This window comes from Agarivorans sp. QJM3NY_25, from assembly GCF_050870875.2.
GTDB lineage: Bacteria > Pseudomonadota > Gammaproteobacteria > Enterobacterales > Celerinatantimonadaceae > Agarivorans.
Genome location: NZ_CP194041.2, coordinates 4,149,095 through 4,206,765, shown reverse-complemented (window position 1 = coordinate 4,206,765; position 57,671 = coordinate 4,149,095). Strand labels below are relative to the sequence as shown.

General features: G+C 46.3%; 53 protein-coding genes, 1 tRNA gene and 2 rRNA genes (2 of these 56 running past the window's edge). 41 read left to right on the top strand and 15 right to left on the bottom strand.

All coding sequences use genetic code 11. The features are described 5' to 3' along the window. From ACRRSW_RS19170 to ACRRSW_RS19145, 6 genes are all read left to right on the top strand, one after another. Positions 1-13 (top strand) — tRNA-Glu (locus ACRRSW_RS19170) (it extends 63 nt beyond the left edge of the window). Positions 14-255: 242 nt separating this feature from the next. Next, positions 256-3,143 (top strand): 23S ribosomal RNA (locus ACRRSW_RS19165). A gap of 111 nt (positions 3,144-3,254) precedes the next feature. Continuing rightward, positions 3,255-3,370, top strand: a 5S ribosomal RNA gene (gene rrf / locus ACRRSW_RS19160). A 139-nt stretch (positions 3,371-3,509) separates the two neighbouring features. After that, positions 3,510-4,166, top strand: a complete 657-nt coding sequence (locus ACRRSW_RS19155; RefSeq protein ID WP_432460170.1) for a hypothetical protein — start codon at positions 3,510-3,512, stop codon at positions 4,164-4,166. 120 nt (positions 4,167-4,286) lie between these two features. Next, positions 4,287-5,672 (top strand): PhoH family protein, encoded by a 1,386-nt coding sequence (locus ACRRSW_RS19150; protein ID WP_432460168.1) that lies wholly within the window; start codon positions 4,287-4,289, stop codon positions 5,670-5,672. An 11-nt stretch (positions 5,673-5,683) separates the two neighbouring features. Beyond that, entirely contained in the window at positions 5,684-5,956 is a 273-nt protein-coding gene (locus ACRRSW_RS19145; protein ID WP_432455964.1) for a PilZ domain-containing protein, read from the top strand. Here the strand turns inward: ACRRSW_RS19145 and ACRRSW_RS19140 are convergent. Both ACRRSW_RS19140 and leuA read right to left on the bottom strand, forming a co-directional pair. Beyond that, positions 5,940-6,905, bottom strand: a complete 966-nt coding sequence (locus tag ACRRSW_RS19140; RefSeq protein WP_432460166.1) for a hypothetical protein — start codon at positions 6,903-6,905, stop codon at positions 5,940-5,942. The two genes, ACRRSW_RS19145 and ACRRSW_RS19140, sit on opposite strands and share 17 nt — an antisense overlap. A gap of 22 nt (positions 6,906-6,927) precedes the next feature. Next, entirely contained in the window at positions 6,928-8,502 is a 1,575-nt protein-coding gene (gene leuA / locus ACRRSW_RS19135; protein WP_432460165.1) for a 2-isopropylmalate synthase, read from the bottom strand. A 184-nt stretch (positions 8,503-8,686) separates the two neighbouring features. On the opposite strand from leuA, the gene ACRRSW_RS19130 reads away from it, so the two are divergent. The 32 genes from ACRRSW_RS19130 to tldD all read left to right on the top strand — a co-directional run bounded on the left by ACRRSW_RS19130 (position 8,687) and on the right by tldD (position 44,485). Beyond that, the gene (locus ACRRSW_RS19130) at positions 8,687-9,334 is read left to right on the top strand and encodes a short chain dehydrogenase (RefSeq protein WP_432455967.1); all 648 of its coding nucleotides are present in this window, start codon (positions 8,687-8,689) and stop codon (positions 9,332-9,334) included. A 264-nt stretch (positions 9,335-9,598) separates the two neighbouring features. Then, positions 9,599-10,087 carry a phosphatase PAP2 family protein gene (locus ACRRSW_RS19125; RefSeq protein WP_432455968.1) on the top strand — a complete coding sequence of 163 codons (489 nt, stop codon included), beginning with the start codon at positions 9,599-9,601 and terminating at the stop codon, positions 10,085-10,087. A gap of 18 nt (positions 10,088-10,105) precedes the next feature. Continuing rightward, on the top strand, positions 10,106-11,212 hold the full coding sequence (locus ACRRSW_RS19120; protein ID WP_432460164.1) for an MJ1255/VC2487 family glycosyltransferase: 1,107 nt from the start codon (positions 10,106-10,108) through the stop codon (positions 11,210-11,212). Positions 11,213-11,230: 18 nt separating this feature from the next. Beyond that, entirely contained in the window at positions 11,231-11,386 is a 156-nt protein-coding gene (locus ACRRSW_RS19115) for a hypothetical protein (protein WP_432455970.1), read from the top strand. A gap of 281 nt (positions 11,387-11,667) precedes the next feature. After that, positions 11,668-13,386 carry an acetolactate synthase 3 large subunit gene (locus tag ACRRSW_RS19110; protein ID WP_432455971.1) on the top strand — a complete coding sequence of 573 codons (1,719 nt, stop codon included), beginning with the start codon at positions 11,668-11,670 and terminating at the stop codon, positions 13,384-13,386. Then, positions 13,386-13,880 carry an acetolactate synthase small subunit gene (gene ilvN, locus ACRRSW_RS19105; protein ID WP_432455972.1) on the top strand — a complete coding sequence of 165 codons (495 nt, stop codon included), beginning with the start codon at positions 13,386-13,388 and terminating at the stop codon, positions 13,878-13,880. Before ACRRSW_RS19110 ends, ilvN begins: the two co-directional genes overlap by 1 nt. 343 nt (positions 13,881-14,223) lie before the next feature. Continuing rightward, the gene (locus ACRRSW_RS19100) at positions 14,224-16,116 is read left to right on the top strand and encodes an EAL domain-containing protein (RefSeq protein WP_432460163.1); all 1,893 of its coding nucleotides are present in this window, start codon (positions 14,224-14,226) and stop codon (positions 16,114-16,116) included. A gap of 350 nt (positions 16,117-16,466) precedes the next feature. Then, entirely contained in the window at positions 16,467-17,348 is an 882-nt protein-coding gene (locus ACRRSW_RS19095; protein WP_432468928.1) for a hypothetical protein, read from the top strand. After that, the gene (locus ACRRSW_RS19090) at positions 17,345-17,956 is read left to right on the top strand and encodes a PilN domain-containing protein (RefSeq protein WP_432460161.1); all 612 of its coding nucleotides are present in this window, start codon (positions 17,345-17,347) and stop codon (positions 17,954-17,956) included. The genes ACRRSW_RS19095 and ACRRSW_RS19090 overlap by 4 nt, the downstream gene beginning before the upstream one ends. Continuing rightward, the gene (locus ACRRSW_RS19085) at positions 17,949-18,602 is read left to right on the top strand and encodes a hypothetical protein (RefSeq protein ID WP_432460160.1); all 654 of its coding nucleotides are present in this window, start codon (positions 17,949-17,951) and stop codon (positions 18,600-18,602) included. Before ACRRSW_RS19090 ends, ACRRSW_RS19085 begins: the two co-directional genes overlap by 8 nt. Next, positions 18,595-18,933: a hypothetical protein gene (locus tag ACRRSW_RS19080; RefSeq protein WP_432455977.1), complete on the top strand. Its 339-nt coding sequence runs from the start codon at positions 18,595-18,597 to the stop codon at positions 18,931-18,933. Before ACRRSW_RS19085 ends, ACRRSW_RS19080 begins: the two co-directional genes overlap by 8 nt. A gap of 3 nt (positions 18,934-18,936) precedes the next feature. Beyond that, positions 18,937-20,631: a pilus (MSHA type) biogenesis protein MshL gene (gene mshL, locus ACRRSW_RS19075; RefSeq protein WP_432455978.1), complete on the top strand. Its 1,695-nt coding sequence runs from the start codon at positions 18,937-18,939 to the stop codon at positions 20,629-20,631. A 9-nt stretch (positions 20,632-20,640) separates the two neighbouring features. Further along, positions 20,641-21,546: an ExeA family protein gene (locus tag ACRRSW_RS19070; RefSeq protein ID WP_432460159.1), complete on the top strand. Its 906-nt coding sequence runs from the start codon at positions 20,641-20,643 to the stop codon at positions 21,544-21,546. Then, a complete protein-coding gene (locus tag ACRRSW_RS19065) occupies positions 21,543-22,742 on the top strand; it encodes a tetratricopeptide repeat protein (RefSeq protein WP_432460157.1) in 1,200 nt (399 codons plus the stop codon). The genes ACRRSW_RS19070 and ACRRSW_RS19065 overlap by 4 nt, the downstream gene beginning before the upstream one ends. A 2-nt stretch (positions 22,743-22,744) precedes the next feature. Next, entirely contained in the window at positions 22,745-24,493 is a 1,749-nt protein-coding gene (locus tag ACRRSW_RS19060; protein WP_432460156.1) for a GspE/PulE family protein, read from the top strand. Next, positions 24,493-25,722, top strand: a complete 1,230-nt coding sequence (locus ACRRSW_RS19055; RefSeq protein WP_432460155.1) for a type II secretion system F family protein — start codon at positions 24,493-24,495, stop codon at positions 25,720-25,722. Before ACRRSW_RS19060 ends, ACRRSW_RS19055 begins: the two co-directional genes overlap by 1 nt. Positions 25,723-25,741: 19 nt before the next feature. Next, positions 25,742-26,206 (top strand): hypothetical protein, encoded by a 465-nt coding sequence (locus ACRRSW_RS19050; RefSeq protein ID WP_432455983.1) that lies wholly within the window; start codon positions 25,742-25,744, stop codon positions 26,204-26,206. Next, a complete protein-coding gene (locus tag ACRRSW_RS19045) occupies positions 26,203-26,880 on the top strand; it encodes a pilus assembly FimT family protein (RefSeq protein WP_432460154.1) in 678 nt (225 codons plus the stop codon). The genes ACRRSW_RS19050 and ACRRSW_RS19045 overlap by 4 nt, the downstream gene beginning before the upstream one ends. Positions 26,881-26,915: 35 nt before the next feature. Continuing rightward, positions 26,916-27,395 (top strand): prepilin-type N-terminal cleavage/methylation domain-containing protein, encoded by a 480-nt coding sequence (locus tag ACRRSW_RS19040; RefSeq protein WP_432460153.1) that lies wholly within the window; start codon positions 26,916-26,918, stop codon positions 27,393-27,395. Positions 27,396-27,442: 47 nt separating this feature from the next. Next, complete coding sequence (locus tag ACRRSW_RS19035; protein ID WP_439037765.1) at positions 27,443-27,937, top strand: pilus assembly FimT family protein; 495 nt, start codon at positions 27,443-27,445, stop codon at positions 27,935-27,937. After that, a complete protein-coding gene (locus ACRRSW_RS19030) occupies positions 27,927-28,475 on the top strand; it encodes a type IV pilus modification PilV family protein (RefSeq protein ID WP_432460151.1) in 549 nt (182 codons plus the stop codon). Before ACRRSW_RS19035 ends, ACRRSW_RS19030 begins: the two co-directional genes overlap by 11 nt. Beyond that, positions 28,475-29,287 (top strand): PulJ/GspJ family protein, encoded by an 813-nt coding sequence (locus ACRRSW_RS19025; RefSeq protein ID WP_432460150.1) that lies wholly within the window; start codon positions 28,475-28,477, stop codon positions 29,285-29,287. The genes ACRRSW_RS19030 and ACRRSW_RS19025 overlap by 1 nt, the downstream gene beginning before the upstream one ends. After that, positions 29,259-29,726 carry a hypothetical protein gene (locus ACRRSW_RS19020; RefSeq protein ID WP_432460148.1) on the top strand — a complete coding sequence of 156 codons (468 nt, stop codon included), beginning with the start codon at positions 29,259-29,261 and terminating at the stop codon, positions 29,724-29,726. Before ACRRSW_RS19025 ends, ACRRSW_RS19020 begins: the two co-directional genes overlap by 29 nt. Then, complete coding sequence (locus ACRRSW_RS19015) at positions 29,723-33,256, top strand: DUF6701 domain-containing protein (RefSeq protein ID WP_432460147.1); 3,534 nt, start codon at positions 29,723-29,725, stop codon at positions 33,254-33,256. The genes ACRRSW_RS19020 and ACRRSW_RS19015 overlap by 4 nt, the downstream gene beginning before the upstream one ends. A 581-nt stretch (positions 33,257-33,837) precedes the next feature. Beyond that, a complete protein-coding gene (locus ACRRSW_RS19010; protein WP_432455991.1) occupies positions 33,838-34,881 on the top strand; it encodes a rod shape-determining protein in 1,044 nt (347 codons plus the stop codon). 80 nt (positions 34,882-34,961) lie between these two features. Beyond that, entirely contained in the window at positions 34,962-35,777 is an 816-nt protein-coding gene (mreC, locus tag ACRRSW_RS19005; protein WP_432455992.1) for a rod shape-determining protein MreC, read from the top strand. A gap of 28 nt (positions 35,778-35,805) precedes the next feature. Continuing rightward, positions 35,806-36,291 carry a rod shape-determining protein MreD gene (gene mreD / locus ACRRSW_RS19000; RefSeq protein ID WP_432455993.1) on the top strand — a complete coding sequence of 162 codons (486 nt, stop codon included), beginning with the start codon at positions 35,806-35,808 and terminating at the stop codon, positions 36,289-36,291. Further along, complete coding sequence (locus ACRRSW_RS18995; protein WP_432460146.1) at positions 36,276-36,866, top strand: Maf family protein; 591 nt, start codon at positions 36,276-36,278, stop codon at positions 36,864-36,866. Before mreD ends, ACRRSW_RS18995 begins: the two co-directional genes overlap by 16 nt. Before the next feature lie 6 nt (positions 36,867-36,872). Further along, the gene (rng, locus tag ACRRSW_RS18990; RefSeq protein WP_432455995.1) at positions 36,873-38,342 is read left to right on the top strand and encodes a ribonuclease G; all 1,470 of its coding nucleotides are present in this window, start codon (positions 36,873-36,875) and stop codon (positions 38,340-38,342) included. A gap of 4 nt (positions 38,343-38,346) precedes the next feature. Beyond that, the gene (locus ACRRSW_RS18985) at positions 38,347-42,210 is read left to right on the top strand and encodes a YhdP family protein (RefSeq protein WP_432455996.1); all 3,864 of its coding nucleotides are present in this window, start codon (positions 38,347-38,349) and stop codon (positions 42,208-42,210) included. Beyond that, a complete protein-coding gene (locus ACRRSW_RS18980; RefSeq protein WP_432460145.1) occupies positions 42,210-43,034 on the top strand; it encodes a carbon-nitrogen hydrolase family protein in 825 nt (274 codons plus the stop codon). Before ACRRSW_RS18985 ends, ACRRSW_RS18980 begins: the two co-directional genes overlap by 1 nt. A 5-nt stretch (positions 43,035-43,039) precedes the next feature. Beyond that, positions 43,040-44,485, top strand: a complete 1,446-nt coding sequence (gene tldD / locus ACRRSW_RS18975; RefSeq protein WP_432455998.1) for a metalloprotease TldD — start codon at positions 43,040-43,042, stop codon at positions 44,483-44,485. 24 nt (positions 44,486-44,509) lie between these two features. Here tldD and yjgA read toward each other — a convergent pair whose 3' ends face one another. Next, positions 44,510-45,016 carry a ribosome biogenesis factor YjgA gene (gene yjgA, locus ACRRSW_RS18970; RefSeq protein WP_432455999.1) on the bottom strand — a complete coding sequence of 169 codons (507 nt, stop codon included), beginning with the start codon at positions 45,014-45,016 and terminating at the stop codon, positions 44,510-44,512. A gap of 374 nt (positions 45,017-45,390) precedes the next feature. Between yjgA and pmbA the strand changes: the two genes are divergently transcribed. Further along, the gene (gene pmbA, locus ACRRSW_RS18965) at positions 45,391-46,728 is read left to right on the top strand and encodes a metalloprotease PmbA (protein ID WP_432456000.1); all 1,338 of its coding nucleotides are present in this window, start codon (positions 45,391-45,393) and stop codon (positions 46,726-46,728) included. Between the two features lie 177 nt (positions 46,729-46,905). Here the strand turns inward: pmbA and mgtE are convergent, their stop codons facing one another. The 12 genes from mgtE to ACRRSW_RS18905 all read right to left on the bottom strand — a co-directional run bounded on the left by mgtE (position 46,906) and on the right by ACRRSW_RS18905 (position 56,278). Next, a complete protein-coding gene (gene mgtE, locus ACRRSW_RS18960) occupies positions 46,906-48,267 on the bottom strand; it encodes a magnesium transporter (protein WP_432456001.1) in 1,362 nt (453 codons plus the stop codon). A gap of 237 nt (positions 48,268-48,504) precedes the next feature. Next, positions 48,505-48,774: an HPr family phosphocarrier protein gene (locus ACRRSW_RS18955; protein WP_432456002.1), complete on the bottom strand. Its 270-nt coding sequence runs from the start codon at positions 48,772-48,774 to the stop codon at positions 48,505-48,507. Continuing rightward, on the bottom strand, positions 48,761-49,618 hold the full coding sequence (gene rapZ, locus ACRRSW_RS18950; RefSeq protein ID WP_432456003.1) for an RNase adapter RapZ: 858 nt from the start codon (positions 49,616-49,618) through the stop codon (positions 48,761-48,763). Before rapZ ends, ACRRSW_RS18955 begins: the two co-directional genes overlap by 14 nt. 26 nt (positions 49,619-49,644) lie before the next feature. Beyond that, a complete protein-coding gene (ptsN, locus tag ACRRSW_RS18945) occupies positions 49,645-50,088 on the bottom strand; it encodes a PTS IIA-like nitrogen regulatory protein PtsN (RefSeq protein ID WP_432456004.1) in 444 nt (147 codons plus the stop codon). An 8-nt stretch (positions 50,089-50,096) separates the two neighbouring features. Continuing rightward, positions 50,097-50,384, bottom strand: a complete 288-nt coding sequence (hpf, locus tag ACRRSW_RS18940) for a ribosome hibernation promoting factor (protein ID WP_432456005.1) — start codon at positions 50,382-50,384, stop codon at positions 50,097-50,099. Between the two features lie 26 nt (positions 50,385-50,410). After that, positions 50,411-51,916, bottom strand: coding sequence for an RNA polymerase factor sigma-54 (locus ACRRSW_RS18935; protein ID WP_432456006.1), 1,506 nt, complete (start codon positions 51,914-51,916; stop codon positions 50,411-50,413). A 51-nt stretch (positions 51,917-51,967) separates the two neighbouring features. After that, complete coding sequence (lptB, locus tag ACRRSW_RS18930) at positions 51,968-52,693, bottom strand: LPS export ABC transporter ATP-binding protein (protein WP_432456007.1); 726 nt, start codon at positions 52,691-52,693, stop codon at positions 51,968-51,970. Further along, positions 52,690-53,235 carry a lipopolysaccharide transport periplasmic protein LptA gene (lptA, locus tag ACRRSW_RS18925; protein ID WP_432460144.1) on the bottom strand — a complete coding sequence of 182 codons (546 nt, stop codon included), beginning with the start codon at positions 53,233-53,235 and terminating at the stop codon, positions 52,690-52,692. The genes lptB and lptA overlap by 4 nt, the downstream gene beginning before the upstream one ends. Beyond that, positions 53,198-53,755 (bottom strand): LPS export ABC transporter periplasmic protein LptC, encoded by a 558-nt coding sequence (gene lptC, locus ACRRSW_RS18920; RefSeq protein WP_432456009.1) that lies wholly within the window; start codon positions 53,753-53,755, stop codon positions 53,198-53,200. Before lptC ends, lptA begins: the two co-directional genes overlap by 38 nt. Continuing rightward, positions 53,752-54,303 carry a 3-deoxy-manno-octulosonate-8-phosphatase KdsC gene (kdsC, locus tag ACRRSW_RS18915; protein ID WP_432456010.1) on the bottom strand — a complete coding sequence of 184 codons (552 nt, stop codon included), beginning with the start codon at positions 54,301-54,303 and terminating at the stop codon, positions 53,752-53,754. Before kdsC ends, lptC begins: the two co-directional genes overlap by 4 nt. Continuing rightward, complete coding sequence (locus ACRRSW_RS18910) at positions 54,303-55,268, bottom strand: KpsF/GutQ family sugar-phosphate isomerase (RefSeq protein WP_432456011.1); 966 nt, start codon at positions 55,266-55,268, stop codon at positions 54,303-54,305. Before ACRRSW_RS18910 ends, kdsC begins: the two co-directional genes overlap by 1 nt. A gap of 38 nt (positions 55,269-55,306) precedes the next feature. Further along, the gene (locus ACRRSW_RS18905) at positions 55,307-56,278 is read right to left on the bottom strand and encodes a calcium/sodium antiporter (protein ID WP_432456012.1); all 972 of its coding nucleotides are present in this window, start codon (positions 56,276-56,278) and stop codon (positions 55,307-55,309) included. 149 nt (positions 56,279-56,427) lie between these two features. On the opposite strand from ACRRSW_RS18905, the gene ACRRSW_RS18900 reads away from it, so the two are divergent. Then, complete coding sequence (locus ACRRSW_RS18900) at positions 56,428-57,228, top strand: ATP-binding cassette domain-containing protein (RefSeq protein WP_432469663.1); 801 nt, start codon at positions 56,428-56,430, stop codon at positions 57,226-57,228. Further along, positions 57,225-57,671 carry the 5' portion of a lipid asymmetry maintenance ABC transporter permease subunit MlaE gene (mlaE, locus tag ACRRSW_RS18895; protein ID WP_432456014.1) on the top strand. 330 nt of this gene lie beyond the right edge of the window, so the window shows 447 of its 777 coding nt (coding positions 1-447); it begins with the start codon at positions 57,225-57,227; the stop codon falls past the right edge of the window. The genes ACRRSW_RS18900 and mlaE overlap by 4 nt, the downstream gene beginning before the upstream one ends.

Sequence of the window (57,671 nt, the reverse complement as noted above, 5' to 3'; positions counted from 1 at the left end):
GTACGGGATACCATTTCTCTCTTTGGCTTAAGAAAATAAAGCTAAGCATTATGTTGATACAGTGCTTAGCTTTGGTTTCTAAGAAGCCGAATGCTCTTTAACAATTTGGAAAAGCTGATAAAAAATATCTCAAAAATACGAGTTAAATAACAAGTGTTTTTGGTATTCAAAAAATAAGGTGATCGTACTCGAGTGGCAGGATTTATACAGCCTGACCATTCAAGTGATTTAAGCGACAACATTTAGGTGTTGTATGGTTAAGTGACTAAGCGTATACGGTGGATGCCTTGGCAGTCAGAGGCGATGAAGGACGTGTTAATCTGCGATAAGCCATGTTGAGTCGATAAAAGACGTAATAGACATGGATTTCCGAATGGGGAAACCCACTGCATTTTATGCAGTATCGTAACGTGAATACATAGCGTTGCGAGGCGAACCCGGGGAACTGAAACATCTAAGTACCCGGAGGAAAAGAAATCAACCGAGATTCTGGTAGTAGCGGCGAGCGAACCCGGATTAGCCCTTAAGCTTCTTATAATTTAGTGGAACAAGCTGGAAAGTTTGGCCGTAGCGGGTGATAGCCCCGTACACGAAAGGTGATTTGAAGTGAAAACGAGTAGGACGGCACACGTGATATGTTGTCTGAATATGGGGGGACCATCCTCCAAGGCTAAATACTCCTGACTGACCGATAGTGAACCAGTACCGTGAGGGAAAGGCGAAAAGAACCCCTGTGAGGGGAGTGAAATAGAACCTGAAACCGTATACGTACAAGCAGTGGGAGCCTCTTTGTGGGGTGACTGCGTACCTTTTGTATAATGGGTCAACGACTTAATTTCAGTAGCAAGGTTAAGCGAATAGCGGAGCCGTAGGGAAACCGAGTGTTAACTGCGCGCATAGTTGCTGGGATTAGACCCGAAACCCGGTGATCTAGCCATGGGCAGGTTGAAGATTGGGTAACACCAATTGGAGGACCGAACCGACTAATGTTGAAAAATTAGCGGATGACTTGTGGCTGGGGGTGAAAGGCCAATCAAACCGGGAGATAGCTGGTTCTCCTCGAAAGCTATTTAGGTAGCGCCTCGGACGAATACTAGTGGGGGTAGAGCACTGTTAAGGCTAGGGGGTCATCCCGACTTACCAACCCTTTGCAAACTCCGAATACCACTAAGTACTATCCGGGAGACACACGGCGGGTGCTAACGTCCGTCGTGAAAAGGGAAACAACCCAGACCGTCAGCTAAGGTCCCAAAGTCATAGCTAAGTGGGAAACGATGTGGGAAGGCTTAGACAGCCAGGATGTTGGCTTAGAAGCAGCCATCATTTAAAGAAAGCGTAATAGCTCACTGGTCGAGTCGGCCTGCGCGGAAGATGTAACGGGGCTAAGCTATGCACCGAAGCTACGGGTACTTGCTTTGCAAGTGCGGTAGAGGAGCGTTCTGTAAGCCGTTGAAGGTGAATCGTAAGGTTTGCTGGAGGTATCAGAAGTGCGAATGTTGACATGAGTAACGATAAAGGGGGTGAAAAGCCCCCTCGCCGAAAGACCAAGGTTTCCTGTTCAATGTTAATCAGAGCAGGGTGAGTCGGCCCCTAAGGCGAGACTGAAAAGTGTAGTCGATGGGAAACAGGTTAATATTCCTGTACTTCGTATAATTGCGATGGGAGGACGGAGAAGGCTAGGCCAGCGCGGCGTTTGGTTGTCCGCGTTTAAGGTTGTAGGCTGGACACTTAGGAAAATCCGGGTGTCTAAGGCTGAGGATTGATGACGAGTCACTAAGGTGATGAAGTGGTTGATGCCCTGCTTCCAGGAAAAGTCTCTAAGCTTCAGATTATACGAAACCGTACCCCAAACCGACACAGGTGGTTGGGTAGAGAATACCAAGGCGCTTGAGAGAACTCGGGTGAAGGAACTAGGCAAAATGGTACCGTAACTTCGGGAGAAGGTACGCTGCTGTTGGTGATGGGACTTGCTCCCTGAGCTGACGGCAGTCGCAGATACCAGTTGGCTGCAACTGTTTATTAAAAACACAGCACTGTGCTAAATCGAAAGATGACGTATACGGTGTGACGCCTGCCCGGTGCCGGAAGGTTAATTGATGTGGTTAGCGCAAGCGAAGCTATTGATCGAAGCCCCGGTAAACGGCGGCCGTAACTATAACGGTCCTAAGGTAGCGAAATTCCTTGTCGGGTAAGTTCCGACCTGCACGAATGGCGTAATGATGGCCAAGCTGTCTCCACCCGAGACTCAGTGAAATTGAAATTGCCGTGAAGATGCGGTGTACCCGCGGCTAGACGGAAAGACCCCGTGAACCTTTACTACAGCTTGACACTGAACATTGACCCTACATGTGTAGGATAGGTGGGAGGCTTTGAAGCGTTGTCGCTAGATGATGTGGAGCCGACCTTGAAATACCACCCTTGTAGTGTTGATGTTCTAACGTTGTCCCGTTATCCGGGATGCGGACAGTGTCTGGTGGGTAGTTTGACTGGGGCGGTCTCCTCCCAAAGAGTAACGGAGGAGCACGAAGGTTGGCTAAGTACGGTCGGACATCGTACGGTTAGTGCAATGGCATAAGCCAGCTTAACTGCGAGACAGACACGTCGAGCAGGTACGAAAGTAGGTCATAGTGATCCGGTGGTTCTGTATGGAAGGGCCATCGCTCAACGGATAAAAGGTACTCCGGGGATAACAGGCTGATACCGCCCAAGAGTTCATATCGACGGCGGTGTTTGGCACCTCGATGTCGGCTCATCACATCCTGGGGCTGAAGTCGGTCCCAAGGGTATGGCTGTTCGCCATTTAAAGTGGTACGCGAGCTGGGTTTAGAACGTCGTGAGACAGTTCGGTCCCTATCTGCCGTGGGCGTTTGAGAATTGAAGGGAGCTGCTCCTAGTACGAGAGGACCGGAGTGGACGAACCGCTGGTGTTTGGGTTGTTATGCCAATAGCATTGCCCAGTAGCTACGTTCGGAACTGATAACCGCTGAAAGCATCTAAGCGGGAAGCAGGCCTTGAGATTAATTCTCACTAGGACTTTAAGTCCTCTGAAGGGCCGTTGGAGACTACAACGTTGATAGGCAAGGTGTGTAAGTGCTGTGAGGCATTGAGCTAACTTGTACTAATTACCCGTGAGGCTTAACCATACAACACCTAAAGGGTGTTGCTTATAGATACTTTATTTTAGAAACCAAGAGTGCTTGTTATGCTCGTGGGATATATCAGTTTTTTCGAATGTTAAAGACAACAAGTTTTTGCCTGGTGGCAATAGCGTTGTGGAACCACCTGAACCCATGCCGAACTCAGAAGTGAAACGCAACTGCGCCGATGATAGTGTGGGGTCTCCCCATGTGAAAGTAGGTCACTGCCAGGCGCCTATACTAAGCCCTCGTCTGACGACGAGGGCTTTTTTATTGCCTGCGATTTAGTTTAAACTCCAAATTTTTCAATATGTTGAGATAAATGTTAGTATGTGAAATTGAGTAATACACTAATCTCACAAAAGGATTTCTATGAAGGCTAAACTTTTCTCAACAGTTATGATGGTTAGTGCAATTTTACTCCTGAGCGCATGTGCCTCTACTGAAGAATCTCGGAAACTAGAATTAGAAGAAGCGGTTATTTGTTGCTCTTCTTATGCTGATATGGACTTTGAAGAATTAACCTTCGGTATGCATTCATTGAAGTTTGGCCCAAATTCTAATGTTAAAGAATTCGTTGGTAAACGTAGTTTTTTTAAAGCCTATCAATTGCCTGAATTAGAAGGTAAATATTTAAAAATTAAAACTTACATCTCAGGGGACGGTTTATTAGGTTCCCGGTATTTTCTTCCAGTATTCATAGCGTTGGACGAACACCACAAGCCGATTAAGGCGCTTACTGTACGAATGCATATAGAGCAGTCATTACTTTCTTATTACGCAGCGGGTTGGTTTCCATTGAAAATGTTAGATGGTGCAAAATACTTAGTTATTATGACTGGGGATGTAGATAATGAGAACTTCAGAAAAAACTTAGTCGAAGAGTTCTCTTATCAAAACAATCAAGTTCCAGCTGAAACCAAGAGGGCTACACAAGGTAAAGTTGATATTGAATTAAGGAAAGCTAGTGACGACGAAGTACCTTATTGGCACAAAGTTGATAGAATCATAAACGGTTGGCTTGGTTGATTTTTGAGCGGTTGATGACGGTTGTAAAGGATTTATTTGTAAAGCCGATCCGGATGAATTAGCCTGAGATTGAAGGTTTGCACGATTGTTAAATCGGATATGGGCCTATGGAGGGCAAATATGCAAAATAATTCCTCAAGTAAACTATTCATCCTCGACACCAATGTGCTGCTGCACGAACCCCTCGCAATATATTCATTTCAAGAACATGACGTTGTCATCCCGATGACGGTGTTAGAAGAGTTGGACCGGATCAAAGATCGCCAAAAAGATGTTGCTCGTGATGCTCGGGTGGCGATCCGGGCCTTGGAAGATGTGTTCGCTTCAGCTACTCCAGAACAGATTATTCATGGTGTAGAACTTAAAAATGATGCTGATAATCAAGTCAATGGTAAGATCTCTATTTTTGCGGATCATACCTTAGAAAAAGAACAGCGTAACTTTACGGCTGATGAGCCGGATAACCGGATTATTAATGCGGCGATCTATTTGCAACAAAAACATGCGTCTCGCCAAGTTGTATTGGTCACCAAAGATATTAATATGCGGCTTAAAGCCAAAGGGGCTGGGCTCGAACATGTTGAAGATTATCGTACGGATCAATTAATTGATGATATTCGTTTGTTAGCTAAAGGCTTCGTTGAATTTGAAGGTAGTTTCTGGGGACGAGTGAAGGATTGTGATAGTAGCTCTGAAGGACGTGATACTCATCATGTGATTGATACAGAAATTGTTGGGCCTTGCTATGTGAATCAATACTTGATCGATGATACGAAAAGCTTCGCAGCGCGGGTTATGAGTAAGACCGAAGATAAGACTGAGTTGCTTGATTTGGGCTATGAACGCTTAATGGGCAAACACGCCTGGGGAGTTCATCCTAAGAATATATATCAAGGAATGGCTTTTGATGCGCTACTCGATCCGACGATAGATTTGGTTATTCTGACTGGGCCAGCTGGTTGCGGTAAAACTCTACTGGCAATGGCAGCAGCCTTGGAAATGGTTGTTGAGAAAGGCATTTACGATAAGATTATCGTGACTCGTAATACACCTGAAATCGCCGAGTCTATTGGCTTCTTACCGGGTACTGAAGAGGAGAAAATGGCACCATGGCTAGCCGCTATCACGGATACTCTGGAAGTGTTACATAAGCATGATGAATCGATGTCAGGTTCGATGAGTTATATTATGGAAAAGGCTAATATTCAGTTCAAGTCGGTGAACTTTATGCGCGGACGCAGCATTCAAAATTCCTTTGTTTTTTTGGATGAGTGTCAAAATTTGACAGCTTCCCAGCTGAAAACGATTATTACCCGCTGCGGTGAGGGCACCAAATTGGTATGCTGTGGTAATCTGGCGCAAATCGATAGTAATTATTTATCGGCAGTTACGTCCGGTTTAACCTATATCGTAGAGCGTTTTAAAGATTTTGAAGGGAGCGCGAACGTTTACTTAAATGGTGTAGTGAGGAGCCGTTTAGCCTCGTTTGCTGAAGAAAAACTATAGAAGGTAAGGCAATGATCGGAGAAGCGGAGAAGCGCGCATTTCATCGTATGTTGATTAATGCAGAGCTCAAGATTTGGGTGGGTCAGCATAGTTATGCTGGCCTGTGTAAAGACTTAAGTGCAACGGGTATGGGGATTAGCGTCAAAGACCTCACACTGCAACTTGGTGATGAGGTGGAAGTTGCTCTGAGTGGCCAAGGTGTGGCACCATTTTCCGCCAAAGGAAAAGTGGTTCGTGCTAATAGTAGTGCTGATTATGCGATAGAGTTTACTTCTCTCTCTTAAATTTTGGCGGCACCCAATCCATGCGCTGGTAGCTGTAGATCCCCGAGCGTATGGCTTGCGCACTGCTGTCGGCAACTTTACCGAGTGGATACAAGGCTGGGCCTGTTGGTTCGGCTAAAACCATGGTTTTTCCCGCAACGTTTACCGTTTCATCGTTTGCTCGTGGGGGAATACCTAAGGCGAGCAAGGCATGGTTCGGTACATAGATAATAGCGACCCCCAAGCGCGGATATAAATATTTCAACGCGCTGGCGAGTAGCGTGGTTTTGCTATCACAGTCTCCTTGATTATTCCGCAGCACTTGAATGGGAGTGAGATAACCAGCTCCGCGTAGATTATCTTTCGAACGGAGTTGATTGTAGGGGATCGATTGAACAAAACTCAGTAAGTAATTAGTTATCTCTCTCAGCGGAACTGGGTCTTTGTTGATGGCATTGAGACTACTGTTGAGCCAACTTGTTAGATACTTCGCACTCTCTTTCGCGAATCGATTGTGATCAGGCATGATTGCAGTGCTACTATCACTGATGGTTTGTTCAATAAAATATTGCTGCTGTAGATAGTCTTGATAGAACTTGTCACTGTGGCTGTTGATCTGCGCCACTAGCTGGTCAATGAAGACTTGGTCATAGCCTTGTATTTGAAAACTGAACTGGTTATGACTGCTACTTATGCTAACCCTTGCCTGCTTAGGATCGAGCTTATCCAACTCTGGTTTGAGTTTATTTAAAATATATTGCTGTGCCTGTTTGGGTCGGTATTGGATGAATTTAGTCAGTTGAATCGGGTAGCCGAGCAGTTCGAACTGTAGTTGTTGTTTTTGGCCTTGGTGATCTTGCCATAAATATTGATAATGGCTTTGCTTACGTTCGAAGAGCAATTGTTTGGCTTGACTCAAGGGCGTCAAAATACTGGAGAAGATCAATAGCCATAGCCAAGTTTTGTGCATTGCTTCTCCAGTGTGGTTTTTATTAGCCTAGTCTAGACTGCTTTTGTTTCGCGACTTGCTCGGCACGATGAATGTGGTTCAAAACATGCACAAAAGCTTTGGCTGAGGCTTCGACAATGTCGGTCGCGAGTCCCATGCCATGATATTTACGTCCTTGATAGTTCGCAACAATATCAGCCTTCCCTAAAGCATCTTTTATATCTGTTTTGGCTGCAGTGGTGGTACCGCCTCCCGCCGCTTCGATGGTGTAGTCATCTATTTTTATATCGTAACCGGTAATTTTTCGTAAGCAACGATATGCGGCATCAATGGGGCCGTTTCCAGTGGATGCCTCTAGGAATGTGTGTTCACCTGCGACCAGTTTCACTGTTGCAGTTGAGACCACATCTGAGCCGCTTTGAGCGCTTAGGTAGTCCAACCGATAGAACTCGGTATCATCTTGTAAGTTATTAAAAAAGACGAGAGCTTCAAGATCATAATCAAATACTTGACCTTTGCGGTCGGCCAAGCCTAAGAAGCTCTCGTAGAGTTCGTCGAGATCGTAGTCGGTTTCGTTATATCCTAACTCTTGCATTCGGTGTTTTATCACATGGCGACCAGAGCGAGAGGTCAGGTTAAGACTATTTTTATTTAAGCCGATGCTTTCAGGGGTCATGATCTCGTAGGTATTTTCGTTCTTCAACATACCATCTTGGTGGATCCCGGAAGAGTGCGAGAAGGCATTACTACCAACAATGGCCTTATTAGCTTGCACTGGCATATTGCATAAGTGGCTTACCAGTTGGCTTGCACGGTAAATTTCTTGTGACTTAATATTGGTGCGAAGGCCGTCCAGTTGATCTTTTCGGGTATTAATGATCATGGCCACTTCTTCTAGAGAACAGTTACCTGCTCGTTCACCTATTCCATTTAGGGTACATTCGATTTGTCGTGCCCCCTGTTGAATGGCGCTAATGGAGTTGGCTACCGAGAGCCCTAAATCGTCATGGCAGTGAACAGAAATTATGGCTTGGTCGATATTGGGGACTCGGTTAAATAGCTTGTTGATGATTCCGCCGAACTCACTGGGGACGGTGTAGCCCACGGTATCAGGAATATTGACCGTCGTGGCACCGGCTTTAATTGCCGCCTCGACCATGCGACATAAATTATCGATCGGGGTTCGTCCCGCGTCTTCGCAGGAGAACTCAACATCATTGGTATAGTTTCGCGCATGCTTGACTGCGGATACAGCCATCGCCAATACGTCATCGAAGCTACGCTTGAGTTTGCTTTCGACGTGTACGGTTGAAGTCGAAATAAAGGTGTGGATGCGGAAGGCTTCGGCGACTTTTAACGCTTCTGCTGCGACATCAATGTCTTTGGGGAGGGCGCGAGACAGAGCACATACCGTGGAATTTTTGATTTCGCGCGCAATGGTTTGCACTGATTCAAAATCACCGGGTGAGGATATAGGAAAGCCGACTTCCATGATGTCGACACCTAAACGCTCTAAGGCAAAAGCAATTTGTAGCTTTTCTTTCACGGTTAAACTGGCGGCGAGCGCCTGTTCGCCATCACGTAGCGTCGTATCAAAAATTTTGACTAGGTCTGACATTCATTAATCCTTGTCTATGATTAGTGGTGTTTGCGTAACAGCATGGACCGTTATTACGGTTTATTATTTTTTTCGCTTAGCTGGCCATGCAATCTTGTTTTGCTATTTTAGCAAGCCCACATCTTACTGGCTAACATCTAATTCAACTAATCTCTTTGAGCAGCATTGAGTATGGAGTAACAATTTGAATAAAACTGCTATCGTGATCGGTGCCACGGGCCTCGTCGGATTGGCGCTGGTTAAACAGTTACTCGCTGATCCGCAATGGGCAAAGGTGAAGGTATTTAGTCGCCGGTCGATGGATCTAAATTCGTCGAAGCTAGACCTACATGTAGTCGATTTTACCCAACTGCCCATCTGGCAATCACAGATTAAAGGGCATAGCTTGTTTATCTGCTTAGGAACGACTTTGCGTCAAGCAGGGAGCCGAGCGGCAATGCGACAGATTGATTACGAGTTACCGCTAGATTTTTCGATTGCGGCGAAGCGCAATGGTATTGAAGATTGTTTGTTAATTTCCAGTCGCATGGCGAATCCTGCATCTGTTTTTCATTATCTAAGAATCAAAGGCGAACTAGAACAAGCGCTCACGCATTTGTTGTTTAAACGGCTAATGATTTTTCGCCCAGGGCCTTTACTGGGTCAACGTCGGGAACCAAGAACTTCGGAACAACTGGTTGCGGTGTTACAACCGCTATTTCGTGCTCAGTATTCTCCATTTAGGGCGTGGCGAGGCACTTCTGCCAACAGCCTTGCCCGTTGTATGTTGCGTCATGCGAATGATACAGCACCGCAGCAAAAGCAGATCTTCCAAGGTGAGGCGCTGTATTAATCGTTGGTTGTTGATTCGAATCAATCGGACTGGTTGGATGGGCGAGCCGGGTTATTCAGCTAAATGATCGCTTCGTTTTTCGTTTCTTGCTGTGAGCATGGCCCCAGTAGAAACTTGTTGTTCGCGTTACTACCGAGAGAATGCTTATTTTATTGTGCTTATTGTCAACTGTAGGTCTCTTGTCATCGTTTTGTCAAACTATGTTCATTTCCCGGTAAAGCAATATCTTCAGTCTGGAGTTAAAACTCATGGATGGAGCTTGCTATGTTACAACGATTACACCAGTGGGATTACGCCATATCAGCTAGCTGTTTAGGGCATCGCTTTAATCGGCAAGTCGCTAGTTTGGCTAAAATTGTGTCACATTCCGGAGATGGTTATTACTACGCCTTATTTGCAGGCGTGATTGCTTTCACCTCCCACGCCGAAGCATTCATCAGTTTATCTCTACCCGCTTACGCCTTGGAGTTGTTGTGTTATTTATTGCTTAAGCAAGTGTTTCGTCGTGACCGGCCGCAAGCGCTGCCAGTGTTTATTCGCCCTTCCGATCGTTTCAGTTTTCCCTCAGGGCATAGTGCCGGTGCTTTTGTGATGGCGAGTTGTATCGCTCAGGTGTTCCCTACATGGGGGATGTTTGCATTTACCTGGGCGAGTTTAATCGCCTGTTCCCGGGTATTGCTTGGCGTTCATTTTATTAGTGATGTGGTTGCTGGCGCTGGTTTGGGTCTGCTGATTGTAAGTAGCATAAATTAGAATTAGGTGATGACAACGATGCGAATTCTTTATGGTGTCCAGGGTACTGGTAATGGTCATATTACACGCGCTAGGCTACTTTGTGCTGCGTTGAAGCAGCGTGGTATTAAGCTCGATGTGCTGATGTCTGGACGAGTAGGAGCATTGCCAGAAGTACCAGAGTTTGATGATTATCGCGCCGTGAAAGGGATTAGTTTTTATCACCATGGCGGTAAGATTGATCGTTGGGAGACCTTAAAAAACTTATCGCTCAAGCAATTTAGAAAGGATGTCACGGGCTTAGATTTATCTGCTTATGATCTACTGATCAATGATTTTGAACCAGTCAGTGCTTGGGCTGCGAAGCAACAAGGCTTGAAGAGTTTATCGATCTCTCATCAAGCTGCGTTTTTATACGATGTACCCTGTAAACAAATGAGCTATTGGAATCAATTGTTGATCCGCTACTTTGCACCTTGTGAGTATAACCTTGGTGTACATTGGTGTGATAACCAGCAGCCTATTATTCCGCCTTTAGTCGAGCCTTTAAGCAATATTAGTAATCATGGCAAGATACTGGTGTATTTACCCTTTGAATCTTTAGCACAGATCAAACTATTACTGCGTCGTTTTAGTACTTATCAGTTTGTTTGTTTTCATCCAGATATCAGCCATGTAGGTGAAGATGAGAATATTCAATTTCAACCCATCGCTAGGCAGACTTTTCTCTCTCATTTGAGTGCCTGCGCCGGGGTATTTTGTAATGCAGGGTTTGAGTTGCCATCTGAAGCAATGGCTGCAGGTAAAAAACTATTAGTGAAACCACTGATCGGCCAGTTTGAGCAGCAGAGTAATGCTTATACTCTACAAAGCCTAAATTTGGCTCAGGTAACCGATAGCTTAGACCCTTATCAATTGGATGCTTGGTTGCAGCAGGAGCAAGCTGAGCCTGTCCATTATCCCAATGTTGCGGCCATTTTAGCGGAATATATTCAGTCTGGAGAGTGGCTTGAACTGTCATCAATGGCTAGCGCCATGTGGCGGCAAGTGAGTTATCCTGCGAGCAGCCAACAGATGATGACAAATATTATCCAAGATAAAACCGCAAGCGAGAATACATTGTCTAAAATAAAAGTATGGGGTTAGTGCTACGAGGAGAGAGAGATGCGTTTCATTAATGAAGACGGCGAAGTCATGGAATTAGCCAATAATATGACCATTCAAGAATTATATGATATGGGGGTCAGTATTTCTTTGAGTGAGGATACGGATCCCGAGCAAAAAATATGGTTAACGGAAGAGCATGATGCTATAAATTGAAAAACAACTTATCTTACGTACTGAGAGGCCAGATGGTATTAGATTACTGTCTGGTTTTTTGTTTTTATTTTAGGTTAATCAACTTATTGTTGCCTAGTAAGGGATGAAGAATTTATATGATTTGCCACCGAAAACCGCAGAAAGAGCAGACAAAAGCGTAGACGCTAGGGGGCAAGAAACGTTACAGTGCTAGCCTTGGAAGGCTGGATTTTATGTCCCATTTTCCGCAACACAATGAAGTTATCCCACAATGACAATAAATAAAGCCTGGAGGCTTGAACATGGAGAAGTTATCCGGCGCCGAAATGGTCGTCCGCTGTTTGCAAGATCAGGGTATTAAACATATTTTTGGTTACCCTGGCGGCTCAGTACTAGATGTTTACGACGCACTCTTCGATAGCAGTGATATTGAGCATATTTTGGTTAGACACGAGCAGGCCGCGGTCCATATGGCCGATGGTTACGCACGTGCAACTGGAGAAGTTGGTACCGTGCTTGTGACTTCTGGCCCTGGCGCGACGAATACGATTACAGGTATTGCCACAGCCTACATGGATTCAATTCCGTTGGTGATTTTATCGGGTCAGGTGCCAACCACTTTGATCGGCCAAGACGCGTTCCAAGAGACTGACATGATCGGTGTCTCTCGACCAGTGGTCAAACATAGCTTTTTAGTCAAAAAAGCTGAAGATATTCCAGCGGCAATTAAGAAAGCCTATTACATCGCTGCCACAGGGCGTCCTGGTCCGGTGGTGATTGATTTGCCAAAAGATGTGCAAAATCCATTACTTAAATTTCCTTATGAATACCCTAAGTCAGTGAGTATGCGCTCTTATAATCCGACGCTGACTGGCCATAAAGGACAAATTAAGAAAGCCGTTAAGGCTCTGTATCAGGCCGTACAACCGGTCTTATATATTGGTGGTGGTGCGATTACTGCCGATGCTGGTGAACAGATCGGTAAACTGGTCGATTTGCTGAATGTGCCTGTCACTTCAACATTGATGGGTTTAGGTGCGTTTCCTTCAACTGATCCTCGCTTTTTGGGTATGTTGGGGATGCATGGCACCTATGAAGCGAATATGGTCATGCATCATGCCGATGTAATTTTTGCCGTCGGCGCTCGCTTTGATGACCGAGTGACCAACAATGTCGCTAAGTTTTGTCCTAATGCCACTATTTTGCATATCGACATTGATCCCACTTCAATTTCGAAGACAGTGCATGCTGATATTCCAATCGTTGGTTCGGTAGATGCGGTACTCAATCAAATGCTTGATTTGATCGAAGAAACGGGCGCAAAAAATGATGCGGATGCGATTGAACAGTGGTGGGTAAAAGTTGAACAATGGCGTGCTCGTGAATGTTTAACTTATGCAAAAAGCGATAGCTTGATTAAACCACAGCAAGTGATTGAATCGATGTACCGAGTAACCAAAGGCGAGGCTTATGTCGCCTCCGATGTTGGTCAGCATCAAATGTTTGCTGCGCTCTATTATCCTTTTGATAAACCGCGTCGTTGGATCAACTCCGGCGGTTTGGGAACGATGGGCTTTGGCTTTCCTGCGGCAATGGGGGTTAAATTTGCCTTCCCTGACGCCACCGTCGCCTGTGTGACGGGAGATGGTTCGATTCAAATGAACATTCAAGAGTTGTCGACTTGCTTGCAGTACAATGTGCCGGTTGTAATTGTATCTCTTAATAACCGCTCTTTAGGTATGGTGAAGCAGTGGCAGAAAATGTTCTACGATGGTCGCCAATCTCACTCTTACATGGACTCGGTGCCTGATTTTGTGAAGTTGGCCGAGGCTTATGGTCATGTAGGGATCCAAGTGAACCATCCTGATGAGCTAGATGCTGCAATGGAAAAAGCCTTTTCGATGAAAGATCGGGTGGTATTCATGGATATTTTAGTTGATCCAGAAGAACATGTTTATCCGATGCAAATTAAAACCGAAGCGATGAAAGATATGTGGTTAAGTAAAACGGAGAGAACATAATGCGCCGAATTATTTCAGTTTTATTAGAAAATGAAGCCGGTGCTTTATCTCGAGTAACTGGTTTATTCTCACAGCGCGGTTTTAATATCGATTCACTTACGGTATCTACCACCGAAGATCCCACTCTGTCACGAATGAGTATTTGTAGCTTTGGTGATGACAATACAATTGAGCAAATTACCAAGCAGCTAAACAAGTTAGTTGATGTGCTTAAGGTATCGGTCCTTACCGAAGCGGACCATGTGGAACGCGAGATCATGTTGGTTAAGGTTCGAGCCGCAGGTAGTCTGCGAGAAGAGGTGATGCGAACTTGTGATATTTTCCGCGGGCAAATTGTCGATGTGACTCCGAGTCTGTATGTCATGCAGCTTAGTGGTGACAGTGCCAAGTTAGACGCTTGCTTGAAGACCCTGTCTCAATCCACCGAAATCTTAGAAGTGGTGCGAAGTGGCGTATGTGGTATTAGCCGTGGTGAGCGTATGCTACGCCCATAGCTTGCTTAAATTCTAGGTTGAAGACCAGCCTTGGCTGGTCTTTTTTATTTGTACAGACAACTCCTTGATGAATAACTGATATACTCTAGAAGCTGATGTGTTCTATCGATACGGATCACCGTAAATGTTGCATTGATGGGCGACGAGTTCCGTCCGAAGGCGCGACTGTTTTCTTATTGAAAGGAAATTGATAAGTATTGATTTGGTTTACGCTGTGGCAAACTTTTCTTCATGCTTAAAAAGCAGTGACTTGAACAAAAATTACTGACCTCCAGAGACCAACAGGCCTTGTTGATGTTAAGGGATGGTAAATCGACGGCCTAGATGGTGAGGAACACCAAGCATGAAATTCTCCAATCGGATTATTATTTTTACCATTAGCTGCGTCGTGGTTGCAGTATTGTTGGTATTACTTGGTGGTGGATTAACCTTTCGTCAGTTAGCCTTCAATCAACAACAACAGCAATTGCACTCCGTTGTAGAAGTGATTGATGGTCAGTTAAGTGTACAACCCGATACTCCGGAATTTGCGCAGTGGTTACCCAGTTGGTTAAGAGCGCATAATATTCAGGCTTTAGAAGTGTCTAATCGTGGTGGTGTGCTCTATACCTTTCGTGAACTAAATTATACGGGGAACAGTAATCGCTTAATTTCTTACCGCTATCCTTTAGTGGCTCACCCTGACTTCAGCGTACAAATCTGGGTGGAACGACCGTTTAAGCAATTGACTTATGAGCCGGAGGCCATGCTTGGGATTGGTGGCGGTTTAGTGATTGTTGCCCTGGGCTTGGTTGTGGTATTTCGTTGGTTGAAAAATATCATGCATGGCGCAGAGTTATTACAGACTCGAGGTAATCGCATCTTGGCTGGGCGCTTGCGAGATGCGCAAGTTGGCAGTGCAAAAGAGTGGCCGAATGCAGCCAGCAAGGCATTGGAACAATTAATTACCGAGTTGATAGAGGCGCGTCAAGAGCGGAGTCGTTTTGATTGTATTATTCGTAATAATGCCTTTGTTGATGAACTCACCCAACTCTCTAATCGCACTCATTTTTATAATCAATTGGAAGCCGAAATTACCGACGCTGATGCCCACACGGGTGCAGTGCTGCTGATTTATTTGCGCGGTATGGACGATGTAAATTACCAGTACGCGCGTAGTGAAGGTGACGCTATTTTGCAGCAAAGCGCCCAGGTTTTAAAACAATATACGCAACGCAATATCGAAGTGAATTTGGCTCGTTATAGTGGTGATGCCTTTGCTTTGTTATTACCGCTGTCGACTTTGGATGAAGCGGAAGATACTGCTGCTGGCATTTTAAAATTGTTGGAGCGGATTGCGTTGCCAGAAGTGGTTAATGCCGATGACTTTTTCTATATCGGTATTGCTGGTTATCAATATGGGGATGGTGCACAACAGGTCATTGAACAAGCCGAAGACGCTTTGCGTGTGGCACAGATGCAACGTCATAATGCTTGGCATGTCATCTCTCGTAAGTTGAATTCAACTCAAACAGGAAAGGGCTCGGTTCGCTGGCGAACCTTGTTACAGCATGTCCTGAGTAATGATGGTCTGCATTACTATCATCAGGCGGTATATGATGAAGACGGTGATGTGTGTTATCAAGAGCTGTTGTCGAGGATCACCGATTATCAAGGGGAAGTGATTAATGCCGGTGTATTTTTACCTTGGGCAGAGAAAAGTGGTTTACAGGCCGAGTTTGACCATCATGCGCTCAGTTTTGCGATGCAACAAGTGAGGTTCTCAAGTGATCCGATTAGTGTGAATCTAAATATTGCAACGGTTATCAAACAGTCGGTGATGCGCGAATTATTGCAATGGATTTTTGACCGCCCAGCTAGAGAGTGTCAAAAGCTGATTTTAGAGTTCACCGAAATTCAACTCTCTCAGTTAAATGATACCCAGATGCTTAGGCTCAAAGCGCTCAATAAAAAGGGCATTAAACTCGCTGTAGAGCGGGCTGGTCAGCAAGTCGTTAGTACCCAGTACCTTGGTGAGCTTACACTGGAGTATTTAAAGTTACATACCAGCTTAGTGCGTGATATTCAAATTCGTCAGGTCAATCAATTAGCGGTAAGCTCTATTATCGCCAGTTGTGCGGGTCGGGTGAAAGTGATCGCTGTTGGGGTTGAACGCAACGAAGAGTGGCGAGTATTACAACGTCTAGGTATTCATTGCGTGCAGGGCTTTTTATTTTCCAAACCGGAAGCGATTTAATTCATTTTAGGCCCTGAGTTAAGTTTGAAGTGCCGAGCGAAGTGAATATCATTGAATCGTTTCTGGGAATAAAATAGCCATAAACTACGCTTCGTTTAGTTTTCTGGCTAGGTTTGGGCTTTATATTCCAGATCTTATGTTCAGCTAAAGTTGAATGCTAATATTACCCAAGCTCTGTCTTGTATCAAGGTTTGCTAAATCCTCGGTAAACATCTTGAAAGAGAAACCGGACTTAAGGGCTTATTATCTGGAGAACTAGCACATATTTGTTAGCCAATGCTTTCAAAAATAAAAGAAAAGTTTAGACTAAATTGAGACATAGAAGCGCAAGCGGGCGATGGGAATATACGATGGACTTAGCATTTTGGCGAAGCAAAAAAAGCAAACTTTGTAGCAGCGCCTATATGCGATCTGATCTGGTGGTGGTAGCCAATCAACAGCAGCAGATTTTTGAGAAGGCGGTGACTTCCATAGAGCAGTGGCCTGAAGTTTTTGCATCTTTATGTAAAGAGGCTGGCATTGGCAACGAGCATCAAATTGTATTTGTTTTGGGCAATCAGCACTATCAGCAGTTTCAAGTCGAAAAGCCTAATGTCGCGCAAGAGGAGCTGGCGGATGCAGTTCCTTGGACCATTAAGGATATGGTGGCGGAACCAGTTCAAGAATTAGTGGTCGATTACTACCAAATACCAGTTGCACCGATGACTGCAGAAAAGCTGAATGTGGTTTGTGTGAGTAAACCGATTATTCGCCAATTAGTTGCTTTAGCTAAAGAACAAGGACTGAAGCTTCAAGGGATCACCATCGAAAGCATTGCAACCGCGAACTTGTTGGAAGCCAATGAACGTTGTCAAATGTTGCTGTGGCAAGCCAAGGGGCGTGATCTTGAATTAAGCGTGGTGCGTCAAGGTCAGATCTGCTTTAGTCGCCAGCTGCGAGCATTTTCTAGTTTAGGTCGAATGCAGGAGATAGAGTTTACGCAAAACTTTTTTGATAGTTTAAGCCTTGAATTGCAGCGTTCCATTGACTACATCAGTGCGACTCTCAAACTGCCTGAAGTGAGTTTGATTCAATTAGCGATCCCGAGCCGTTTCTGTGACGAAATTGCCGTTCAATTGCAACATAACCTGGGGCCCAAAGTGAATTTATTGTCTCTGGATGCCATTGGCGAGAGCGAACATTACTATCGTTTACCAGTGCTTGGCGGACTTGATGCTGGGGTATTGTCGTGAAAACCAGAATTAACTTCTATACCGAGGAGTTTCACCCACAAAAGGAGCGAGTGTCATTAAGACAAAGCATACTGCTTTGGTTCGTGCTTGGGATTGTGCTGATAGCGTATGGTTTTTGGCTGCAAACGCAAACTCAAATCGCGATTGATAAGGCGAGCCAGCAGCGACAATTAGTGACCTTACAAAGTCAGGAATTGAGCACATTAAAACAGGCGCTCGAAGCTCGCTCGCTAAACCCAGACTTACAGCGCGACTCGGCCTTACAACAGCAACAATTAAAATTGAAGCGTTTGCTGCAACAGCGTTTAAAAAATCAGACTGATACCAATAAAGGATTTTCAGCGACGCTGCGAGCGCTTGCCTCGATCCATGATAATAAGGTTTGGTTGAGTCGCATTTATATTCAAGGTGACACCATGGCATTAAGCGGTCAGTCAGCAACTAGTGATGCCGTGCCGAAGTGGTTAAAGCAGTTTCAGGATTATCCGGAACTGGCTAAACGACAATTTTCGGCTTTAACGATTCAGCGCGATGAGCAACAGCAATTACAGTTTAGTTTGAGTGCTTCCGCCGAACTTCAGCCTGACTTGAGGGGGGCGCATGACTGAGCGTTGGCAGCAATGGCAACAGCGCTTTGCCAGCTTAAGTTTACGAGAGCGAGCCTTAATCCTTATCTCGGGTTTCGTGGTATTGAGTTTTCCGGCTTATTATTTCTGGTTAGAACCAATGAGCTTGCAGCAAGCTAAGGCTAAGACAGCGTTTATTCGACTGAGTGCCGAGTTAAAAGAAAACCAAATACAGATCGATTATAGTCAGCGTAAACTCGCTGAAGATCCCAATGCAGAGATTCAGCGCCAAGTCGCTCAGCTAAGAGCGCAGTCTGGCCAGATTGACCGTCAGTTGGCTATTCAGCAAGCGGGTTTAATTCCAGTTGGGGAAATGGCCGAAGTTTTAGAACAATTACTGCAACATAGTGAAGGTTTGCAACTGTTGTCGCTAGATTCCATCGCACCAGAACCGGTATTAACTCGCGAGGAAGAGAGTGATAATAGCTTGAATTTTTATCGTCATGGGATCCGGCTTAAACTTACGGGGGGCTACTTTCCTCTATTAAAATATTTACAAAAAGTAGAAGCCTTACCGCAACGATTCTTGTGGCAATTAATTGAGTATCAGGTTGATGCTTATCCGCGGGCCAATATTACTATCGATATTTACACCTTAAGTAGTCATAAGGACTTTATTAGTGCTTAAGCAAATGATGGCTATTGTGATGATAGCGACAATGATACAAGGTGTCGCTTGGGCGAACAGTTTAAGTGATCCAACTGCGCCACCTCGTGAGCTGGGTCAGACAATCGCGAAGGCGACATTAGTGTTACCGAGTTTGCAGGCGGTGATTGTGGGCGGTTCTCAAACTGGTGCGGTTCTTAATCAGCGTTTTGTGGCATTAAATCAGAAGATTGATGGGTTTAGCTTAGTTCGCGTTGCCCAAGGTTATGTCGTTTTAGTGAAATCAAATCAATCATATCGAATTCAACTCGATACAGTTTCAGTGAAAGATTCCGTGGTACAGGGGCAGTAATAGATGTATATGAAATGGATTTTTGTAGGCCTGGCGGCAGTTCTATTAAATGCTTGTCAAACAACTCCTCGCCCCAATCCCAGCGAAGCGAAGCAAGCGATCACGGAAGCTCAGCAGCAAAGTGATATACCTAAACCTGCTTTAGATTTGCCCGATGCTGTTCAGGCGGAACTGATGCCTGAGTTAGCTTTACAACAAGATGATTTATTGCAGACAGAGCACCGCTTTGATGTGAATGCGCGTGATGTCGAAGCCAAGGCATTTTTTCCTGCCTTAGTTCAGGGGTCCCCGTTAAGTGTGGCGATACATCCCGGAGTTGAAGGAAAAATAAGCCTTCAGCTGAAAGAGGTGACGCTCAAAGAGACCATTGATGTGGTCGCCGATATGTATGGTTATGATATTCAACGACGCGGTAAAGTGTTACATGTTTACCCTGCGGGGATGCGTATTGAAACCATACCGCTAAATTATTTGATGCTCGAGCGTTATGGCTATACGCGAACTCGGATTAGCTCTGGAGGGATTACGGCTAATCAAGATAGTAACAATGGCTCTAGTAGCGGTGATTCGAACAATTCTTCAAATAGCAATTCGAATAGTTCAAATAGTTCAAATAGCAATTCGAGTCGTAGCGATAGTTTTGATGGTACTCGCATTGAATCTTCAACTGAAACGCGCTTTTGGTCAGAGTTGGAAGACTCATTACGCGGCATGATTGGCTTGAATAGCCGTAATGATGGCGCTTCAGCCTATGCGGAGGATGGCAGAATGGTCGTGGTGAGCCCCCAAGCCGGCTTAGTCACGGTTCGGGCTTTTCCTGATGAAATACGTACCATTAAGGCTTTCTTGAATCAGTCAGAAACTAACTTACAACGCCAAGTCATCCTCGAAGCAAAAATTATCGAAGTGACCTTAAGTGATGGTTACCAACAGGGCATTGATTGGACCAACGCGGGTGATTTAATCGGCTCGACCGAGGTTTTATTTAACAGTGTGTCACAGCTACCGGGTAATGCGATTAGCAGTGTTCTTGGGGGAGGAGGGGCGCTCACGATTACTGAAGGTAACTTCCAGTCAGTGGTCAACTTGCTGCAAACTCAAGGTGATGTGAATGTGCTTTCCAGTCCACGAATTACGGCCTCGAACAATCAAAAGGCGGTGATTAAAGTCGGGACCGACGAATATTTTGTGACTGATGTCTCCAGTACCACGATTAGTGGTACTTCAACGGTAACCACTCCGACCGTAGAGCTGACTCCCTTCTTTTCTGGCGTGGCCTTAGATGTGACACCACAAATTGATGATAATGGTCAAGTACTGTTACATGTTCACCCCTCGGTAACCGATGTGGTTGAGCAGCGTAAAGAGATTAACTTTGGCAGCGAAATGGGGAGTTTGGACTTACCCTTGGCACAAAGTGATATTCGCGAGACGGACACGGTGATTAAGGCTCATTCTGGAGATGTGGTGGTGATTGGTGGTTTGATGCGTAGTAAGCAGCAAGAATTAGTCTCCAAGGTTCCGTTTATTGGTTCTATTCCTGGCCTCGGCGAGTTATTTACCAACCGCTCTAAGGCAAGCTCTAAAACTGAACTGATTATTTTAATCCAGCCTACGGTGGTGCAACAACAAACTTGGCAGAATGAGCTGAAGAAGTCTCAAAAGCTGCTCAATACATGGTACCCAGAAGATAATTAGGCGGATTTAGTGGCGGTATATCTTAAGTATTTTGGCCTTTCTCAAGCGCCATTTGGTTTAACGCCAAACACCGGCCTGTATCAAGCGCTGTTGCCCCACCATGAAGCGATTCAGGTCTTAGAAACGGCACTTGCTTCGGGGGAAGGTTTTATTAAAGTGAGTGGTGAAGTCGGCACCGGTAAAACCTTATTGTGCCGTAAGCTGCTTAACGAGATGGCCGAGCAATATCAATTTGCTTATTTGCCTAACCCCAGTTTATCCGCTGAACAAATCCATGCCGCTTTAGCCAGTGAACTGGGTCTGATGCTTGAAACTGAGCGTTCAGCTCATCAGTTGTTGGAACTGCTGAATCATCGACTCATAGAGTTCGCCAGCCAAGATCGGCCGGTTGTATTGCTTATTGATGAGGCCCAAGCACTCAGCGATGAGGCGCTCGAAGTGATCCGTTTACTCGGTAATTTAGAGACCGAACAGCGTAAGTTATTACATGTGGTTTTATTTGGACAGCCGGAGCTAGACGAGCGTTTAGCGAGCCCCAAATTACGTCAATTAAGGCAACGGATCACTTTTTCATATCGTTTACGAGCGTTGCAAAAAGATGAAGTGGCCAGTTATATTCAACATCGCCTGCATTTGAGTGGTTATCGCGGAGGGCCATTATTCACCGCGGCTTCCTTAAACATGTTAACCGACGCCAGTCGCGGGATCCCCAGATTGATCAATATCCTCGCCCATAAAGTATTGATGTTGTGTTATGGGCAAGGTGCTCAGCAAGTGAGTGTGGCAATGGTGAAGCAGGCGATTGATGATACCGAGGATGCAAGCTTTAGGCGCAATAGTTTGGGGGTGATGGGCTTGGTCATCACTCTTGGACTTGGTATTGCCGCTGCTTTCTGGTGGGGGCTCAGGCAATGAGTGTGATTAATCAAATGCTGAAAGATTTAGATAAACGACAGCAGACCAATCCGCAGAGTATGTCACCTTTGGTGGACGATTCGGGGCGTAGTCTACGAGCCTACTTACTGATGGCGGTGGTCTTGCTCGCTCTCTCCGTTGCTGCCTGGTTAGCACTGCGTTATTTTCAGAGCATTCATATTGATAGTGATGTAAAGGTGCTGACTCAAGCAGATAGTTCAGGGCCTCAGTCGTCTGTAACGCCATCAGTAGAAGAACAAAATTTACAAACAGTTGCTAGCGCAATGGCTGTCACTTTGCCTATCGTTGAAAAGGGTCCGAGTATTGCCGCCGAGACGCCTTCATTGCTAGTCGCGCCTGGTGAAGCGATGCCATCAAAGCCGATGATCAAGGCTGCTTCGGTGAAAACAAGCGCCGTGGTTCAGCCCGCAGAGCAGAGTCGGTCCGTCGCCACTGAGGTCGGCCAAGAAACATCCGCTGCCATTCCCCGCAAGTCAGTCGAAAAGTTTGCGCCGCGCTCGGTTGCTGCGCTTGATGATCCGCACAAGACACAAGTTCAAGCGAAGCCGTTAGACACGGCATCGACAACGGCCAGTTTGCAAATCACCCCCATTACCTTAAGCTTGGAGCAGCGCGTTGACTTATACACCCGACGCGCTATGGAGGCCTTGGATAACAAACGTTTAGAGCAAGCACGCAGTGAGTTTAGTAAGGCCTTGCAATTAGATCCTCGTGCGCATTCGGTTCGCGAACAATTGGCTGCCTTACAGTTTGGTCGTGGCGATGTTAGTCGTGCGGTTGGCTTACTTGAAGCGGGGATTCAACTGAGTCCGCAACATAGTGGATTTCGTTTGATGTTGGCGCGGATCTTTGTTCAACAACAGAATTGGCAGCAGGCTTTGTTCTACCTTGATGCGCAGCGGCCAGAGGTGGCAGGGAACGTTGATTATTACGCCATGTTAGCGAGTTTGGCGCAGCGCTTAAATAAAACCGAGTTAGCCTTTGATAGTTATCGCTTGTTACTAAAACAACAACCTTCTCGCGCGCGTTGGTGGCTGGGTTACGCGATTGCCAACGATAAACTGGGTCATTATAAAGAAGCGTTGGCGGCTTATCATCAAGCCGAACAAATGGGGCAACTTTCTAGTCAAACCGGTGATTTTGTCACCAGCCGTATTCGGCAGTTGGAGCAATAACGATGGCGCAACCAAAATTACGTATGCGCTTAGGCGACTTGTTAGTTAATGAACTGGTGATTAGCGATGTACAACTAAGTCAGGCCTTAGCCAAACAAAAACAAACCGGACAAAAATTGGGCGCAGCGCTGATTGAGTTGGGTGTGATTAGCGAAATTCAGCTGTTAGAATTTTTAGCGCGCCAGTTAGGGATCCCCTTTGTTGATTTAGGACAAATTGCGGTGGATGCCAATGCTGCGGTATTGCTGAGTGAAGTACATGCTCGACGTTTAAGAGCATTGGTGATCCATAAAGATGCTGATGTATTAACCGTGGCTATTTCCGATCCGGCTGATCTCTCGGCGACCGATACCCTGGCGGGTTTATTGTCTCCGCATCAGCTTGAATATGTAGTGGTTCGAGAGTCTCAAGTACTAGAGGCTTTTGATCGCTTTTATCGTCGAACCCGTGAAATTGAAGGTTTTGCTCAAGAATTAAAAGAAGAATATGCCAGTAGCGATGAGTTCAATATTGGTTTGGTTACCGCCAATGATGAGAGCAACGAAACCACGGTGGTTAAATTGCTGCAGTCGTTATTTGAAGATGCGGTGCAGGTCGGGGCCTCTGATATTCATATCGAACCTGACGAAAAAGTATTGCGGATCCGGCAACGGGTTGATGGCGTTTTACAAGAAAGCGTGCTCAACGAAGTACAAATAGCCTCTGCCTTAGTACTACGTTTGAAGCTGATGTCGGGCCTGGATATTTCGGAAAAACGTCTCCCTCAGGATGGCCGATTTAATATTAAGGTTCGGGGTCATTCCATCGATGTGCGGGTATCTACGATGCCAATTCAAGCCGGAGAATCGGTGGTGATGCGTTTGCTGGATCAGTCCACAGGGATCCTTTCGTTAGAACAAACGGGCATGCCCACAGACATCATGGAGCGAGTTCGTCGTCAGCTGCATCGCCCACATGGCATGATTGTGGTGACGGGGCCAACCGGGAGTGGTAAAACCACCACTCTATACGGAGCCTTAACCGAATTAAATCAACCCGGCGCTAAAATTATCACCGTGGAAGATCCGGTGGAATATCGATTGCCTCGGATTAACCAGGTGCAGGTGAACACTAAGATCGGCCTCGATTTTTCGAGCATTCTGCGGACCACTTTACGTCAAGATCCCGATATCTTATTAGTCGGGGAGATGCGTGACCAAGAAACCGTAGAAATAGGCCTGCGTGGCGCCTTAACCGGTCACTTGGTTTTAACCACCTTACATACCAACGATGCCATTACCAGTGCGCTACGCTTAATTGATATGGGTGCGGCAGGATATTTGGTAGCGAGTTCCTTGCGAGCGGTGATTGCTCAACGTTTGGTGCGCCGTTTATGCGAAAACTGTAAACACCCGCAGCCATTAACTTCGGAACAGAAGGTTTGGTTAGAACATTTGAGCAATGACAACTTGTCAGAGAGCAAATTTTATCATGGGCGCGGTTGTCAAAGTTGTAATTACACTGGTTATAAAGGTCGCGTTGGGGTATTTGAATTACTGGAATTAAACGAAGCAATGATGGAATGTTTACGACGGGAAAACCCTGACGAATTTTCCAAAGTGGCCAAAGCCGCTGCTTCCTACCGTCCGCTCTCTTTGGCGGCGCTAGATTATGCGAAGCAAAGCATTACCTCGGTTGAAGAGGTGTTACGTTTAGTGGAAGAAATTGATCTCTACGGTTCGGTCGTGGGCCATTTGGACGAGGCCCACTAATGGCTATTTTCCACTATCAAGTTCGTGATAGTAGTGGTCGCTTAATCGATGGCGAGCTAGAGGCGAGTTCGCAAAATTCAGCGGCAGAAAGTTTGCTTCGCCGGGGATTGACGCCGATAAAAATTGCCGAAATAAAAGCCAAGGGTCAGGGCTTGAGCACGCTCGATTTAAGTGGCCTATGGCAAGGGCGGATCAAATTAGATGAGCTGGTGGTATTTACACGGCAGATGTATTCGCTGACCAAGGCTGGGATCCCAATTATGCGAGCGATTAATGGCTTAGCCGAGAGCGCGCATAGCAAGAGTTTACAACTAGCACTGGCTGGCGTTTACGATTCGCTCAGTAGTGGACGAACGCTATCGACGGCGATGGCGGAGTATCCTAAAGTCTTCTCGCAGTTGTTTGTTAGTATTGTGCATGTTGGCGAGAATACCGGTCAGTTGGAGCAAGCATTTTTGCAGCTATCCCAATATCTTGAGTTGGAGATGGATACCCGTAAACGGATTAAAACGGCAATGCGTTATCCAACCTTTGTGATCTTAGCAATTGTGATTGCAATGGTGATCCTTAATATTTTTGTGATCCCTAAGTTTGCCGAAATTTTTGGTCGTTTTAATGCCGAGCTGCCTTTGGCAACCCGAATATTAATTGGCACCTCGAACTTTTTTGTGAACTATTGGCCCTGGTTATTGGTGGCAGTGGTGGCTGCAATTTTTGCGGTTCGTGGGTATTTAGCCACGCCAGCGGGGCGGCTGCGTTGGGATAAAACCCGCTTGCGTTTACCGGTGGTGGGCTCGGTGATCGAGCGTTCATTGTTAGCCCGTTTCTCGCGTAGTTTTTCGATGATGCTTGGCGCCGGTGTTCCGCTTAACCAAGCCTTATCGCTGGTGGCGGCGGCGGTTGATAATGCCTTCATGGCTGAGCGGATTGTTGACATGCGGCGTGGGATTGAACGGGGCGAAAGCTTACTGCGTAACGCCACCGCGAGTGGTTTATTTACGCCATTGGTACTGCAAATGATCTCGGTGGGAGAAGAGACTGGTCAAGTGGATGAACTACTCGCCGAAGCCGCTGATTTTTACGAACGTGAAGTGGACTATGATTTGAAGAGTTTGACCGCGCGGATCGAACCTATTTTAATCTGTATTGTTGCGGTGATGGTGTTGATTTTAGCGCTGGGGATCTTTACCCCAATGTGGGATATGATGCGAGCTGTCAGGGGTGGCTAGACAGCGGGAGAACCGCAAAATGTCTTCTCACTCGGCTCGTTTTCGTTGGCTAGTGAGTCTATCCATTGTTTTGTTGCTTGTATGGTTGCTTTTAGCCAGCCTAATGAGGACAATAAACCATGCAGAACAACAGCTTGTAGAAGAGTATACGCAAACTTGGAAGTCTCAGTTAGGAGTGTTTCATGGTTTGTGGTTGGCCCAGTCGCGACCCAAGCAGCTAAGCTTAAATTTATATCAGCAAGCTTTAGAGCATCCGCAAGCGGCTGACGTCGATAGTTTTAGGCTGGAGATGAATGATGCTGGTTGGCCACAAGTGAGTTCAACTGCACAGTGTTTGCAATTGTGGCGGTATATGATTGGTTTTGAATTCAGTCTTGAAGCGCAAGCCAAGGCCAAGTATCAGCAGCAGCGCTGTTATTACCATTTGGCGCCGCAAGGTGAAATTATTTACCACGCAAGCCAGGGCTTGGTGACAAATCGATGATGATTGATGGGAGTGGATGGCAGGTGACGAAATATTCAACAGCAGGCGCGCTGCGGACTCAGCAAAGTGGTTTCTCGCTTATTGAATTGGTGATTGTGATTGTGATCCTCGGCATTTTGGCGGCGACCGCTTTACCCCGATTTTTAGATGTTACCGATGAGGCCAAAATCGCAAGTTTAGAGGGCGTTGCTGGTGGTTTTGCGACAGGGGTCTCCTTAGCTCGAGCGCAGTGGGAAGCCGAAGGCCGTCCCAGTGAAAACGGTAAAAATAAAGTGATTTATGACGCCCAGCAACTGTATTTAACCACGCCAACAGCGGCGCAAATTAGTAATGGCAGTGTGGCTCCCGGCTATCCAATGAGTAGTGACAACGAGGCAGTGGACCCGGGGACGATTTCGGGCAGCAAATGTATTAAGGTATGGGAGGCAATCTTACAGAATCCAGCAAGAGCTACCGCCAATTTTAGCGAAGTGGCGACCCAAGGCGATTACTATAAGTATTATGCCACCGTGACCGGTGCAGCAGAAGCCAGCCGTTGTATCTTTTATCAGGTGAATTCCTTGGCAAAAAGTAGCGATGGCAGTTATTTAAACCCAGGAAGTGATGAAACATCATCCAATAATTTTAGCTATCAGCCTGCCGCGGGGCGGGTATTTACCAATATTCCTAACTAACGATTTTAAATCAATAATTTTCTAAGGATATAGAAATGAAAACAATGAAACAACAAGGCTTTACGCTCATCGAATTGGTGATTGTGATTATTATTTTGGGGATCTTGGCGGTGACCGCCGCACCAAAATTTCTGAATCTCACTGATGATGCGAGAACCTCTACAGTCAAAGGTTTGGAAGCTGCACTCAAGGGAGGGGCAAATCTGGTATACAGTAAGGCTGCTATTGCAGGACAAGAGAAATCATCAGCGGTAACCTTGACAGATCCTGCGGTAGCCGTCCGTTTTGGCTACCCTGATGGCACTGCATTTGGTAGTACTCAAATAAATTTATGGTTAGATGTTACCTTGGCTGATTGGACTGTTACGCCTTCAACACCAGCAGTGAATACCGCAGTAACCTTTGTCCCCGCAGATTATACTCCGCCAACGGGCAAGTCTTGCCAAGTGATTTATACGCCTGCCGTAAACTCTGGTGATGCTCCAGATGTAACATCGACAACAGATGGCTGTTAATGAGTTAAGGGCTAGCTTCGGCTAGCCTTTATTAATTTTGGGTGCACTTGCATATCCCGCTAAGACCTCATTGCCGTTATACCGGTTTCACTCTGGTTGAACTGGTGATTACTCTCATCTTAATCGCTATTTTGGCGGTGACGGTGGCCCCAAAGTTTTTACGTAGTGGTGTTGATGAACTGAGTTTACGCGAGCAACTGGTGAGTCGTTTGCAGTTGGTGCAAACTCAGGCGATGAATAGCTATCCGGATGAGAATAATAACCATCAGCGCTGCTTCTTCCTGCAAATTGATGCCCACTCCTATTATTCTGGTGAAATTGATACGAGTGGTCGTTGCCGTGACCAGCCCATCGGTCCGACCACGGTCGAATTCTCCGAGCGACTCACGGTGAGTCAGGGAAAGCTGGTATTTAATGGCATGGGGCGAGTTATTCTCGCCGACTCCAGCCTGTGTCGTCGCCTGCCTTGCCGCATTACTATTCAGGGAGAGCAAAGCCAAGCCATTGTGATTGAGGCGGAGGGTTACATTCATGCCGAATAAGCATGTTGTGAGCCGTGCGGTGGTGCGCGGGTTTACCCTGATTGAGCTGGTGGTTGGCATGGTGGTCATGGCGATAGCACTGGTGGTGATTAGCTCTTTTATGGCGCCCTTGGCGCGGCGTAGCATCGATCCGGTTTATCAGATCCGCGCCGCTGAGTTGGGATCCAGTCTGATGAATGAGATCTTGACCAAATCCTTTGATCAGCGCTCTGATCATACTGGCGGAGGCCTCTGGCGTTGCGGCGAAGCGTCTGCACCAACCGCTTCTCAAATTTGTACGACTCGCGCAAATTATGGTCCCGATGGCGAGAGCCGTGCGCAGTATAACGATGTGGATGATTATGTGACCGATGGTCGGTATATCACCATCGACGATAGTCTGGGCGTCGATTTAGCCGATGTGTATCGTCATTATAGTTATCGAGTGGCGATTGATAGTTCGGAGCATGGGCAAAATCAGGCGAAACGGATTGACCTGTGGGTGAGAGCACCTAATTCGGTAGACTATGCTTTTAGTGCCTATCGGTGGAATTACTGATGAAGCGCCCGAGCGGTTTCACCCTCATCGAATTAGTGCTCACCATGGTACTGCTGGCGATTTTAGCCATCGCCAGCAGTGATTTTATTCGTACCGGTAGCTTAATTTATCGCCAAGGGGCCGACCGCCAGGTATTGCTCGGCGAGGCTCGTTTTGCCCTGCAGCGCTTGAGTCGGGAGTTGCATAATAGCCTACCCAATAGTGCTCGCTTGGATCCCAATAAGAATAATCAAGCTGACTATTGCCTGAGTTTTGTGCCAACGCTTTCCAGTCATACCTATATTGACCTGCCCATTGCCCCGAATAGTGCAGTTTCTGCCAGTGTGGTCACTTCCCCGAGCCAGCCGGTGGTCGCGGCGCAGGGCAATGCTTGGGCTAGTGTTTATGTATTAAGTAGCAATGAAGTTTTAAATGGCGCGGGTCAGTTGCTCGATGCTGGCTGTGATTTAGAGACCGGCAAAGTGTTTTGTCTAAATAGCATGCGCGCAGATGCGGGTTCAGGGCTGAGTACGCTCAATTTTGCTAATCCGGTGAATTTTGCCAGTGGTTCTCCAGCGCAGCGTTTGTTTATTCTTAGTGAGCCGGTGCGCTACTGTGTCGAAGGCAGCAATTTAATCCGTTACCAGCCAGCGAGTGCTACCAATGGGGTGTTGATGGCAAGTAAACTACAGATGCCAAGCTCGGTTCAGCCGTTTCGGGTAGTTGAGCCCAGCTTAACCCGAAACGGTTTAGTGAATCTGCGCCTGGCCTTTGTTGAAAATAATGAAGTAGTGGAATTTAATCATGACATTGTGGTGCTCAACCAACCGTAGTTTGTATCGCTTACCCAGTCGGTGCGACCGCCAGCGCGGTAGCGCTTTGCTGGTGGCTTTGTTTGTGATTGTGGTGATGGCGCTGCTGGGGGCGGGCTTAAGCAGCATGATCCAAGATACTTCGCGCAATGCCGCCTGGGAGGTCTTGGGCACCCGGGCCAACCTAGCCGCGGCATCGGGCTTGGAGCAGGCCTTGTCCGAGTTATTTCCGCTTAATCTGCCTAATCCTGCTGATTGTGCCGACGTGAACTTAAATCCCACGTTGACCGGTGAAGGTTTTGCCAACTGTCGTGTGCAGCTTCGCTGTAATCGCCTGGCGGTCTCGGCGGTGGGGTTATCTGATACGCGCTTTTTTGATTTGAGCGCCACCGCCAGCTGTGGCGCAGGTGGGGTGGCGGTACAACGCAGCCAAAGGGTACAGACCCGGAGTTCCTTATGAACTATTTAAAGCAGGTTGTTCGTTTGTTGTTTGATGGTGCTTCTGGTTTGGCCTTAAGCTTATTGGTGTCACACAGTGTTTGGGCGGTGGAATGTGGTGAAGTGTTCTCAGGGCCAATCGCGTCTTCAGCGCCAAATTCGGTACTTTCCATCGGTTATGAAGCGCAAATATTTGGTTCCAATCAAGGTCAGTTGGATGTTGCGGATATAGATAACGAGGGTTCTTTCACATATACCTGTCCTGACGCCAACCGAGAGTGCCGGGTAAGCGGTGAGTTAGCTAATGACGGGACTAATGTTGCCGTTAAGAAAAAAAGTCGAGGCCAGTCCGTCAATGTTGGTTATCAAGAGAGCATTACGCTTGGTGGCGAGGCCTACAACACCGATAATTTTGGCGATATTCGAGGCGGCACGCGAAGTGTCATTACTTTTTCAAGCCAACGCGATGAGTATTTCATCAAAAATATTGCTCTGGATTACCAGAGTATTTTGCGCCTTTCACCAGGAAGCTATTGGATCGATGGAAATTTTGATCTCGGGGGTAATGCAAAGCTCGAAGTGCTGGGCAACAGCGGTACCGTTAAAATCTTTGTTAAAGAACACTTTATTACTGGCTATCAATCGCAACTTAATTTCAATGGCAATCCACTACGATTAGCGATTTATACGCGAGACAGAATTGAGTTAGCTCAGGAGACCAAAGCTGCATTTGTTGCTTATGCTCGAAAAAATATTCGCCTAGAGTACCAAGCCGAAGTCAGCGGAGCCTTATTCTCTCGACACAAAATTATAGACTTAGCCCAAGGCAGCAAAGTTTACGGTGTTGCAAATGCTGGCGAAGTCGATTTTTCGCCGATGTGTGAAGGCACATATACCCCACCGCCAGTTTGTCCTGCGGGCTTGAATTTTTCTACTTATGATAGTCGCCCTTGGAATAGTGAGCGAAAACAGCGTTCGCCCGAAAATGCTAAGCAGTACCAGAAGCTTGTTAAGCAACAAGCGGTAGAGAAATACTATTTAGGCAGCTCTATTTTAACTCGGATTAATGGTGGCGGCCGAGATGTGAATCCTCACAGTTCACAACAAGATTACTACCTGGGAATTATCAGCGGTTATTTGAATGCCCCAGAATCAGGGACTTACCAGTTTGCGGTGGATGGGGATGATGCAGTTGAGCTGCTGATTGATGAGCAAGTGGTCACTGGCTACTATGGTCTACATAGTAAATCTGAACAACCGCAAAATCGAGTGTCTCTGAACTTGGCAAAAGGTTGGCACAAAGTTGAGTTTCGATATCATGAACATACAGGTAATGAGTATTATTATCTGTATTGGCAAAAACCTAGTGAGCATCGCTTAACTATTATTCCTGCGAGTCAATTTCAAACCTGTATTGGTGACCCGCCGGTGGGGGAGGCGGCGCTAAAACTGGAAGTGGCCTCTATCGGCTTAAGTTGTGAAGCGCATACCGTTACTTTAACCGCGCTGCTGGATGGTGCGGTTGATCAAAGCTTTCTCGGCTCGGTGGATTTAAGCAGCAGTAGCGGTAATGGCGAATGGGCAATCCTCAATCCGGCCAACAACGGTTATGGCAGCTTAAGCCCGAGTATTAATGGTGCGGCTCAGTATACTTTTGCAGCCGATGATCAAGGCCAAGTGCAGCTGAGTATCTTTCATGCCCTTGAGGGGCAGACCAGCCTGAAAGCTCAGGATGGCAGTATTTTTGATAGTCAGAATGTTGATTTTAAAGCCTACGGTTTCAAAACTGAACTAAGCGGCAGCTATGGGGAGAACCCGCATATCGCGAATACCGATGCGCGTTTGCGCTTAACCGCCGTGGGTAAAAATCAAGATGGCCCGGGCTGTGCGCAGATCGTCAATTATGCGGGCGAGAAATCGCTATCTTTCTGGAGTGACTACCTAAACCCCAGTCAGGGCTCGCAGAGCTTGAGTGTGAAGGGGACTTTAGTGGGCGCAGCAGAGCGTGAGGCGAGCGATGTGAAGGTTCAGTTTACCGCTGGTCAAAGCGAGAACATCGCCTTGGTTTATCCCGATGCTGGCAAGATTGCGGTAAATTTTCGAGATAAAAATGACAGTATAGATGATGAGGGTCTGCAGACCTTACGTGCCAGTGTCAACCTGGATTGGCTGCCAGAGCGTTTTGTTTGGAGCGATGTTCGCTCCCCAAGCGGGAAGGAGAACCCGCAGGGGACGGCCTCAAGCGGGGATGGCTTTGTTGCCGCCGGCGCGCCCTTTGGGGCTGAACTGGTGGCGCTGAAGGGTAATTGCGATGGCCCGCTTACAGATTGTACCACGGCTAATTTTAAGCCCGAGTCGAGTCAGGCGGTGAAAGTCAGTTATCAATTAAATACTCCACTCGATCCCGATGGGAGTGGCCTTATAGAGGTGTTTGATGGTGAGCTAACGGTAGCTGATGTGACTTGGGAAAATGGGCGGGCGACTTATGAGGGTTTAGCCTGGAATGAGGTGGGGAGTATCGCCTTAAAGGCGCAGCTTGTCTCTTATCTCGATTATACTTTTCCACTGACCGCGGCCAATGGTGAGGTATTTACGCCGCAAGGCAGCGTTGATGTAGGCCGCTTTTATCCGGCATATTATGGCCTTGACTCCTCAGAGATTCGCGCGGGCTGTGGCAGTTTTACTTATTTGGGTCAACCGCAACAACAGTTAAGCTGGAAGATTGGCGCCTATAATACTGGTGGAGACTTGGTTAAGAATTATGATTCAGCTACCGATTATCGGGTGCAGGTGGTGGCTCAGGGCGGGGAGCCCAAGGATCATTGGCAGTTAGGTGGTTTGAGTGATGAGCAGGTGAATCAACGCTGGCTCATCGACCCGGTGCCGCAAGGCTGGTCGCAAGGCTGGTTTGAGCTCTCTTCCCCCGTAAGTTCCGGTTTAACTAAGCGCGAAGGCGTGGTTGGCGAAGAGCCGATTCGCGACATGGAGATTGGACTGGTTTTAATCGATCAAGATGGCGCGCAGTTTAACTGTAATGACGATGGTAGTTGTTCCTTAGGTCAAGCGCCGGAGTTTCGCCACGGGCGTTTGCGTTTGAACAATGCTTATGGCTCTGAGTTGCAGCCGATCGCGGCAACTGGTGAGGTGCAATATTTCTTAAATGGCCGTTATCAAGCCAATACTGAGGATACTTGTACCGATGTGAGTCAGAATATACTACAGGTTGCGCCCGAAGCGGCGGCACTGCCCCCGAACTTAGAAACAATTGCAGCTGTGGGGGAAGGAGCCAGCCGTGTGAAGGTCAGGTCGTCTGCGATAAATCAGGGCATTTTGTGGTTTGACTTTGCTTCTCCGGGGCAAAATAACACCGGCAGCGTGCAGTATTGGTTAGACTTCAATCCTGATCATCATCCTGCTAACCTTTGGTTGCGCGATGACTGGAATGGAGACGGCCGTTTCGATGATAATGATGATCAAGCCGGCGCAGGAGAAGTGAGTTTTGGGATCTTCCGCCAGAGTGAGCGCGTGATTGAGCGGCGGATGATCTATTAAACAAAGCGTTTCGTGTTCAGTGAGCATCAGAACTTAAGGTCTGTGTCTCGCCTTGGTCAATCAGCTTGATGCAGTTGTTGGGACTTTCTTAGTGCAAGCTTATGATTTGGCTTATTTTTATTTGCTAGGCTTCGCTTAATTTTTTTGCGGTTTTTTTTGTTTCAAAGTGAGTGGTCGCTTGTTGTAAGGGCTGTTAAGAGGCGAGACTTAAGCCATGTTTTATAACAACAGTAGAGCGATTGGAGCTCAAGCTTGAGGCTTCAGTGGATTGATACGGCATCAGCCAATTCAGATTCGCGGTTGCCTTAGCCAAACGAGCGATCAGTATCACCAGATGAGTCGCAGCTATTGGGCTCAATTGATATACGGCCTTACTCATCTGCTTGAAAGTTTATCGATCCTGCTGTTTTGTTTATAAAATGTGCAACACCGCTGTGGTGAAGTCTGATCTTCGGTGATAGTCCTCACTATACTTTGTTTGAAACCAGAGTATGCTTGCTCATCTTGGCCTGCATTGGTAAAGTGAGCCAAGTTTTAATCGCTTATCATCGATACTATTTCTTCTCAGGATTTGCCTAGCTATGTTTAAAAAGCTTCGAGGCTTGTTTTCTAACGATTTGTCTATTGACTTAGGAACAGCTAATACACTTATTTATGTTAAAGATCAGGGGATCGTGCTTAACGAGCCTTCAGTTGTCGCGATTCGTCAAGAACGTGGTGGTAGCCCTAAAAGTGTAGCGGCTGTAGGACATGCCGCCAAGCAAATGTTGGGGCGTACTCCCGGTAATATTTTAGCGATCCGTCCTATGAAAGACGGTGTGATTGCCGATTTCTATGTGACCGAAAAAATGTTGCAGCATTTCATCAAACAGGTTCACGATAATAACTTTTTACGCCCAAGCCCACGGGTCTTGGTGTGTGTGCCTTGTGGTTCTACTCAGGTTGAGCGTCGCGCCATTCGTGAATCGGCGATGGGTGCAGGTGCCCGAGAGGTGTATTTAATTGATGAGCCAATGGCCGCTGCGATTGGTGCAGGTTTACCGGTATCGGAAGCGACCGGATCGATGGTCGTGGATATTGGTGGCGGGACCACCGAAGTGGCTATTATCTCATTGAATGGAGTGGTTTATTCATCTTCGGTACGGATCGGCGGTGATAAGTTCGACGATGCGATTATTAATTACGTGCGCCGCAATTATGGCAGCTTGATTGGCGAAGCAACTGCAGAACGCATTAAACACGTGATTGGTTCTGCCTATCCTGGCGATGAGGTGCGCGAAATAGAAGTTCGCGGGCGTAATTTAGCGGAAGGTGTGCCAAGAAGTTTCACCTTGAATAGCAATGAAATTTTAGAAGCCCTGCAAGAGCCTTTATCTGGCATTGTGAGTGCGGTGATGGTTGCCTTAGAGCAAAGCCCGCCGGAGTTAGCTTCAGATATTTCTGAACGTGGCATGGTATTGACCGGTGGCGGTGCTTTGGTGCGTGATTTAGATCGTTTACTCATGGAAGAAACCGGTATTCCGGTTGTTGTTGCTGATGATCCGCTCACGTGTGTTGCTCGTGGTGGTGGTAAGGCCATTGAAATGATCGATATGCATGGCGGCGATTTATTTCATTACGAATAAATCCGCTGCAATGGCGAGTGCTTGATTAGCCTCGCCATTTCTCTTCTAAATCACTCAGAAAATTATTCAGGTAAAGACCGATGAAACCCATCTTCGGCTCAGGTCCATCTATAGAACTTCGCCTTTTATTGGCGATTGCCTTGTCTTTATTTCTTATCTTCGCCGACAGTAAACTATTGGCCTTTCAGCCTTGGCGGATCTATTTGCATTCATTGGTCAGTCCTTTGCAATATATTGCCAATATGCCGGGTCAGTTGATGGATTCAATGTCTGATCAGTTGGAGACTCGTCAACAGCTAAAACAGCAGAATAACATCTTAAAAGAACAGCTGTTGCTGAATCGGGCGGATCAGTTATTGTTGGAAAGTTTAGCCAAGGAAAATGCTCGTTTACGCGCCTTGCTGGGCTCGCCTGTGCGTCACGATAGTCGCAAGCTGGTGGCCGAAATTATGGCGGTGGATTCGGATCCATTTTCTCATCAAGTGGTGATCGACAAAGGTCAACTTGATGGTGTGTTCGAAGGTCAGCCGGTGATTAACGATGTGGGAGTGATTGGCCAGGTACTACATGTGGGCACCACCACCAGTCGAGTACTATTGATCACCGATGCCAGTCATGGCATTCCGGTGCGGATTGCCCGTAATGACATCCGGGCGGTGGCGAATGGCACCGGAGAGCTGGGTCGGTTACAGTTACCGCATATTCCGCGTAGTACTGATATTGTTGAAGGCGATGTATTAGTCACATCTGGTTTGGGAGGGGTATTTCCTGAAGGATATCCGGTTGCGCTGATTAGTCGTTTTGCTTATCAAGAGGGCAAGCCCTATGCTGATGTGGTTGCGACGCCCTTGGTTCAGTTAGATCGTTTACGTTATTTATTATTGATTTGGCCGTGATAGTGGGTTCGGCAACAAAGGCTTTTGCATGTTAGAAAAAATTAATGGTCGCGGGACCATTCTCTGTTGTCATTTAATTGCCTTAATATTGGCGATTATTCCCTTGCCTTTGGTCGCCGATGCTTTTCGTCCCGACTGGGTATTGCTGGGGGTGTTTTATTGGACCATTGCCTTACCACATCGCAGTAATGTGGGGAGTGCGTTTTTAGTCGGATTTATCCTTGATATTCTGCTGGGTTCAACTTTGGGAGTTAGGGCGCTTGCGATGTCGATCGTCGCCTATCTTGCGGCGACCAATTTTACCCGTTTACGCAATTTTTCGGTGTGGCAACAAGCCTTGGTTGTAGCTGTGATGGTTGCCCTTGCGAAGTTGGTGGTATTTTGGGCCGAATATTTAGTGCTGGATATACATCTGCCTGAGGGGTATTTCTATCCTGTGATTACTTCTGCGGTTGCTTGGCCATGGATATTCTTATTGTTACGTAAATTGCGTCGCCAATGGAAAATAACGTGAAGCAAGCTTACCCGCTGATTTTGGCTTCGGCCTCCCCCCGAAGAATCGAGTTACTCACTCAGTTGGGCTGGGCCTTTAGTGTGCAAGCGGCCGATATTGATGAAGCGGTGTTAGCAAATGAAACGCCAGAGCAATTAGTGAGGCGTTTAGCCGAGCAAAAGGCGGCGGTTATATATCGTCAGCAAACGGATGCGACCAGCGCAGTGCTGGGGTCGGATACAATCGTAGTTTGTCAGGGGCAGATTTTAGGGAAACCAAAAGATCAGGCCGATAGTCAACGAATGCTTCAGTTGTTAAGTGCCAAGCAGCATCGAGTGATGACTGCTGTGTGTTTGTATTATCAAGATCAGCCCCATACCGAATTGGTCACCACTCAGGTGAAGTGCTGTGCTATTTCTATGCAGCAAATGAGCGACTATTGGGCCAGCGGCGAACCCTGCGATAAAGCAGGGAGTTATGCGATCCAAGGGATCGGTGGTAAATTTGTTGAAGCGATTGAGGGCAGCTATAGCTCGGTGGTCGGGCTTCCCTTAGTTGAAACCGATCGTTTACTTCATTGTTATTTAACTTGCTAGGTTACTATGTCAGCAGAATTATTGATTAACGTCACTCCAACTGAAACCCGTGTTGCTTTAGTCGATAGCGGGATCTTGCAAGAAACGCATGTTGAGCGTGATGCGCGTCGTGGAATTGTTGGCAACATGTATAAAGGGCGAGTGAGCCGAGTGCTACCTGGAATGCAAGCAGCATTTGTTGATATCGGTTTAGATAAAGCGGCTTTCTTGCATGCATCGGATATTGTGCCCCATACCGAATGTGTGGATGTTACCGAGCAAGAACACTTCCAAGTGGGTAATATCGCCGAATTGGTTCGCCAAGGTCAAGATATTATGGTGCAGGTGGTGAAAGATCCCTTAGGCACTAAAGGGGCTCGTTTAACCACCGATATTACGCTGCCTTCACGCTATTTAGTTTTTATGCCGGGCAGCAGCCATGTTGGTGTCTCACAACGTATTGAGAGCGAGGAAGAACGGGAACGGCTGAAAGATATTTGTGCCGATTTTGTGGACGAACTGGGTGGTTTTATCATTCGTACTGCAGCCGAAGGGGTTGGCGCAGAAGAGCTAGAGCGAGATGCTGCTTTCTTAAAGCGGGTATGGCGTAAAGTTTTACAACGAAAAGAAAGCTCCGCCTGCAAAAGCCAGTTGTACGCAGAGCTAAATTTAGCTCTGCGTATTATTCGTGATTTTGTCGGCACTCACTTGGATCGGATCCGAGTAGATTCTCGGGAAACCTATGAACAGTTGATTTCTTTTTGTGCTGAATTTGTGCCCGAGTTTACCGAGATCCTAGAGTACTATGCCGGTGAGCAACCTATTTTTGATTTGTTTGATATTGAAAACGAAATCCAACGTGCCTTAAAACGCCGAGTTGATTTAAAGTCGGGTGGGTATTTGATCATCGATCAAACTGAAGCGATGACCACCATTGATATTAATACCGGCGCTTTTGTCGGCCACCGAAATCTTGAAGAAACAATTTTTAATACCAATATCGAAGCGACACAATCAATTGCTCGTCAATTACGTTTACGTAATTTAGGTGGTATTGTGATCATCGACTTCATCGATATGTCTGAGACGGAACACCAGCGCCGAGTGTTGCATAGTCTAGAGCTCGCCTTAGCAAAAGATCGTGCGAAAACCAATATCAGTGGTTTTTCACAGCTTGGTTTGGTGGAGATGACGCGTAAGCGTACTCGAGAAAGTATTGAACATATTCTTTGCGGCGAGTGTCCAACCTGTCGTGGTCGTGGAACTGTGAAAACAGTAGAAACGGTTTGTTATGAGGTTTTACGGGAGGTGATACGGGTGAACAGAGCTTATGATGCTGATAATTTCATCGTGTATGCGTCGACTCAAGTTGCGGAGATGTTAGTGGGTGAAGAGTCCCATAGTTTGGCGGAGCTAGAGGTGTTTATTGGCAAGCAAGTGAAGATCCAAACTGAACCGATGTATAGCCAAGAACAATTCGATGTGGTCTTAATGTAGATCTATGTTGAAGGCTTTCTCCCGAAGTGCTCGTCAATGTTGGCATGGTTTAGCGCTATTATTAGTTATTGTTGCCGTGTGCTTAAGTTTAGCTCGCGGCATTTTAGCATTTGCCAGCCATTATAAAGATGACATTGCCGCTTGGTTGATTAAAGGGCAGGACGCTAGCCTGAGTATTGGTCAGCTTAATGCTCGTTTACATAATTTCCGTCCGATGTTGGTATTTGAAAATAGCCAAATTGCCATCGGTAAAGATCGTGATACTCAGTTTCACGTTGATGCCTTAATGCTAGAACTAGATCTTTGGCAAACACTGGAACAGAGAAAGGTGGTGTTTAAAGATTTGGTGCTAGATGGCTTGAGTTTTCAGCTGGATGTAGCACCTTCTGAATCAGAAGAAACGATCGATTACTCACATTCTTATCAAGCGATTGCTGATACCTTTTTGGAGCAGTTAACTCGTTTTAGCCTCACCAATAGTATCATCCTACTGAACTTCCCTGAGCATCAACTTAAACTCGATATTGCGAATTTGGATTGGCTGAATAGTAATGGCCTCCATCAGGGCGATGGAGAAGTGCGGATCGGTCAAGGTTTGGAGAGTGGACGGGTTAAATTTCGAGTGGACTTAAGCGGTGATGCCAGTCAAATAAAGCAGTTGAGCGGGCATTTTTTCGCGGAAGCGGAACATCTTAATGTAAATACCATCCCGCTACTTTCTGGGAAAGTTTCCAGCCAATTGAGCAGTGACTTAAATCTTTCGTTATGGGGCGATTTTGGTGCGAAACAGCAGCAACGTTGGGTCATGCAATGGCAGCCGAGTAGTGTATTCTGGGGAGCAGAAGAATTACAGCAGCTGCACATTAATGGTGGTTTGTTACAGGCGCTGCAAGTGGGTCAACAATGGCGGGTGGATAAACTGCCGTGGGTACTGAACATGAATGGTCAGCCCAACAGTGACTTTGACTTACAGGCTGTGGTGAGTCAACAGCGGCAACTTTGGCAGATCCAACATTTGGATCTTGCAGCCTGGTCTGGCGCGATAGATTGGTTGGCTGCCGATAAGCAAGATATTGCATGGTCGAAATTGCTACAGGCGGGTACTCTGGAGCAATTGAAGCTTGAATACTTACCGCTTAGCAAGCGGTGGCAATATCAGGCGCAACTATCGGATTTAAGCGCTCAAGGGCAGTCTTTTATTCCAAGTTTTGAGCAGTTAAATGTTCACTTAGCGGGTGATGAACAAAGGGCTCAAGTGCATTTTAAACAACAGGGGAAGTTTGGCCTGGCGGTTCAATTTTCTGAAACCTTTGAAATCGAGGCTTTTGATTCAGTGGTAAATATCGATTTTGCTGATTCAGCGCTTCGCTTAAGTAGTGCCTATACTCAGTTACGAACCCCTGAATTAGATCTGCTCGCCCAGTGGTCTTTGCAATGGCCAAAGCAGGGTCAATGGCCATTACTCAGCCTAATCGCCAACGCAGAAGTTAAAGATGCGGCAAAAGCCTATCGTTATTACCCCAAAATTATGCCGGGTAAGGTGTTCGATTACCTTAAACCAGCCTTATTAGCGGGCCAAGCCAAGCATAGTCAGGTGTTGTGGTACGGACAACTCAATCATTACCCCTATCAGCAACACGATGGTATCTTTCAAGCTTTTGTTCCACTGAAAGATGCCCGTTTTAAATTTGACCCTCATTGGCCAAACCTAGAGAAGCTGCAGCTTGATCTACTGTTTCAAAATGATGGCTTGTTTATGGAAAGCAACCAAGCGCTCTTGGGAGCGGTACCAGCACAACGGATTACTGCGAGTATTCCTGAATTTCACCATGATTCAGAGTTATTTATCACTGGTGATATCAAGGCGCCCGCAAAGGCCGTGGCTGACTATTTGATGCAATCTCCGGTCACAGCCTTAAGTAGTAGCTTGCAGCAACTGCCGTTAAGCAATGGTGATGTTGCGGGGCAGGTGTATCTTCATATCCCCTTATCTGGCGGCGAAGTAGAAGTGAATGGTCATGTTGACTTTTTGGGGAATAATTTGGCCATTATTCCTACTGGGATGAAGCTTAACCAACTCAAAGGACGGCTGTCTTTTCAAAATGAGAAGTTGCATAGTAATAAACTCAGTGCGATTTGGCGTGGCATGCCGCTGGATGTAAAATTAAAGACTGAGGCACAAGCGGCTCATTATCAGCTTGATTTCGATCTCGCTGGGCGTTGGAAAATCAACGCAGCAGAGCGCGCTTTTGGTTTACCTTTAAGCGAGTATGCGACAGGTGACTTAGCCTGGCAGGGTGATCTAAATATTCAGTTGAAGCCGCAAGGCTTATTTGACTATCGTGGTGATTTTCGCTCTGAATTACTGGGTTTAGCATCACGGCTTCCCGCGCCCTTGGGGAAAACTAAAACGCAGCTCTGGCCGACAGCCTTAAGTGTGAGTGGTAATAATCAAGCCAGTGATATTCGTTTGGAAAGCAATCAGTTGGTCTCCGCAGAGCTGACATTAAGTTATCAAAATGAGCAGAAAAAAATCACTCATGGTCTACTGAATCTGGGCGCCAATAATGATCTGCTTTGGCAGGGCAATGGTTTAGCGATGTCTTTTGATTTTGCTGAACTTGAACTGCAACCTTGGTTGAAGTGGATGAAACAACAAGCTAATTTTGTTCCGCAAGAAAAACTGAGTGACTTTCGCAACGTGAGTTTTGAGCGCCCGCCCCTCATGTTTATTCGCGGCAAGGTTCAGCAAGCTCATTTATTGGAACAAGATCTCGATAATTTTGATTTTGCCTATCTTCCTTTGAGTAAAACTCAGTTGCAAATTAGTTCGGATCAATTGTTGGCAAGTATTGCTGCGCCCTCTCAGCCCAGTCTCGAAATGCCAGTACAGGTCAAGATTGAAAAAGCCATATTACCGAATTTGAAGTTTAGTCTTGAGCCTGACAACCGCGCCTCTGAGTCGGCGGATTCGGAATCATTGTTCGCCCCTGAGCCAGTTTCGTTATTGCAACGATTACCGCCTTTTGTGCTTGAATGTGATGCTTGCCAATTTGCAGATTATCGTCTGGGTAAGCTTAAGCTGGATATGCCAATAGTGGATCATCGTCTGGAAAATGGTCGCTTATGGATTGATTGGGGACATAGTCAGCTCACTTCTGCGTTGTTTTGGACCGAAAGCGAACACGGAGAACAAGCGGGAGTGGCTGGAACTTTGAATAGTGACAGCATGGAGCAGATGATTGAAACGATGGGCATAACCAGCCCTCTCAAAAGAACGCCGGCAAACTTTAGCTTTGACCTTAGCTGGCAAGATGCACTTTATCGGCCTCAAAAAGGGTCTCTAGATGGCAAACTATCGATGAAAACAGGTAGTGGTGCCCTCACCGAAATGAGCGATAAAGGTACTCGCTTATTGACTTTAGCTAGTCTCGATACGATTCGACGACGTTTGAAACTTGATTTTAGTGACGTGTTTGAGAAGGGCCTGCACTTTGATTCAATGAGTGGCTCGATCAATTTAAAACATGGGGTAGCTGATAACCAAGATTTTTATTTAGATGGGGTCGCCGGTACCATGCGTGGTAAAGGAAAAGTTGATTTTGGGGATGGTAAAGTTGATTATTTAGTAAGTTATTCACCTAAAGTGACTTCTAGCTTACCCGTTTTAGCCGCTTTTTTGGTTACCCCTGTGACGGGGGTTGCAGTACTTGCGCTATCGAAGTTACTTGAGCCGGTGGTGGAAGTGGTGACTCAAATTGATTTTGCTCTTAAAGGTAATATTCGCCAGCCTGAATTAATTGAATTAGAACGCGTGAAACAAAAAATTGAAGTCCCCGATGAGTTTAGAAAGGAGAACGCACGTTAATGAATTTACTTGCCTTACAAATGAATTCGAGTGCCAACTTAGCTGACAACCTACAACAGGCAGAGCGCTTGCTCGCTCAGGCTAAACCACAAAGCGGAGATTTAGTGCTTTTGCCGGAAAATTTTGCGGCTTATGGGGCAGGGGAGCAGGGATATATGCAGCTGGCGGAAGCTTTAGGCGATGGACCGATCCAACAATGGCTCGCCGAGCAAGCTAAGCGCTATGGAATATATTTGGTGGCAGGCAGTATGCCAACGCTGGCCGAAGATGACACCCGTTGCTATACCTCATCTTTGGCTTTTTCCCCTCACGGCAAATTACTTCAGCATTACCACAAGTTGCATTTATTTGATGTTGATGTCGCCGACAATGTGGGGGCTTATCGAGAGTCAGATTATTTTATCGCGGGTCAGAATTTGGCGTGGTTTGATATTGGTGAATATCGAGTTGGGATGGCGATTTGTTTTGATTTGCGTTTCCCTTATTTATTTCAGCTGTTGCGCGAACAGGGCTGTGATATTGTATTACTACCAGCTGCATTCACCGCAGTGACGGGAGAGGCGCATTGGGGACCTTTATTACAGGCCCGAGCGATCGAAAATCAATTTTATTTGGTGGCGGCTAATCAAGCTGGCACCCACCATAACCAGCGCCAAACGTGGGGCCATTCGATGGTAGTTGACCCTTGGGGACGTTGTTTAGATATACAAGCGAGCGGAGAGTCTATGGCGCGAGCCGAATTTAATCCGCAGTTAATTCAACAAGTGAGAAGCAGTATGCCAGTGTCGTTGCACGGGCAATTACATTTAGGGTGGAGAAAATAATCACTATGTCGTTTGAAAAAGTCAGTCAATCCTTACTCTTGCCAAGTGGCATTGGCGAACAAGAGTTGAGCTTAGCGCTGGCTGAAGTGGCGAAGAACCAAATAGATTATGCCGATTTGTACTTTCAACATAGTCGACATGAATCTTGGGTTTTAGAAGATGGCATCGTGAAAGAAGGCAGCTATAACATTGAACAAGGGGTTGGGGTTCGTGCGATCAGTGGAGAGCAGACCGGTTTCGCCTACTCGGATGTGATTAATCCCAATGCTTTAATGCAGACTTGTCAGGCGGCCAGAGGGATCAGCTCGCCAGCCTCAAGGGGCAATTTAAAGCCTTTTAAACGGGTCGCAGCGGAACAGTATTATCAGGCCAATAACCCCTTGGTTAGTTTATCTAATCAACAGAAGATTGCCTTATTAGAACGCGCCGACAAGTATGCTCGTAGCTTAGATCCTGCGGTTAACCAAGTGATCGTGAGCTTGAGTGGGGTCTACGAAGAAGTATTAATCGCAGCTAGTGACGGTACCTTAGCTGCGGATATTCGGCCATTAATTCGTTTCAATTGTAGTGTCTTAGTCGAACGTAAACAGCGCCGTGAACGCGGATCTGCGGGCGGTGGTGGACGTCAGAATTATAGTTATTTCCTTGAAGAAGTTGATGGCTGTGAACGGGCGATGGTTTATGTGAAAGAAGCGGTACGCCAAGCTTTAGTGAATTTAGAAGCGGTGGATGCCCCAGCCGGACTGATGCCAGTAGTACTCGGTGCTGGCTGGCCAGGTGTGTTACTGCACGAAGCGGTGGGACATGGTCTGGAAGGTGACTTTAATCGTAAAGGGTCTTCGGCATTTTCTGGTTGTATCGGACAACAGGTAGCTTCGCCATTATGTACTATTGTTGATGATGGTACGCTTGCCAACCGTCGGGGATCGGTGAGTATTGATGATGAAGGTACGCCTGGGCAATATAATGTATTAATTGAAAACGGTGTTCTGAAAGGGTATATGCAAGATAAGCATAATGCTCAACTGATGGATACTCAGTCGACTGGAAATGGACGCCGAGAGTCTTATGCACATCTGCCGCTTCCTCGCATGACCAATACTTATATGTTAGGTGGTGAAAGTGAGCCTGAAGAACTCATCGCTTCGGTGAAAAAAGGCATTTACGCGCCTAATTTTGGCGGAGGTCAGGTGGATATAACCTCGGGTAAGTTTGTCTTTTCGGCTTCGGAAGCGTACCTCATTGAAGATGGTAAGATTACTACGCCAATAAAAGGGGCAACCTTAATTGGTAGTGGCCCTGAAGCGATGCAACAAGTGTCGATGGTGGCGAATGACCTGTGTTTGGATCAAGGGGTTGGAGTCTGTGGTAAGGAAGGACAAAGCATTCCTGTGGGGGTTGGCCAGCCGAGTTTGAAACTTGATCAGCTTACCGTTGGTGGCACTGCATAAATGAAAAGGGCCTTGGCCCTTTTTTTAAGAGTGTAATTTGAGATATTTAAGCAAGTCCTGGTGAGCCTTAGCTGGTTTTTGCTGCTCTAATTCTTTTTTGGCTTGGCGGACCAACTGGCGCAATTTTTGACGCTCTAACGCTGGATTTTTTTCGACTAAGGCATTAATCGCAGGATCCCCTTCTTCTATTAGCTGCTCTCGCCGTTTCTCTAGAGCTAACTGGGCCTGTGCTTGATAAATGTGTTTGTTGCGGATCTTATCTAAGCCAGCATTGATGCTTTCAATGTCTTCGGTTCTTAGTACTTTACCGATGTAATTCATATGGCGGCGTGCCGCTTCTCGTTTATCTTTCAAGCGTTTGGCAAGGGCAATTGCTTCTCTTAAGGTTGCGCTCATGCTGATGGACTCTATTTGTGGGTTGGTTAAACCCACTAATTCGACGCCCAATTTTTTCAGTTTATCGGCTTCACGCTTGATTTCTGATTTACTAATCCACTCATCTTCGTCTGTAAAGGACGGGTCATTACTCATTTTCTGTTACTCATAGCACTTTTCGCATATCTTACCAGTTCTTGGCTATGGCCGCTCGATGAGTTTTGTGGTGAAGAGGGTTTATCTTTAATGCTTACATTTGGGACTTGGCTGGTGGATTTTTGAACGGTGCTTTGGCTGTTGTTAGCTTGTCTCTCTGTGCCAAGCAGTAAGCGCTTATAAACGCTGGATCATGGCTTTGGCTAAAACCTTTGACTCTTTGTTGTAAGGCGTTTACTTATTGTTGCGAGGTGTTTGCTTAGAATGCTAAGCTGCATCACTTGAGCTGGGATAACATCCTAAGATCTCGAACGAAAATTGACCGCTATAGTTCAACAGGCCCGAGGGCCATACATGGAAATTAAAAAATCAAAATGAGCCCTGAAAAACAATCGAGCCAAGAACTCAGTCAATTAAAACAAGCTGTTGAGTTTGCGATTAAGCAAGCAAAACAACTTGGCGCGGATGAAGCCGAAGTGTCGATTTCGAAACAAACGGGAATTTGTGTTGCGACTCGTGATCAACAAGTGGAAACCCTTGAGTTTAATCATGACGGTGCGCTGGGGATTGCGGTGTATTCGGCGAATTGTAAGGGCAGTGCCTCAACCTCAGATCTGAGTCCAGAAGCTATCACCAATGCGGTGAAAGCGGCTTATGATATCTCTCAATATACATCGGCGGATAAAGCGGCAGGGATTGCAGATAAAGCATTACTAGCAACAGATATTGCGGATCTAGAATTATTTCATCCTCACCCATTGGAGCCTGAAAAATTTATTGAATTAGCCAAGCAATGTGAAGGCTTAGCTTTGAGCAATTCGCAGATTAAGGCCAGTGACGGGGCGAATGTGAATAGTCACTACGGGGTGAAGGTTTATGGAAACAGCCATGGTTTTGTTGAAGGCTATCCAACCAGCCGCCATAGCATTAGTTGCATGTTGATCGCCGGTGATAAAGAGATGCAGCGTGATTACGCCTATAGCGTGGCGCGTGATTTTGCCGATTTAGACAGTATTCAACAACTGGCCGACAAGGCGATTAGTAAAACCTTAGGTCGCCTCGGTAGTCGTAAAATAGCGACTTGTGAGGTGCCGGTGGTGTTTGACCAAGAGGTCGCGAGTGGCTTATTTGGCCACCTCGTGGGGGCGATTAGTGGTGGTAATTTGTATCGCCGTTCGTCTTTTTTACTCGATAGTTTGGGCAGTCAGCTGTTCCCTAGTTGGTTGTCGATCTACGAGGACCCTTTTATTAAAAAAGGCTTATCAAGTACTCCTTTTGATAGCGAAGGCGTGGCCCCGAAAGCGACCCATATTATTGCTGATGGGCGTTTAGAGAGCTATTTGTTAACCAGCTACTCGGCACGTAAACTGGGCATGCAAAGTACCGGTCATGCTGGTGGGATCCATAATTGGTTAGTGCAGCACAGTGGGATCAATCGGGCTGATTTGCTGAAGCAAATGGGAACCGGTTTATTGGTGACAGAGCTGATGGGCCAAGGCGTTAATTTGGTCACCGGTGATTATTCTCGAGGCGCGGCTGGTTATTGGGTTGAAAATGGTGAAATTGCTTTTCCGGTACATGAGATTACGGTAGCCAGTACCTTGCCAGAGATGTTTGCCAATATAGTTGCCATTGCGGATGACTTCGATAAAGAAAGCTCAATTCAAACCGGTTCAATATTGATTTCTTCGATGAAGATTGCGGGTAGCTAGTACTTGTTACTCTTTCAGCGTCTATTTCTGTTTAAGATAAGCATTTTAACAGCGGCCTGTGGTATGCCGCTTTGTTTTCTCCGAAAATACAGCTCAAGCTTGCTTCAAAGATAAATTTTTCGTCAGCGCTTAGGCAGATTGATATTTAGTAGGAGCTGCGATTTAGATACTCCTGCCTTAAGCTAATACTAAGGTGGCCATACCTAAAAAGGAGAACAAGCCCATCACATCGGTGATGGTGGTTAAGGCCATTCCCCCCGCTAAAGCGGGGTCGATATTAAATTTTTTCATTAATAAGGGAATACTAACCCCGGCTAATCCGGCTAAGGACATATTAATGAACATCGCCCCAGCGATGATAATGCCTAAAGTCCAGTCACCTTTCCATAGGGTGATCACTACCGAAATAACACTCGCCCAAATTAAGCCATTTAACATACCGATTGCGGCTTCCTTACCGATCAACCAGCGAGAGTTGCCCTCGCCAATGTGGCCCACCGCAAGCCCCCGGATCACGAGCGCTAAAGTTTGATTACCAGCGATGCCACCCATACTAGGAACAATAGTCATTAAGATCGCTAGCGTTGCCAATTGTTCAATCGTTGATTCAAACATATTGCTAATCGACGCTGCAATTAAAGCCGTACAAAGATTAACCGCTAGCCAGACGGTGCGCCGTTGAGTACTTTTTAAGACCGGGGCGAAGGTATCCTCGTCATCGTCCATCCCCGCCATCCCCATCATCGAGTGTTCCGCATGCTCACGAATAATATCCACCACATCATCGATGGTAATTCGGCCTAACAAGCGCCCTTGTTCATCAACTACTGGGGCAGATATCCAGTCGTGGCGTTCAAACAGGGAAGCCACGTCATCTTCATCCATGGCGACCGGTATGGTTTCGGCATTACTATCCATTACCTCTCTGACGTTGACGCTTGGATTAACGGTGAGCAAGGTTGATAGTGGGATATCGCCGAGTAGTAAATCATTCTCATCGACAACATAAAGTGCATCCGTTGCCTCAGGAAGTTCGCCCCTAAGCCGCAAATAGCGCAATACAACATCAATACTGACATCTGCCCGCAGGGTGATGGTGTCGGTATTCATGATACTGCCAGCGGTGTCTTCTGGATAAGCGAGCGCAGCTTCGACTCGATGGCGGTCTTGGCCATCCATTTGCGACAACACCTCTTGATAGACACTATCGGGTAGGCTGCGAAGCACGTAGGCGATATCATCGGTGTCCATTCCCTCGGTCGCTGCAGCAAGGGTTTCGGGGGCCATTAATTGGAGTACCCCTTCCATCACATCTTCGTTTAATTCTTCGAGGATCTCACCGTGCTTTTCCGGATCGGTGAGTTGCCATAATACTTTTCGACCTGCGGGAGGGCTAGATTCTAATAGTAGAGCGACATCACAAGGCGGCATCTGATGAAGCATTCGCCTAACATGCACAAACATACCACTATCGAGCGCTTGGTTTAGCTCCTGTAGGCGTTTGTGTTGATTAGGATTTAACTCCATCTCTTCAGGCATAAGCGGTCCTTATAGTCGTGTAAAGATTAAACCACGCTTTTAGAGCGGGTGAACCTGTCGCGGATGGTACAAAGGTTTTCAGCGGAACCCTTTGGGTAACATGTGTCACAGTTTACGGCTTGAGTACCTGCATCAGTGCTGTTTCTACGCGATAGGCTCTGCCTTGTCCGCTACGATATAAATATTCACTAAAAATGCAACAGGACTTAGTGTAGCAGTTGCATCAATAAATTCGCGTTATTCCTCGTCGAAGTTTGCTTCAACGAGTTGTTGTATGGCATCGAGAGCAGCCTCTGCATCGTTACCTTCAGAGATTATCGTGAGGGTATTGCCTTGAGCGCTTGCCAACACCAGCAATCCCATCACGCTGGCAGCCGAAGCGGTTTTTTTCCCGTCAATAATACTTACTTCAGCTTCAAATTCTTGTACCAATTCGACCAGTTTGGTGGCTGGGCGAGCGTGTAAGCCCAGTTTGTTTTTTACGACGACTTGTCTAGTGAGTTTCAAGTTTATGTTCCAAAGTTCGATGGCGCCGCTGCACCTTACGTTTTTGACTAAAGTGTTCAGCCAGTTGTTCGGCGACATAAACACTACGATGTTGTCCGCCAGTACAACCAATTGCGATGGTCAGATAGGCGCGATTATTGGCTTCTAAATGCGGCAGCCAAGATCCTAATAAATCAGCGATTTGCTGGATGTACTGCTCTACAAGAGGCTGCTTGGCTAAATAATCTTTAACCGCTTGATCGAGACCGCATAAAGGTCGTAGTTCTTCTTGCCAGTGCGGGTTCGGTAAAAAGCGAGCATCAAATAGGTAATCGGCATCATTGGGTACGCCATTTTTAAAGCCAAAGGACTCAAACACCATAATTAATTGCTGCTGTTGTTCTCCGGTCACTCGCGATCGAATGAGCTGACTCAATTCATGTACGGATAAACGCGAGGTATCTATTCTTAGGTCAGCATTGCGAGAAATGGGGGCGAGCAGGGCGGTTTCAGATTCTATGGCCTTGGCTAGAGACATGTCGTTTTGACTCAGTGGATGAACCCGCCGAGTTTCACTGTAGCGGCGGATCAGCGCATCATCTTTCGCGTCGAGAAAAATACTTAATAGGTTAAGCTCAGAGCCTTCATCGCGAATTAGTTGACCGATGGGTGAGGGTTCATCAGGTAAATTTCGCACATCAATGCTAATGGCGACTTTGGTGTACTGTCTTTTTAGGTGTTCAATTAAAGGACGCCATAATACGACTGGTAAATTGTCGACACAGTAATAACCTAAATCTTCTAATACTCGTAGTGCGACCGTTTTACCTGAACCGGAGCGCCCGCTAACGATAATCAGTTCCATGATAACCCCTAATAACGATTAGAGTCTTAGGCTATCATGATCGTGTATAATTCGTCATCACTTTGTGCTGTACGAAGTTGTTTGCATATTTGCTTATCGTTAAGTTTTTCAGCAACTTGAGCGAGAGTATTTAGATGTTGTTGACATTGGTCTTCGGGAACCAGTAAGGCAAATATTAAATCAACGGCTTGATTGTCAATGGCGTCAAAGGAAATCGCCGGAGTACAGCGTAATAATACTGCGGTCGCATGGTATTGATTGCCTATTCTACCGTGAGGGATCGCGATGCCTTGGCCAATGCCAGTACTGCCCATGCGTTCACGATTTAATAAACTTTCAAATATACTTTTAGATGTGGTGTCGAGTTGCTTCGCAACTAGTTCACTGATCAATTCCAATGCTCGTTTTTTTGACGAACATTGGACTGCACTTTGGGTGCAGTCCAAGCTTAGTACTTTATCTATTTGCATTACTATGACTAATGTTTGGTGAGTTTTTCTTTATGCTTAATGACTTGGCGATCGAGCTTATCGATGAGGCTATCGATGGCCGCGTACATATCAGCGTGTTCTGAAGTGGCGAATAATTCACCACCATTTAGGTGTATAGTGGCTTCGGCAATCTGATTCAGTTTTTCGACATTGAGAATAACATGGACATTATTAATTTGGTCGAATCGTCGTTGTAGCTTAGTAAACTTAGTGTGGACATATTCTCTCAAAGACTCAGTGATTTCTACGTGGTGTCCAGTAAGGTTAATTTGCATAGATGTCGTCCCCTTTATAGTGGCCTTTAAATAAGGCTCTTACGTTGGTTAGAAGGTGGAATAGCCAATGACTCACGATATTTAGCTATCGTACGCCTAGCCACCTTGATGCCTTGATCTGCCAAAATATCAGCGATTTTACTATCGCTGAGTGGTTTACTGGTATTCTCGGCAGCAACCAGTTTCTTAATTAATGCACGAATGGCTGTTGAGGAGCATTCTCCTCCACCATCGGTAGCCACATGGCTAGAGAAAAAGTATTTGAGTTCGAAGATCCCGCGAGGGGTATGCATGAATTTTTGAGTCGTGACCCTAGAGATCGTGGATTCATGCATTTCAACCGCTTCGGCAACATCATTCAATACCATCGGTTTCATGGCTTCTTCACCATATTCAAAGAAAGCTTGTTGGTGATGCACGATGCAATTAGAGACTTTCAGTAGGGTTTCGTTACGGCTTTCAATACTCTTGATGAACCATTTTGCTTCTTGCAGATGGCTGCGAATAAACTGGGTATCGTTGGCGTTGGTCGAGGTTTTAGTCATCGATGCATAATGTGAATTGATGCGTAGTTTTGGCATCGCGTCAGGATTGAGTTCAACCACCCAGCGACCTTGACGTTTAATCACCGAGACATCGGGAATTACGTATTGGGCTTGATTTGGTTCGACGGCATTACCAGGTCTTGGCTCTAAGGTGTGAATCAGCCGCATCACTTCGCGTAGCTGCTCCTCTTTTAACTTGGTTTTACGGGCCAATAAACGAAAATCTCGATTTGCTAATACGTCAATATGATTCGATACGATGTCTTTCGCTTCATTCAGCCAAGGTGTTTGTTCGCTGAAACGACTTAATTGGATGAGTAAGCATTCCTGTAGAGAGCGGGCAGCAATACCAACTGGATCGAAGTGCTGAATACGTTTAAGTACTGCTTCAATTTCATCTAACTCGACATCTAAATCATTATTTTCAATCGAACGTAGTCCCTCAAGTAATTGCTCACAATCTTGGGTCAGGTAACCTGATTGGTCGACTGCGTCGATGATGGCGAGGGCGATAGCTTGGTCTATTTCACTAAAAGGCGTGAGGCGCATTTGCCAGAGCAAGTGATCTTGTAAGGAGTCAACGGTTTCACCTTGAAACAACATGTCGTTGTCATCACTGCTGCTACCGGATGAAGAGCTGGCAGGAGCCGAGCTCGCGCTGTAAATGTCATCCCAAGTTGAGTCAACCGGAAGATCGTCTGCGACGGTATCTTGACTAATCGCATCGCCAGTTTCCATCTGGCTGCTATCGATCTCCGTTTGGCTATTGTTTGCATCACTATTTTGCTCGCTGGCTGATTTAAATTCAGCCGAGTCTGCGTCATTTGCTTGCGCTTCATCTGCTTCTAGCAGAGGATTACTCTCCAAAGCTTCTTGGATTTCCTGCTGCAGATCCAGCGTCGAAAGCTGGAGTAAGCGTATGGCCTGTTGTAACTGGGGGGTCATGGTTAATTGCTGACCAAGACGCAACTGCAAAGATGCTTTCATTAATTACCGCTGTTCCTTCTTTTTATTATCGCGTTTGAGGACATACTTTAACTATAGCTTGAATTGTTCACCGAGATAAACTCGTTTCACATGCTCATTTTTAAGTATCTCCTCAGGTTTTCCTGAGGCTATCAGTTCGCCTTGGCTAACGATATAGGCGTGCTCACAAACATCTAGTGTTTCTCTTACATTGTGGTCGGTGATCAATACACCCAGACCGCGATCACGAAGATGTTCAATGATTTTTTTTATATCGATAACAGAAATAGGATCCACGCCTGCGAAGGGTTCGTCAAGCAAAATAAACTTAGGTGCGGCAGCTAGAGCGCGGGCAATTTCTACTCGGCGACGTTCACCGCCCGACAGACTCATGCCTAAATTCTTGCGAATATGACCAATATGAAACTCTTCAAGTAAGTCATCGAGCGCGCCCATTTGTTGTTGTTTATCGAGGTCTTTACGTGTTTCTAAGACCGCTAAAATATTCTTTTCTACCGAGAGGCGACGAAAGATAGATGCTTCTTGCGGTAGGTAACCTATGCCTTTGCGAGCCCGGGTATGCATGGCGGTACTTGACAGATCTTCGTTGTCAATTAGGATCCGCCCTTGGTCCCTTGGGACTAAACCAACCACCATATAAAAAGTGGTGGTTTTTCCAGCGCCATTGGGCCCTAATAAACCGACAATTTTTCCAGTTTCAACATTGAGACTCACGTTTTTAACGACCTTGCGCCCCTTGTAACTTTTGGCAAGGTTTTCTGCAATTAAGGTACTCATGGTTGAGGCGTGGCCTTGGGGGCAACTTTGTTGAGTTGTTGGGGTAAGAAAATGGTGGTCACCCGACTGTTTTGGTCGCCCTGAGCAACCATTTCTTGTTTGTTAATGCTGTATTTAATCATTTGACCTTTGACTAAGCTTTCTTCTTGCTTCAGCAGTGCATTGTTAGTAAGCGTAAGCGTTTGAGTCTTCAAATCGTAACGCACTTCGTTCGCCTCTGCTTCAATGGGCTTACCATTATCTAAGAGCTGATAGAAGGTGGCTGGTTTGCCTTTTGCTATCATCACTTCGCTGCCTTTTTGCTCACTTCCGATAACGCTCAGTTCTTCGGCGCGCATTTTTATCGAGCCTTGAGTCACGACGACATTATTATAAAAAGTGACGCGATTTTCTTTGATATTAACCTGTTGACGGTCGGCATCGACGACAATTTGTTTATTGAAGTCGTCTTCAAGCGCTTGAGCCCCCCAACTGATGAGTAACAGGCTTGCTAAAAAGGCTAATTTATTCTTGTGGATTGTGGTAAACCGCTTCGATATCATTTAATAAAGTCACTATTTCATTGGCTAAATCACCGTTCATTCCGCGTCCATATAATTCGTAGGATGGGCCATAAACGGTAACGAGTTTATCACTATGCATGGTTTCGTTTTGCAGGTCGATTTCCAAGCTGTCTGTAATTAAGTCACGAACGTATTTGCTGCGACTCAAGTTTTTAATTACTACATTGTCATTTAACATGACCGTGTGTTGCTGCTGTACTGTAGCTTGATCGGCCACGATTTGCCATACAGGTTGTTTGGGATCGGGATATACCAAGATTTTTGGTTGGCTGAAAGTGGTGTGCTTGAGTTGCTCAAAATACGCCATCTGTTCGGCATAAATACGATAGCGGGGCCTTCCCTGTTCGCCAAAACTAACACTGTATAGCTGTTCGGCAATAAAATTGGGTTTATTGATTTCGCGAGTTTCGGTCAGTTGTTGGGTATCTGACGGGCTGAGCTGCCAAAGCACCAAAGCCACCATAAATAAAACCGCAAAAAACCAAGTGGGTTTATTCATATACTCATGCCCTGAGCATTTTGTAGCTGTCCTTGTGCCTGAAGAATTAAATCGCATAATTCCCGCACTGCACCATAACCCCCAGCGGTTTTAGTCACTAATTTGGCAGCTTGTTTACATAATGGATGGGCGTCATATACAGCAACCCCTAAGGCACAGGCATTCATGACTGGAACATCGACCACGTCATCGCCGATATAGGCACAGTATTCGGGGCTTAAGCTTAGCTTTTGTTGTAATTGTCGATAGGCTTGCATTTTATCTTGCTGGCCCTGAAATATATGCTGCACACCTAAAGCTTGCATGCGGGTGCTGACTAAATTTGATTGGCGGCCGGTAATAATCGCAACCTCAATACCTGCATTGAGTAATGCTTTAATACCAAAGCCATCATGGGTGTGAAAGGCCTTTAATTCTTCGCCATCATTACCGAGGTAGATCCGACCATCGGAGAATACGCCATCGACATCACAAATGAGCAATTTTATATTTCTGGCTAAACTGTAGTTTTGCTGGGTGACCGCACCGTAGGGCGTTTCAACACTCACTAATAGACTCCTGCTTGCAGTAAGGTGTGCATATTAAAAGCGCCAATTACGGTTTGTTGATGGAGCACAAATAGACCGTTAATTGAGTCTTTCTTCATCAGTTTAAGCGCATCAAAGGCTAACCAATCATCTTCTATTACTTTAGGGTTGTGTGTCATCACTTGACCAATTGGCGTTTCATGAATATCGATACGCTGATCTAGGATCCTGCGTAAATCTCCATCGGTAAAAATTCCGACTAAATGTTGCTGCTGATTGACGACGCCAACCATACCTAAACCTTTGGCGGTAATTTCAAATAGTGCTTCTCGAATAGTTTGTTCGACTACAACTAAAGGAATTTGTTCCCCGCTGAGCATAATGTCGTGAACACTCAATAGCAGTTTTTTGCCTAAACTGCCACCCGGATGAGATAGTGCAAAATCATCGGCAGTGAAGCCTCGAGCTTGGAGTAGCGCCACGGCTAAAGCATCTCCCATGACGAGCGTAGCGGTAGAGCTAGCGGTTGGCGCTAAGCCGAGAGGGCACGCTTCACGGGGAACGGCAACACACAGGTGGTAGTCGGCCAATTTTGCCATACTTGAGAGAGGGTTACTGGTGAGTGCAATTGAGCGTACACCGATACGGTTGAACACCGGGTATAAGGAGAGGATCTCTTCTGACTCTCCAGAATTTGAGAGCGCAATAACAATATCATCGGCGGATATCATGCCCAAATCACCATGACAGGCTTCGCCAGGGTGCACAAAAAAAGCTGGGGTCCCGGTCGACGCTAAAGTCGCGGCTATTTTATTGGCAATATGACCCGACTTCCCCATCCCGGTAAGGATGACCTTACCTTTACCCGCTAAGATTAACTCACAGGCTGCACTAAAATCTTGGTTTAAGTATTGGTGCAGATTTTCGATGCCCAAAGCTTCGATTTCTAAAACCTGTTTAGCGGTGGCGATATAATCAATTGACACTCAATTTCCCTCAAATAATGCTGAATAAAAATAGTCGCTTAAGCCGAGAATAATAACAGTTGATAGGCAACAAAGCTGCAGCATAATATTGCGCCTTCCCAACGTGATATTTTGCGACTTCTGCCAAAGAAGCTCATTGACATCACAAACAGTAATAAGGTTACCCCCATCATGACATAGAAGTCACGTTCGGCAGCAAGGGCGTCAATTGGACCGGGGGCGAGCATTGCGGGGACCGCTAATACGGCTAAAATATTGAATAGGTTTGAGCCGATAATATTACCCAGAACCAGGTCATCTTCTTTCTTGATGACCCCTGCGATACAAGCAGCTAGTTCTGGCAGACTGGTGCCGATGGCGATGATGGTCAAGCCGATCACTAAATCACTGATCCCAAAATAGCGCGCGATTTCTGAGGCTGAACCGACTAATATGTCAGCACTTATCGGCAATAATACTAAACCAACCGCAAGCCACAACAAAGCTTTGCTGGTTGCTACATCTTTGGGGACTTCCGAAGCGGCTTCTTCCATCATTGGATCTAGTTTGGCGTTGTTACGTTGACGTAGCGAGCCGATGATGAGAAAGGCCATCATGGTTACAAATATCGTCAATAATAAGGTACCTTCTATATATCCAAGATGTTGGTCATGTAATATCCAACCAGCAAATGCCGTGGCGGCTAACACCATCGGTAATTCTCTAAATAACGTTGATGATGAAACGAATAAAGGTTTGAATAAGGCGGTCACGCCGAGAACTAAAGTGATATTGGTAATGTTGGAGCCGATTACATTTCCCACTGCGGTATTCATTTTGCCTTCTAAGGCGGCGGTTGCTGAAACCATAACTTCTGGGGCAGAGGAGCCCAAGGCGACGATGGTTAGGCCAATAATCATCGGCGGTAAACCAAAATTGTTAGCAATAGCGGCAGCGCCAAAAACAAAACGATCAGCACTCCAAACTAAGAGCGCTAAACCAACAACTAATAATAAACATTCAACGAACATGGGTTTCCTTGGATCAACAAATATCAGTGATGCGGACAAAATAGCAAGCATTGTCAACATTTTCCTGACAAAAGGGAAGAGTTTAACCTTGAGTGTCATCAATTATCTCAATAATATGGCAGCCTTGAACAGTCAAGATTGCTGATGGAGTGGCTAAAAATTTGATTGAAGTAAAACAATTAGCATTTCAGCGCGGTGACAAAGTTATCTTTGAAGGCCTCGATTTGCGTATTCAGCGCGGTAAAATTACCGCAATTATGGGGCCTAGCGGGATCGGTAAAACGACCTTACTTAAACTGATTGCTGGGCAGCTAAAGCCGCAGTCGGGTGAAGTGCTGATCGACCAGCAAAATGTGCATCAGCTGAAACGTCGCGAATTATTCAAGTTACGTAAACGGATCGGCATGTTATTTCAAAGTGGTGCTTTGTTTAGTGATCTTAATGTTTTTGAGAATGTCGCGTTTCCCTTACGAGAACATACTCAGTTACCGGAAGTGGTATTGCGAAACTTGGTGTTGATGAAGTTACAAACCGTGGGTCTACGTGGCACCGCGCAGCTGATGCCGAGTGATTTGTCGGGCGGAATGGCGCGTCGAGTGGCGCTAGCAAGAGCGATTGCCTTGGAGCCCGAGCTAATTCTTTACGATGAGCCCTTTGTTGGTCAGGACCCCATCTCAATGGGGGTATTGATTAAATTGATCCAAGGCTTGAACCAAAGTTTACAATTGACCTCGGTGATAGTTTCTCATGATGTGAGTGAAGTTCTTAGTATCGCTGATTACGTGTTTGTAATTGATGGCCATAGCGTATTAGCCCAAGGTAGCGTCGAAGCAATTGCGTCAAATCCGAATCCGCGTTTGGCGCAATTTCTCAATGGTCAAGCCGATGGCCCGGTGGCTTTTCATTATCCAGCAGACGATTATGCACAAGCACTTAAGGCGGCCTTATGATTGACGTTATTGCGCTATTAGGTCGTAAGACCCTATTACGCTTCGCCTCGCTCGGCCGAGCGAGCTTAATGTTATGGCATGCCTTATCGAGCTGGCCAAGTCGGCAATTGCTGAAAGATACGATCTATCAAATCTATGTGGTGGGGGTGCAGTCACTGCCTATTATCTTGGTTTCAGGTCTATTTATTGGGATGGTTCTGGCGCTACAGGGCTACCATATTTTGGTCGATTTTGGTGCCGAAACCAGTCTTGGTCCTATGGTTGCGTTATCGCTACTTCGGGAGCTTGGTCCGGTGGTGACCGCTTTGTTGTTTGCAGGGCGGGCTGGCTCTGCGCTCACCGCAGAAATTGGCTTGATGAAAACTACTGAACAATTATCCAGTATGGAGATGATGGCCGTTGACCCACTTAAGCGGGTGATAGCGCCGCGTTTATGGGCTGGG

Excerpts from the sequence above, each read along its gene's own strand:
- ACRRSW_RS19155 (WP_432460170.1), top strand. The coding sequence starts at position 3,510 with ATGAAGGCTAAACTTTTCTCAACAGTTATGATGGTTAGTGCAATTTTA.
- ACRRSW_RS19150 (WP_432460168.1), top strand. The coding sequence starts at position 4,287 with ATGCAAAATAATTCCTCAAGTAAACTATTCATCCTCGACACCAATGTG.
- ACRRSW_RS19145 (WP_432455964.1), top strand. The coding sequence starts at position 5,684 with ATGATCGGAGAAGCGGAGAAGCGCGCATTTCATCGTATGTTGATTAAT.
- ACRRSW_RS19140 (WP_432460166.1), bottom strand. The coding sequence starts at position 6,905 with ATGCACAAAACTTGGCTATGGCTATTGATCTTCTCCAGTATTTTGACG.
- leuA (WP_432460165.1), bottom strand. The coding sequence starts at position 8,502 with ATGTCAGACCTAGTCAAAATTTTTGATACGACGCTACGTGATGGCGAA.
- ACRRSW_RS19125 (WP_432455968.1), top strand. The coding sequence starts at position 9,599 with ATGTTACAACGATTACACCAGTGGGATTACGCCATATCAGCTAGCTGT.
- ACRRSW_RS19120 (WP_432460164.1), top strand. The coding sequence starts at position 10,106 with ATGCGAATTCTTTATGGTGTCCAGGGTACTGGTAATGGTCATATTACA.
- ACRRSW_RS19115 (WP_432455970.1), top strand. The coding sequence starts at position 11,231 with ATGCGTTTCATTAATGAAGACGGCGAAGTCATGGAATTAGCCAATAAT.
- ACRRSW_RS19110 (WP_432455971.1), top strand. The coding sequence starts at position 11,668 with ATGGAGAAGTTATCCGGCGCCGAAATGGTCGTCCGCTGTTTGCAAGAT.
- ilvN (WP_432455972.1), top strand. The coding sequence starts at position 13,386 with ATGCGCCGAATTATTTCAGTTTTATTAGAAAATGAAGCCGGTGCTTTA.
- ACRRSW_RS19100 (WP_432460163.1), top strand. The coding sequence starts at position 14,224 with ATGAAATTCTCCAATCGGATTATTATTTTTACCATTAGCTGCGTCGTG.
- ACRRSW_RS19095 (WP_432468928.1), top strand. The coding sequence starts at position 16,467 with ATGGACTTAGCATTTTGGCGAAGCAAAAAAAGCAAACTTTGTAGCAGC.
- ACRRSW_RS19085 (WP_432460160.1), top strand. The coding sequence starts at position 17,949 with ATGACTGAGCGTTGGCAGCAATGGCAACAGCGCTTTGCCAGCTTAAGT.
- mshL (WP_432455978.1), top strand. The coding sequence starts at position 18,937 with ATGTATATGAAATGGATTTTTGTAGGCCTGGCGGCAGTTCTATTAAAT.
- ACRRSW_RS19065 (WP_432460157.1), top strand. The coding sequence starts at position 21,543 with ATGAGTGTGATTAATCAAATGCTGAAAGATTTAGATAAACGACAGCAG.
- ACRRSW_RS19060 (WP_432460156.1), top strand. The coding sequence starts at position 22,745 with ATGGCGCAACCAAAATTACGTATGCGCTTAGGCGACTTGTTAGTTAAT.
- ACRRSW_RS19055 (WP_432460155.1), top strand. The coding sequence starts at position 24,493 with ATGGCTATTTTCCACTATCAAGTTCGTGATAGTAGTGGTCGCTTAATC.
- ACRRSW_RS19050 (WP_432455983.1), top strand. The coding sequence starts at position 25,742 with ATGTCTTCTCACTCGGCTCGTTTTCGTTGGCTAGTGAGTCTATCCATT.
- ACRRSW_RS19045 (WP_432460154.1), top strand. The coding sequence starts at position 26,203 with ATGATGATTGATGGGAGTGGATGGCAGGTGACGAAATATTCAACAGCA.
- ACRRSW_RS19040 (WP_432460153.1), top strand. The coding sequence starts at position 26,916 with ATGAAAACAATGAAACAACAAGGCTTTACGCTCATCGAATTGGTGATT.
- ACRRSW_RS19030 (WP_432460151.1), top strand. The coding sequence starts at position 27,927 with ATGCCGAATAAGCATGTTGTGAGCCGTGCGGTGGTGCGCGGGTTTACC.
- ACRRSW_RS19025 (WP_432460150.1), top strand. The coding sequence starts at position 28,475 with ATGAAGCGCCCGAGCGGTTTCACCCTCATCGAATTAGTGCTCACCATG.
- ACRRSW_RS19020 (WP_432460148.1), top strand. The coding sequence starts at position 29,259 with ATGACATTGTGGTGCTCAACCAACCGTAGTTTGTATCGCTTACCCAGT.
- ACRRSW_RS19015 (WP_432460147.1), top strand. The coding sequence starts at position 29,723 with ATGAACTATTTAAAGCAGGTTGTTCGTTTGTTGTTTGATGGTGCTTCT.
- ACRRSW_RS19010 (WP_432455991.1), top strand. The coding sequence starts at position 33,838 with ATGTTTAAAAAGCTTCGAGGCTTGTTTTCTAACGATTTGTCTATTGAC.
- mreC (WP_432455992.1), top strand. The coding sequence starts at position 34,962 with ATGAAACCCATCTTCGGCTCAGGTCCATCTATAGAACTTCGCCTTTTA.
- mreD (WP_432455993.1), top strand. The coding sequence starts at position 35,806 with ATGTTAGAAAAAATTAATGGTCGCGGGACCATTCTCTGTTGTCATTTA.
- ACRRSW_RS18995 (WP_432460146.1), top strand. The coding sequence starts at position 36,276 with ATGGAAAATAACGTGAAGCAAGCTTACCCGCTGATTTTGGCTTCGGCC.
- rng (WP_432455995.1), top strand. The coding sequence starts at position 36,873 with ATGTCAGCAGAATTATTGATTAACGTCACTCCAACTGAAACCCGTGTT.
- ACRRSW_RS18985 (WP_432455996.1), top strand. The coding sequence starts at position 38,347 with ATGTTGAAGGCTTTCTCCCGAAGTGCTCGTCAATGTTGGCATGGTTTA.
- ACRRSW_RS18980 (WP_432460145.1), top strand. The coding sequence starts at position 42,210 with ATGAATTTACTTGCCTTACAAATGAATTCGAGTGCCAACTTAGCTGAC.
- tldD (WP_432455998.1), top strand. The coding sequence starts at position 43,040 with ATGTCGTTTGAAAAAGTCAGTCAATCCTTACTCTTGCCAAGTGGCATT.
- yjgA (WP_432455999.1), bottom strand. The coding sequence starts at position 45,016 with ATGAGTAATGACCCGTCCTTTACAGACGAAGATGAGTGGATTAGTAAA.
- pmbA (WP_432456000.1), top strand. The coding sequence starts at position 45,391 with ATGAGCCCTGAAAAACAATCGAGCCAAGAACTCAGTCAATTAAAACAA.
- mgtE (WP_432456001.1), bottom strand. The coding sequence starts at position 48,267 with ATGCCTGAAGAGATGGAGTTAAATCCTAATCAACACAAACGCCTACAG.
- rapZ (WP_432456003.1), bottom strand. The coding sequence starts at position 49,618 with ATGGAACTGATTATCGTTAGCGGGCGCTCCGGTTCAGGTAAAACGGTC.
- ptsN (WP_432456004.1), bottom strand. The coding sequence starts at position 50,088 with ATGCAAATAGATAAAGTACTAAGCTTGGACTGCACCCAAAGTGCAGTC.
- hpf (WP_432456005.1), bottom strand. The coding sequence starts at position 50,384 with ATGCAAATTAACCTTACTGGACACCACGTAGAAATCACTGAGTCTTTG.
- ACRRSW_RS18935 (WP_432456006.1), bottom strand. The coding sequence starts at position 51,916 with ATGAAAGCATCTTTGCAGTTGCGTCTTGGTCAGCAATTAACCATGACC.
- lptB (WP_432456007.1), bottom strand. The coding sequence starts at position 52,693 with ATGAGTACCTTAATTGCAGAAAACCTTGCCAAAAGTTACAAGGGGCGC.
- lptA (WP_432460144.1), bottom strand. The coding sequence starts at position 53,235 with ATGATATCGAAGCGGTTTACCACAATCCACAAGAATAAATTAGCCTTT.
- lptC (WP_432456009.1), bottom strand. The coding sequence starts at position 53,755 with ATGAATAAACCCACTTGGTTTTTTGCGGTTTTATTTATGGTGGCTTTG.
- ACRRSW_RS18905 (WP_432456012.1), bottom strand. The coding sequence starts at position 56,278 with ATGTTCGTTGAATGTTTATTATTAGTTGTTGGTTTAGCGCTCTTAGTT.